This window comes from Mycobacterium aquaticum, assembly GCF_002086485.1.
GTDB lineage: Bacteria > Actinomycetota > Actinomycetes > Mycobacteriales > Mycobacteriaceae > Mycobacterium > Mycobacterium aquaticum.
Genome location: NZ_MVHF01000049.1, coordinates 1 through 56,484, shown reverse-complemented (window position 1 = coordinate 56,484; position 56,484 = coordinate 1). Strand labels below are relative to the sequence as shown.

Annotated in this window: 57 protein-coding genes, 2 tRNA genes and 1 pseudogene (1 of these 60 only partly in view); 34 read left to right on the top strand and 26 right to left on the bottom strand. The window is 67.1% G+C overall.

Annotation, left to right across the window (positions count from 1 at the left end):
* On the bottom strand, positions 1-2,050 hold the 5' portion of the coding sequence (mfd, locus tag BST13_RS31925; RefSeq protein WP_083169272.1) for a transcription-repair coupling factor. Its footprint begins 1,586 nt before the window's first position; the window shows 2,050 of its 3,636 coding nt (coding positions 1-2,050); its start codon is at positions 2,048-2,050; its stop codon lies beyond the left edge, outside the window.
* Positions 2,051-2,157: 107 nt separating this feature from the next.
* Here mfd and lysA point away from each other — a divergent pair, with 107 nt between their 5' ends.
* A complete protein-coding gene (gene lysA / locus BST13_RS31920; protein WP_083169270.1) occupies positions 2,158-3,498 on the top strand; it encodes a diaminopimelate decarboxylase in 1,341 nt (446 codons plus the stop codon).
* Positions 3,499-3,501: 3 nt separating this feature from the next.
* Here lysA and BST13_RS31915 read toward each other — a convergent pair whose 3' ends face one another.
* The gene (locus BST13_RS31915) at positions 3,502-4,095 is read right to left on the bottom strand and encodes a TetR/AcrR family transcriptional regulator (RefSeq protein WP_062829554.1); all 594 of its coding nucleotides are present in this window, start codon (positions 4,093-4,095) and stop codon (positions 3,502-3,504) included.
* Between the two features lie 95 nt (positions 4,096-4,190).
* Here BST13_RS31915 and BST13_RS31910 point away from each other — a divergent pair.
* The 8 genes from BST13_RS31910 to pth all read left to right on the top strand — a co-directional run bounded on the left by BST13_RS31910 (position 4,191) and on the right by pth (position 10,186).
* A tRNA-Gln gene (locus BST13_RS31910) sits at positions 4,191-4,262 on the top strand.
* A gap of 121 nt (positions 4,263-4,383) precedes the next feature.
* Positions 4,384-5,832: a bifunctional UDP-N-acetylglucosamine diphosphorylase/glucosamine-1-phosphate N-acetyltransferase GlmU gene (gene glmU / locus BST13_RS31905; RefSeq protein ID WP_083169268.1), complete on the top strand. Its 1,449-nt coding sequence runs from the start codon at positions 4,384-4,386 to the stop codon at positions 5,830-5,832.
* Positions 5,833-5,944: 112 nt separating this feature from the next.
* Positions 5,945-6,925 (top strand): ribose-phosphate diphosphokinase, encoded by a 981-nt coding sequence (locus tag BST13_RS31900; RefSeq protein WP_029370694.1) that lies wholly within the window; start codon positions 5,945-5,947, stop codon positions 6,923-6,925.
* A 2-nt stretch (positions 6,926-6,927) separates the two neighbouring features.
* The gene (gene arsC, locus BST13_RS31895; RefSeq protein ID WP_211296236.1) at positions 6,928-7,269 is read left to right on the top strand and encodes an arsenate reductase (glutaredoxin); all 342 of its coding nucleotides are present in this window, start codon (positions 6,928-6,930) and stop codon (positions 7,267-7,269) included.
* On the top strand, positions 7,266-7,916 hold the full coding sequence (locus tag BST13_RS31890; protein WP_083169264.1) for an LpqN/LpqT family lipoprotein: 651 nt from the start codon (positions 7,266-7,268) through the stop codon (positions 7,914-7,916). The genes arsC and BST13_RS31890 overlap by 4 nt, the downstream gene beginning before the upstream one ends.
* Positions 7,917-7,931: 15 nt before the next feature.
* Complete coding sequence (locus BST13_RS31885; RefSeq protein WP_083169262.1) at positions 7,932-8,795, top strand: oxidoreductase; 864 nt, start codon at positions 7,932-7,934, stop codon at positions 8,793-8,795.
* Positions 8,796-8,948: 153 nt separating this feature from the next.
* Positions 8,949-9,596 (top strand): 50S ribosomal protein L25/general stress protein Ctc, encoded by a 648-nt coding sequence (locus tag BST13_RS31880; protein WP_083169260.1) that lies wholly within the window; start codon positions 8,949-8,951, stop codon positions 9,594-9,596.
* 14 nt (positions 9,597-9,610) lie between these two features.
* Positions 9,611-10,186 (top strand): aminoacyl-tRNA hydrolase, encoded by a 576-nt coding sequence (pth, locus tag BST13_RS31875; RefSeq protein ID WP_083169258.1) that lies wholly within the window; start codon positions 9,611-9,613, stop codon positions 10,184-10,186.
* Positions 10,187-10,273: 87 nt separating this feature from the next.
* Here the strand turns inward: pth and BST13_RS31870 are convergent, their stop codons facing one another.
* Positions 10,274-11,308: an epoxyqueuosine reductase gene (locus BST13_RS31870; protein ID WP_083169256.1), complete on the bottom strand. Its 1,035-nt coding sequence runs from the start codon at positions 11,306-11,308 to the stop codon at positions 10,274-10,276.
* A 120-nt stretch (positions 11,309-11,428) separates the two neighbouring features.
* Here BST13_RS31870 and BST13_RS31865 point away from each other — a divergent pair, with 120 nt between their 5' ends.
* Positions 11,429-11,974 carry a DUF6611 family protein gene (locus BST13_RS31865; protein WP_245839890.1) on the top strand — a complete coding sequence of 182 codons (546 nt, stop codon included), beginning with the start codon at positions 11,429-11,431 and terminating at the stop codon, positions 11,972-11,974.
* A 17-nt stretch (positions 11,975-11,991) separates the two neighbouring features.
* On the opposite strand, the gene BST13_RS31860 is transcribed toward BST13_RS31865, so the two are convergent.
* Complete coding sequence (locus BST13_RS31860; protein ID WP_083169252.1) at positions 11,992-12,651, bottom strand: DUF998 domain-containing protein; 660 nt, start codon at positions 12,649-12,651, stop codon at positions 11,992-11,994.
* 84 nt (positions 12,652-12,735) lie between these two features.
* Here BST13_RS31860 and BST13_RS31855 point away from each other — a divergent pair, with 84 nt between their 5' ends.
* The gene (locus BST13_RS31855; protein WP_083169250.1) at positions 12,736-13,374 is read left to right on the top strand and encodes a TetR/AcrR family transcriptional regulator; all 639 of its coding nucleotides are present in this window, start codon (positions 12,736-12,738) and stop codon (positions 13,372-13,374) included.
* A 97-nt stretch (positions 13,375-13,471) separates the two neighbouring features.
* Here BST13_RS31855 and BST13_RS31850 read toward each other — a convergent pair whose 3' ends face one another.
* Both BST13_RS31850 and BST13_RS31840 read right to left on the bottom strand, forming a co-directional pair.
* The gene (locus BST13_RS31850) at positions 13,472-15,106 is read right to left on the bottom strand and encodes a fatty acyl-AMP ligase (RefSeq protein ID WP_083169248.1); all 1,635 of its coding nucleotides are present in this window, start codon (positions 15,104-15,106) and stop codon (positions 13,472-13,474) included.
* Between the two features lie 293 nt (positions 15,107-15,399).
* Positions 15,400-16,368, bottom strand: a complete 969-nt coding sequence (locus BST13_RS31840; RefSeq protein ID WP_170064363.1) for a 4-(cytidine 5'-diphospho)-2-C-methyl-D-erythritol kinase — start codon at positions 16,366-16,368, stop codon at positions 15,400-15,402.
* Positions 16,369-16,423: 55 nt separating this feature from the next.
* Between BST13_RS31840 and BST13_RS31835 the strand changes: the two genes are divergently transcribed.
* Entirely contained in the window at positions 16,424-17,281 is an 858-nt protein-coding gene (locus BST13_RS31835; protein ID WP_083169245.1) for a serine/threonine-protein kinase, read from the top strand.
* A gap of 78 nt (positions 17,282-17,359) precedes the next feature.
* Positions 17,360-18,862 (top strand): amino acid permease, encoded by a 1,503-nt coding sequence (locus BST13_RS31830; RefSeq protein WP_083169243.1) that lies wholly within the window; start codon positions 17,360-17,362, stop codon positions 18,860-18,862.
* Positions 18,863-18,925: 63 nt separating this feature from the next.
* On the opposite strand, the gene rsmA is transcribed toward BST13_RS31830, so the two are convergent.
* The 3 genes from rsmA to BST13_RS31815 all read right to left on the bottom strand — a co-directional run bounded on the left by rsmA (position 18,926) and on the right by BST13_RS31815 (position 21,896).
* The gene (rsmA, locus tag BST13_RS31825; RefSeq protein WP_083169241.1) at positions 18,926-19,831 is read right to left on the bottom strand and encodes a 16S rRNA (adenine(1518)-N(6)/adenine(1519)-N(6))-dimethyltransferase RsmA; all 906 of its coding nucleotides are present in this window, start codon (positions 19,829-19,831) and stop codon (positions 18,926-18,928) included.
* Positions 19,828-20,955 (bottom strand): resuscitation-promoting factor, encoded by a 1,128-nt coding sequence (locus BST13_RS31820; protein WP_083169239.1) that lies wholly within the window; start codon positions 20,953-20,955, stop codon positions 19,828-19,830. The genes rsmA and BST13_RS31820 overlap by 4 nt, the downstream gene beginning before the upstream one ends.
* Positions 20,956-21,041: 86 nt before the next feature.
* Entirely contained in the window at positions 21,042-21,896 is an 855-nt protein-coding gene (locus BST13_RS31815) for a TatD family hydrolase (protein WP_083169238.1), read from the bottom strand.
* A gap of 25 nt (positions 21,897-21,921) precedes the next feature.
* Here BST13_RS31815 and metG point away from each other — a divergent pair, with 25 nt between their 5' ends.
* From metG to BST13_RS31790, 5 genes are all read left to right on the top strand, one after another.
* Positions 21,922-23,472, top strand: coding sequence for a methionine--tRNA ligase (metG, locus tag BST13_RS31810; protein ID WP_083169236.1), 1,551 nt, complete (start codon positions 21,922-21,924; stop codon positions 23,470-23,472).
* A gap of 5 nt (positions 23,473-23,477) precedes the next feature.
* Entirely contained in the window at positions 23,478-24,827 is a 1,350-nt protein-coding gene (gene gdhA / locus BST13_RS31805) for an NADP-specific glutamate dehydrogenase (RefSeq protein ID WP_083169235.1), read from the top strand.
* A 90-nt stretch (positions 24,828-24,917) separates the two neighbouring features.
* Positions 24,918-26,105 (top strand): NAD(P)/FAD-dependent oxidoreductase, encoded by a 1,188-nt coding sequence (locus BST13_RS31800; protein ID WP_083169233.1) that lies wholly within the window; start codon positions 24,918-24,920, stop codon positions 26,103-26,105.
* A complete protein-coding gene (locus BST13_RS31795; protein WP_083169231.1) occupies positions 26,102-27,010 on the top strand; it encodes an RNA polymerase sigma-70 factor in 909 nt (302 codons plus the stop codon). The genes BST13_RS31800 and BST13_RS31795 overlap by 4 nt, the downstream gene beginning before the upstream one ends.
* A gap of 20 nt (positions 27,011-27,030) precedes the next feature.
* The gene (locus BST13_RS31790) at positions 27,031-28,257 is read left to right on the top strand and encodes an aminodeoxychorismate synthase component I (protein ID WP_083169229.1); all 1,227 of its coding nucleotides are present in this window, start codon (positions 27,031-27,033) and stop codon (positions 28,255-28,257) included.
* Here the strand turns inward: BST13_RS31790 and BST13_RS31785 are convergent.
* Together BST13_RS31785 and BST13_RS31780 are read right to left on the bottom strand one after the other, a co-directional pair.
* Complete coding sequence (locus BST13_RS31785) at positions 28,244-29,221, bottom strand: amidohydrolase family protein (protein WP_083169227.1); 978 nt, start codon at positions 29,219-29,221, stop codon at positions 28,244-28,246. The two genes, BST13_RS31790 and BST13_RS31785, sit on opposite strands and share 14 nt — an antisense overlap.
* Entirely contained in the window at positions 29,218-30,219 is a 1,002-nt protein-coding gene (locus BST13_RS31780; protein ID WP_083169225.1) for a periplasmic binding family protein, read from the bottom strand. The genes BST13_RS31785 and BST13_RS31780 overlap by 4 nt, the downstream gene beginning before the upstream one ends.
* Before the next feature lie 60 nt (positions 30,220-30,279).
* Between BST13_RS31780 and BST13_RS31775 the strand changes: the two genes are divergently transcribed.
* Positions 30,280-30,750 (top strand): MarR family winged helix-turn-helix transcriptional regulator, encoded by a 471-nt coding sequence (locus tag BST13_RS31775; RefSeq protein WP_211296235.1) that lies wholly within the window; start codon positions 30,280-30,282, stop codon positions 30,748-30,750.
* An 8-nt stretch (positions 30,751-30,758) separates the two neighbouring features.
* Here the strand turns inward: BST13_RS31775 and rsmI are convergent, their stop codons facing one another.
* Positions 30,759-31,595, bottom strand: coding sequence for a 16S rRNA (cytidine(1402)-2'-O)-methyltransferase (gene rsmI, locus BST13_RS31770; RefSeq protein ID WP_083169223.1), 837 nt, complete (start codon positions 31,593-31,595; stop codon positions 30,759-30,761).
* A 24-nt stretch (positions 31,596-31,619) separates the two neighbouring features.
* Between rsmI and BST13_RS31765 the strand changes: the two genes are divergently transcribed.
* Both BST13_RS31765 and BST13_RS31760 read left to right on the top strand, forming a co-directional pair.
* On the top strand, positions 31,620-33,170 hold the full coding sequence (locus tag BST13_RS31765; protein ID WP_083169221.1) for a dolichyl-phosphate-mannose--protein mannosyltransferase: 1,551 nt from the start codon (positions 31,620-31,622) through the stop codon (positions 33,168-33,170).
* A 196-nt stretch (positions 33,171-33,366) separates the two neighbouring features.
* A complete protein-coding gene (locus BST13_RS31760) occupies positions 33,367-34,218 on the top strand; it encodes a hypothetical protein (RefSeq protein ID WP_083169219.1) in 852 nt (283 codons plus the stop codon).
* A gap of 67 nt (positions 34,219-34,285) precedes the next feature.
* On the opposite strand, the gene arcA is transcribed toward BST13_RS31760, so the two are convergent.
* A complete protein-coding gene (gene arcA, locus BST13_RS31755) occupies positions 34,286-35,491 on the bottom strand; it encodes an arginine deiminase (RefSeq protein WP_083169217.1) in 1,206 nt (401 codons plus the stop codon).
* 48 nt (positions 35,492-35,539) lie between these two features.
* Between arcA and soxR the strand changes: the two genes are divergently transcribed.
* The gene (gene soxR, locus BST13_RS31750; protein ID WP_083169215.1) at positions 35,540-35,971 is read left to right on the top strand and encodes a redox-sensitive transcriptional activator SoxR; all 432 of its coding nucleotides are present in this window, start codon (positions 35,540-35,542) and stop codon (positions 35,969-35,971) included.
* A gap of 33 nt (positions 35,972-36,004) precedes the next feature.
* Positions 36,005-36,601: an alpha-ketoglutarate-dependent dioxygenase AlkB gene (locus BST13_RS31745; protein WP_062829552.1), complete on the top strand. Its 597-nt coding sequence runs from the start codon at positions 36,005-36,007 to the stop codon at positions 36,599-36,601.
* An 8-nt stretch (positions 36,602-36,609) separates the two neighbouring features.
* Here BST13_RS31745 and BST13_RS31740 read toward each other — a convergent pair whose 3' ends face one another.
* Both BST13_RS31740 and BST13_RS31735 read right to left on the bottom strand, forming a co-directional pair.
* A complete protein-coding gene (locus tag BST13_RS31740; RefSeq protein ID WP_083169213.1) occupies positions 36,610-37,284 on the bottom strand; it encodes a DUF5642 family protein in 675 nt (224 codons plus the stop codon).
* A gap of 28 nt (positions 37,285-37,312) precedes the next feature.
* Positions 37,313-37,987, bottom strand: a complete 675-nt coding sequence (locus BST13_RS31735) for a DUF5642 family protein (RefSeq protein ID WP_245839889.1) — start codon at positions 37,985-37,987, stop codon at positions 37,313-37,315.
* A 128-nt stretch (positions 37,988-38,115) separates the two neighbouring features.
* Here BST13_RS31735 and BST13_RS31730 point away from each other — a divergent pair, with 128 nt between their 5' ends.
* Positions 38,116-38,367 carry a hypothetical protein gene (locus BST13_RS31730; protein WP_083169211.1) on the top strand — a complete coding sequence of 84 codons (252 nt, stop codon included), beginning with the start codon at positions 38,116-38,118 and terminating at the stop codon, positions 38,365-38,367.
* A 305-nt stretch (positions 38,368-38,672) separates the two neighbouring features.
* A complete protein-coding gene (gene lpqN, locus BST13_RS31725; RefSeq protein ID WP_170064364.1) occupies positions 38,673-39,392 on the top strand; it encodes an envelope biogenesis lipoprotein LpqN in 720 nt (239 codons plus the stop codon).
* Positions 39,393-39,419: 27 nt separating this feature from the next.
* On the opposite strand, the gene BST13_RS31720 is transcribed toward lpqN, so the two are convergent.
* Both BST13_RS31720 and BST13_RS31715 read right to left on the bottom strand, forming a co-directional pair.
* A complete protein-coding gene (locus BST13_RS31720) occupies positions 39,420-40,421 on the bottom strand; it encodes a GNAT family N-acetyltransferase (RefSeq protein WP_083169207.1) in 1,002 nt (333 codons plus the stop codon).
* An 81-nt stretch (positions 40,422-40,502) separates the two neighbouring features.
* The gene (locus tag BST13_RS31715; RefSeq protein WP_083169205.1) at positions 40,503-42,398 is read right to left on the bottom strand and encodes a potassium transporter Kup; all 1,896 of its coding nucleotides are present in this window, start codon (positions 42,396-42,398) and stop codon (positions 40,503-40,505) included.
* Positions 42,399-42,851: 453 nt separating this feature from the next.
* Between BST13_RS31715 and BST13_RS31710 the strand changes: the two genes are divergently transcribed.
* Positions 42,852-43,337: a MarR family winged helix-turn-helix transcriptional regulator gene (locus BST13_RS31710; RefSeq protein ID WP_083169203.1), complete on the top strand. Its 486-nt coding sequence runs from the start codon at positions 42,852-42,854 to the stop codon at positions 43,335-43,337.
* Positions 43,338-43,355: 18 nt separating this feature from the next.
* Here the strand turns inward: BST13_RS31710 and BST13_RS31705 are convergent, their stop codons facing one another.
* The 6 genes from BST13_RS31705 to BST13_RS31680 form a co-directional block, all read right to left on the bottom strand.
* Positions 43,356-43,802 carry a hypothetical protein gene (locus BST13_RS31705; RefSeq protein WP_245839888.1) on the bottom strand — a complete coding sequence of 149 codons (447 nt, stop codon included), beginning with the start codon at positions 43,800-43,802 and terminating at the stop codon, positions 43,356-43,358.
* 74 nt (positions 43,803-43,876) lie between these two features.
* Positions 43,877-43,949: transfer RNA gene (locus BST13_RS31700), tRNA-Ala, on the bottom strand.
* Between the two features lie 54 nt (positions 43,950-44,003).
* Positions 44,004-45,092 carry a divisome protein SepX/GlpR gene (sepX, locus tag BST13_RS31695; RefSeq protein ID WP_083169199.1) on the bottom strand — a complete coding sequence of 363 codons (1,089 nt, stop codon included), beginning with the start codon at positions 45,090-45,092 and terminating at the stop codon, positions 44,004-44,006.
* A gap of 235 nt (positions 45,093-45,327) precedes the next feature.
* Positions 45,328-45,981, bottom strand: a complete 654-nt coding sequence (locus BST13_RS31690) for a GNAT family N-acetyltransferase (RefSeq protein ID WP_083169197.1) — start codon at positions 45,979-45,981, stop codon at positions 45,328-45,330.
* Positions 45,982-45,983: 2 nt separating this feature from the next.
* A complete protein-coding gene (gene glp, locus BST13_RS31685; RefSeq protein ID WP_083169195.1) occupies positions 45,984-47,243 on the bottom strand; it encodes a molybdotransferase-like divisome protein Glp in 1,260 nt (419 codons plus the stop codon).
* A gap of 45 nt (positions 47,244-47,288) precedes the next feature.
* Entirely contained in the window at positions 47,289-48,212 is a 924-nt protein-coding gene (locus BST13_RS31680) for a UTP--glucose-1-phosphate uridylyltransferase (RefSeq protein ID WP_083169193.1), read from the bottom strand.
* Between the two features lie 39 nt (positions 48,213-48,251).
* Between BST13_RS31680 and BST13_RS31675 the strand changes: the two genes are divergently transcribed.
* The 4 genes from BST13_RS31675 (at position 48,252) to BST13_RS31660 (ending at position 52,966) form a co-directional block, all read left to right on the top strand.
* Positions 48,252-48,839 carry a 5-formyltetrahydrofolate cyclo-ligase gene (locus tag BST13_RS31675; protein ID WP_083169280.1) on the top strand — a complete coding sequence of 196 codons (588 nt, stop codon included), beginning with the start codon at positions 48,252-48,254 and terminating at the stop codon, positions 48,837-48,839.
* 19 nt (positions 48,840-48,858) lie between these two features.
* A complete protein-coding gene (locus BST13_RS31670; RefSeq protein ID WP_142282882.1) occupies positions 48,859-50,142 on the top strand; it encodes a PucR family transcriptional regulator in 1,284 nt (427 codons plus the stop codon).
* Positions 50,143-50,264: 122 nt separating this feature from the next.
* Positions 50,265-52,091: an amino acid permease gene (locus tag BST13_RS31665; RefSeq protein ID WP_083169189.1), complete on the top strand. Its 1,827-nt coding sequence runs from the start codon at positions 50,265-50,267 to the stop codon at positions 52,089-52,091.
* The gene (locus BST13_RS31660; protein WP_083169187.1) at positions 52,088-52,966 is read left to right on the top strand and encodes a universal stress protein; all 879 of its coding nucleotides are present in this window, start codon (positions 52,088-52,090) and stop codon (positions 52,964-52,966) included. Before BST13_RS31665 ends, BST13_RS31660 begins: the two co-directional genes overlap by 4 nt.
* Here BST13_RS31660 and BST13_RS31655 read toward each other — a convergent pair.
* On the bottom strand, positions 52,963-53,574 hold the full coding sequence (locus tag BST13_RS31655) for a TetR/AcrR family transcriptional regulator (RefSeq protein ID WP_158087226.1): 612 nt from the start codon (positions 53,572-53,574) through the stop codon (positions 52,963-52,965). The two genes, BST13_RS31660 and BST13_RS31655, sit on opposite strands and share 4 nt — an antisense overlap.
* 14 nt (positions 53,575-53,588) lie before the next feature.
* Between BST13_RS31655 and BST13_RS31650 the strand changes: the two genes are divergently transcribed.
* A complete protein-coding gene (locus BST13_RS31650; protein ID WP_142282881.1) occupies positions 53,589-54,005 on the top strand; it encodes a DUF6463 family protein in 417 nt (138 codons plus the stop codon).
* Here BST13_RS31650 and BST13_RS31645 read toward each other — a convergent pair.
* Positions 54,002-54,670 (bottom strand): HNH endonuclease family protein, encoded by a 669-nt coding sequence (locus BST13_RS31645; protein WP_245839887.1) that lies wholly within the window; start codon positions 54,668-54,670, stop codon positions 54,002-54,004. The genes BST13_RS31650 and BST13_RS31645 overlap by 4 nt on opposite strands.
* 122 nt (positions 54,671-54,792) lie before the next feature.
* On the opposite strand from BST13_RS31645, the gene BST13_RS31640 reads away from it, so the two are divergent.
* From BST13_RS31640 to mscL, 3 genes are all read left to right on the top strand, one after another.
* Entirely contained in the window at positions 54,793-55,116 is a 324-nt protein-coding gene (locus BST13_RS31640) for an FmdB family zinc ribbon protein (protein WP_083169179.1), read from the top strand.
* Positions 55,117-55,186: 70 nt separating this feature from the next.
* Positions 55,187-55,828 carry an SAF domain-containing protein gene (locus BST13_RS31635; protein ID WP_083169177.1) on the top strand — a complete coding sequence of 214 codons (642 nt, stop codon included), beginning with the start codon at positions 55,187-55,189 and terminating at the stop codon, positions 55,826-55,828.
* 101 nt (positions 55,829-55,929) lie between these two features.
* Positions 55,930-56,334, top strand: coding sequence for a large-conductance mechanosensitive channel protein MscL (gene mscL, locus BST13_RS31630; RefSeq protein WP_083169175.1), 405 nt, complete (start codon positions 55,930-55,932; stop codon positions 56,332-56,334).
* Between the two features lie 73 nt (positions 56,335-56,407).
* Here mscL and BST13_RS38820 read toward each other — a convergent pair.
* Positions 56,408-56,484: pseudogene (locus BST13_RS38820) on the bottom strand (MspA family porin); the annotation flags it as partial.

Below are 56,484 nucleotides of genomic sequence, written 5' to 3'. Positions count from 1 at the left end.
AGGCTGCCCGCACCGCGATCTCGGTCTTGCCGTAACCGACGTCACCACAGATCACCCGGTCCATCGGCACCGGCTTCTCCATGTCGGCCTTGACCTCGGTGATGGCCGTCATCTGGTCGACCGTCTCGGTGAAGCCGAACGCGTCCTCCATCTCGGCCTGCCACGGGGTGTCCGGGGCGAACGCGTGCCCGGGTGCGGCCTGCCGTTTGGCGTAGAGCGCCACCAGCTCGCTGGCGATCTCTCGAACTGCCTTGCGTGCACGGGTTTTCGTGTTGGCCCAGTCGCTGCCACCGAGCTTCGACAGGGACGGGGCCTCGCCGCCGACGTACCGCGACAGCTGATCCAGTGAATCCATCGGCACGTAGAGCCTGTCGGCGCCGCCGCCGCGCTTGGCCGACGCGTATTCCAGAACCAGGTACTCGCGGCGAGCGCCACCGACCACCCGCTCGGTCATCTCGACGAACTTGCCGATGCCGTGCTGATCGTGGACCACCAGGTCGCCTGCCGTCAGCGCCAGCGGGTCGACGACGTTACGGCGTTTGGCGGCAAGCTTTTTGCCTTCTCCGGCGGTGACCCGGTTGCCGGTCAGATCCGTTTCGGTGATGATCACCAGGTTGGCGCCCGGCAGGATCAGACCGCTCTGCAGCGGACCTCTCAGCACCCCGATCACGCCGGCCTTGGGCGTCGCCCCCGGCTCCAACATCGTTGCGGCGATGTCGGATTCACCGAGCTGCTCGACGACGCGGTGCGCTGTACCGGTGCCCGGCGTGACGATCGCCGCGGTACCGCCGGTGGCCACATGCGCCCGCAGCATCGCGAAGATCTCGTCCAGGCTCTGCTGACTGCGCGCCGACGGTGCCGGACGCAGATCCAGTTCGGTGGCGGCCCCGTCGGAGAGCTGCGACAGCGTCCACCACGGATGCCCGCCCGCAACGGCGCCGGCACGCGCCTCGTCGAACGGGATGAACCCGGACGCCCCGAGCGCCTCGATGTCGATGGGAGCGTCACCGCCGACCGCGGCGGTCGACCAGGACGCCTCCAGGAACTCGCGGCCCGTCTTGATCAGATCGGCCGCGCGGGTGCGGACCTTCTCGGGATCGCACACCAGCACCGGGGCACCCTCGGGCAGATGCGCCGTCAACGTCGTCGGCTCGACCGGATGCAGCAGCGGAAGCAGAGCCTCCATGCCGTCGACCGGGATGCCCTCGGCGAGTTTGGCGAGCATGTCCGGCACGCTGCCGGGCACGCTGTTCTCGTGGGTCGGATGCTCGAGGGCCAGGGCCGCGGCGCGCTCCCGCACGTCGGGCGTCATCAACAGCTCACGGCACGGCACCGCGACCAGCGTCTCCACCGGCACTTCCGGGATCGACCGCTGATCGGCGATCGAGAAGGCCCGCATCTCCGAGACCTCGTCGCCCCAGAACTCGACCCGCACCGGATGCTCGGCCGTCGGCGGGAAGACGTCGAGGATGCCACCGCGCACCGCGAACTCACCGCGCTTACCGACCATGTCGACGCGCGTGTAGGCAAGGTCGACGAGCCGTGCGATGAGCTCCTCGAAGTCGGCCTCATCTCCCAGCGACAGGCTGACGGGCTCGATGCTGACCACATCGGGTGACATCGGCTGCAACAGCGACCGGGTGGTCGTCACCACGACCCGCAACGGCGGGCCCAGCGTCGCGTCGTCCGGACGGGCCAACCGGCGCAGCAGCAGGAGCCGGGCGGCGACCGTCTCGACACCCGGCGACAACCGCTCATGCGGCAGCGTCTCCCAGGACGGGAACAGGGCGACGGCATCGCCGAACACGCCGCGCAGCTCAGCGGTCAGGTCGTCGGCCTCGCGGCCGGTCGCCGCGACCACCAGCAGCGGGCCGTGCTGGGCCAGCGCAGCGGCGACCAGGACCCGCGCGCTGGCCGGGCCGACCAGCGCGAGATCGGCAGGTCGGTCGGCGGCGCGACGGATGACGTCCTGCAAGGACGGATCGGACAGAGCCAGCTCGATGAGACCCGCGATCGGGGTCTGGACATGGGTGTGCCCCGGTGCGGTCATGATGCGTCCATTCTAGGGGGCTGTAGTTTCGCCAAAATCGGGCCCGCCAGCATCAAGGGAGCGTCAAGGCGCCCCACAGGCAACGCACCGCGACGCACGGTGAAGTCATGACATTGCTCGACATCCTGCCCTCGCTGCGCGCAGCCGTCCCGCCCCGCCTCGACCCGGCGATCTGGCCGCTCACCACCCACCTCGACGAGCAGGGCCGGATCACCGTGGGCCGGGTGCCGCTGACCGAGATCGCCGACGAGTACCGCACCCCGGCCTACGTGCTCGACGAGGCCGACTTCCGGCACCGGGCGCAGCACTATCGAAGCGCCCTGCGCGGCACCGAGGTGGTCTATGCAGGCAAGGCATTGCTGACGACGGCCGTCGCGCGGTGGGCCTGCGAAGAAGGCCTCGGCGTGGACGTGTGCTCCACGGGTGAACTGGCCACGGCGCTGGCCGGCGGGGTGCCGCCGAGCCGGGTCGTGTTGCACGGCAACGCGAAGTCATGCGACGAGCTGCACGATGCGCTGGACGTGGGAGTCGGCCGCATCGTGGTCGACTCGCTGATGGAGATCACCTACCTCGCCGGGCTGGTGCGCCGCCGCCAGCAGGTGCTGCTGCGGGTGACCCCGGACATCGACACCCACGGGCATCGGGCCGTCACGACCGGCGTGCGCGATCAGAAGTTCGGTTTCACGCTGGCCGGACAGCACGCCGCCGAGGCCGCGGCCCGCGTGTTGGGCACGCCGCACCTCGAACTCGTCGGCCTGCACTGCCATATCGGTTCACAGGTGACCGATCCGGAGCTGTACGGGGAGGCGATCCGGAGGCTCATCGCCGCGATGGCCGACATCCGGCATCGGCATGGCGTGGTGCTGACCGAGCTGAATATCGGCGGTGGACATGGCATTCCCTATGTGACCGGAGACTCGGCATTGGACCCCACCGCCCTCGCCGCCGTCATCGACGACGCCGTGGATGCCGCATGCGGTGCCGAGCGGTTCCCGCGGCCGCGGCTGGTGGTGGAACCCGGGCGGGCCATCAGCGGACGGGCCGGGGTGACGCTCTACCGCGTGTGCGCGGTCAAGTCGCAACCCGGCGGGCGCACGTTCGTCGCTGTCGACGGAGGGATGAGCGACAATGCCCGCGTCGCGCTGTACGGCGCGAAATACACTGTGGCGCTGGCGAATCGGCATGCACTCGGGCCGACCCAGACCGTCACCGTGGTGGGCAGACACTGCGAGGCGGGCGACGAGATCATCCGCGACGTGGCACTGCCCGCCGACATCCACCCCGGCGATCTGCTGGCCGTGCCGTGCACCGGTGCCTATCACCACAGCATGGCGTCGACCTACAACATGGTGGGCCGCCCGCCGGTCGTCGCGGTGCGTGACGGGCGGGCGCAGTTGCTGGTGCGTCGGGAGACGACGGCCGACCTGCTCGCGCGCGACGTGGGATGAGCGCTATTCCTCGTGCAGCACCGGGTCGGGCTCGAGGTGCGTCAGGCCGTTCCACGCGAGGTTGACCACGTGGGCGGCCACCACTTCTTTCGGCGGTTCGCGGACGTCGAGCCACCACTGCGCCGTCATGGACACCGAACCGACCAGGGCCTGGGCGTAGAGCGGCGCCAACTCGGGGTCCAGACCGCGCCGGGAGAAATCTCCTGCCAGGATCGACGACACCTGGTTGACGGCGTCGTTGAGCAGCGTCGCGTAGGTGCCCGAGGTGATCGCGGCCGGCGAGTCGCGGATCAGGATGCGGAAGCCGTCGGTGTGTTCCTCGACGTAGGTCAGCAACGCCAGCGCGACGCGCTCGACCCGCACACGCGAGCGGTTGTTCGTCAGCGACGACGTGATGCCGTCGAGCAACGCCGACATCTCGCGGTCGACGACGACGGCGTACAGCCCCTCTTTGCCGCCGAAGTGCTCGTAGACCACAGGTTTGGACACGTTGGCGCGCTGCGCGATCTCTTCGATCGAGGTGCCGTCGTAGCCGCGCTCGGCGAACAGCGACTTGGCGATCTCGATGAGCTGTTGCCGCCGTTCGCTGCCGGTCATCCGGGCGCGGGGCGCACGCACTTCCTTCTCGGGTGCTGCCACGCAGACCAGCCTATCGACTTGCACTAGAGTCTCGGATTGATCGGATTGATCGGTCCGTCGTGGTGTAATCGGCAGCACCTCTGATTTTGGTTCAGATAGTTCAGGTTCGAGTCCTGGCGACGGAGCAGCGAGTGAGGCTCGCCGAGCGAGCAGGCAGTCTGGGGATGGCGACGGGCGTGCGCAAAATGCATGCTCGATGCGGTGTGTTGCGGGGCAGACACGCACGCTCGCGGTGAAAGGGGAACTGTGACCGCATCGACCGAGGCCGCAATCGTCGTACTGGCAGCTGGAGCCGGGACCCGGATGCGGTCGAACACCCCGAAAGTGCTGCACACCCTGGGCGGGCGCAGCATGCTCGCGCATGCCGTGCACACCGTGGTCAATGTGTCGGCGCGGCATGTCGTCGTGGTGCTCGGTCATGACCGGGAACGCATCGCCCCGGCGGTCACCGAGCTCGCCGACGAGCTGGGCCGCCACATCGACATCGCCATCCAGGACGAACAACGCGGCACCGGCCACGCCGTCGGCTGCGGCCTGAGCGCGCTGCCCGACGATTTCACCGGAACCGTCGTGGTGACCTCGGGTGACGTACCGCTGCTGGACTCCGACACGCTGACCGATCTGATCGCCGGGCACACCGGCGCGACGGCCGCGGCGACGGTGCTGACCACGACGGTCGCCGACCCCACCGGGTATGGCCGCATCCTGCGCACCCAGGACAACGAGGTGATCGGCATCGTCGAGCAGGCCGACGCCAGCGCGTCGCAACGCTCGATCCGGGAGATCAACGCCGGGGTGTACGCCTTCGACATCGCCGACCTGCGATCCGCGCTGAGTCGGCTGCGGTCCGACAACGCTCAGCAGGAGCTCTACCTGACCGACGTCGTGGCCATCCTGCGCCAGGACCGCCGCACGGTCCGGGCCCACCACGTTGACGACAGCGCGCTCGTGGCCGGCGTCAACGACCGTGTCCAGCTGGCCGATCTTGGCGCCGAACTGAACCGTCGCACCGTGGCCGCCCACCAGCGGGCCGGCGTGACGATCATCGACCCCGGCACCACGTGGATCGATGTCGACGTCACCATCGGCCGCGACACCGTCGTGCGGCCCGGGACCCAGCTGCTCGGCACCACCGAGATCGGCTCGGACTGCGAGATCGGGCCCGACACCACGCTTGCCGACGTCGAGGTCGGGGACGGCGCGTCGGTGGTCCGCACGCACGGGCAGTTGGCCGTGATCGGCGCCGGAGCGACCGTGGGGCCGTTCACCTACCTGCGGCCCGGCACGATCCTCGGGGCCGAGGCCAAGCTGGGCGCGTTCGTCGAGACCAAGAACTCCACGATCGGCGCGGCGACCAAGGTGCCGCACCTCACCTACGTCGGCGATGCCGACATAGGTGATCACAGCAACATCGGGGCCTCGAGCGTGTTCGTCAACTACGACGGCGAGAACAAGCACCGCACCACGATCGGCTCGCACGTGCGGACCGGTTCGGACACCATGTTCATCGCGCCGGTGACCGTCGGCGACGGCGCCTACACGGGCGCTGGGACCGTCTTGCGCGACGACGTTCCGCCAGGTGCGCTGGCCGTATCGGACAACGCCCAGCGCACATTCGAGGGCTGGGTCGAGCGCAAACGGCCGGGCTCCGCGGCTGCCGAAGCGGCGCGTAAAGCGCGCGGCGACGGCCAGTGAGGCCGCACCAACTCGACGCTTCGTGTTGGCAGTCTGGTAACCCGGCAACGCAGACGCGGAAACGCTACGTACGATTACCCCGTATCGATCCCCGACCGCGAAGGCAGCCATAGTGGCCACGGACTGGACCGACAACCGAAAAAACTTGATGCTGTTCTCGGGTCGCGCACACCCAGAACTCGCCGAGCAAGTCGCCAAAGAACTCGACGTCTCGGTCACTGCGCAGACCGCGAGGGACTTCGCCAACGGTGAGATCTTCGTACGGTTCGAGGAGTCGGTACGTGGCTGCGACGCCTTCGTGCTGCAGAGCCATCCGTGGCCGCTCAACCAGTGGCTGATGGAACAGCTGATCATGATCGATGCGCTCAAGCGTGGCAGCGCCAAGCGCATCACCGCGGTTCTGCCGTTCTATCCCTACTCTCGGCAGGACAAGAAGCACCGGGGGCGCGAGCCGATCTCCGCCCGCCTGGTCGCCGACCTGTTCAAGACCGCCGGTGCCGACCGCATCCTGACGGTCGACCTGCACACCGATCAGATCCAGGGCTTCTTCGACGGCCCGGTCGACCACATGCGGGCACAGTCCCTGCTGTGCGGCTACATCGCCGACAAGTACGCGGGCTCGGACATGGTCGTGGTCTCCCCCGACTCGGGCCGCGTGCGCGTGGCCGAGAAATGGGCCGACTCGCTGGGCGGCGTGCCGCTGGCCTTCATCCACAAGACGCGCGACCCGCTGGTGCCCAACCAGGTGAAGTCCAACCGCGTGGTGGGTGACGTCAAGGGCAAGACCTGCATCCTGACCGACGACATGATCGACACCGGCGGCACCATCGCAGGCGCTGTGAAGCTGTTGCACGAGGACGGCGCCAAGGACGTGGTGATCGCCGCGACCCACGGCCTGCTCAGCGATCCGGCGCCGCAGCGGCTGGCCGAGTGCGGCGCGCGTGAGGTGATCGTCACCAACACCCTGCCGATCGGCGAGGAGAAGCAGTTCCCGGCGCTGACCGTGTTGTCCATCGCGCCACTGCTGGCCAGCACCATCCGCGCGGTGTTCGAGAACGGTTCGGTGACCGGCCTGTTCGACGGGTCCGCATAGCAATGGCCGACCGGATCTACCACAATCCGAAGTGCTCGACCTCTCGTAAGACGCTGGAGTTGCTGCGCGAGAACGGAATCGAGCCCGAGATCGTGCAGTATCTGAAGACCCCGCCGAACCGTGCGGAGCTGAAGACGATGATCTCCGACGCCGGGATCGACGTGCGGACCGCGGTGCGCAAGCGTGAATCGCTGTATGCCGAACTGGGTTTGGCCGACGCCTCCGACGACGAATTGCTCGACGCCATGGCCGAACACCCGATCCTGATCGAACGCCCCTTCGTCGTCACCGCCAAGGGCACCCGGCTGGCCCGGCCGATCGACGCGGTGCACGAGATTCTGTGAATCGACTGATCGCCGCGGGGGCAGCCCTGACGGTTGCGGCGTCGCTCGCCGGATGCGGTGCGAAAACGCCTGACTACCAGTCGATCTGGACCACCAGCGCGACCACCACCACGCCGACCAGCACTCAGCAGCCGGTGCCGATCTCCAACTATTTGGAGAGCATCGGGGTCAGCGGCGAACCGATCGCACCCGAGAAGATCCCCACCCTTACGGTCACCATGCCCACACCAGCGGGCTGGCATCCGTACTCCAACCCGAACCTCGCGCCGGGCACCCGGATGATCGCCAAGGGCAACACCTACCCGACCGCGATGCTGCTGGTCTTCACGCTGCACGGCGACTTCGACGTCGCCAAGGCCATCAAGGACCACGGTTACGCCGACGCCCAGCTTTCGGAGAATTTCAAACAGCTCAACGCGTCCACCGACGACTGGCATGGCTACCCGTCGGCCATGATCGAGGGCTCTTACGACCTCAACGGTCAGCGGATGCAGAGCTACAACCGCATCGTCATCGCGTCCGACGGGCTGCAGCCGCCGCAGCGGTACCTGATCCAGCTGACCGTCACCACGTTCGCCGAGCAGGCCCAGGCCCAAGGGCCGGATATCGAGGCCATCATCTCAGGGTTCAACGTCGCCAAGAAGTGAGCTTAGGCTGAGGCCATGACCTGGACCGCAGCCGATCTGCCCTCGTTCTCCGGACGCACCGTCATCGTCACCGGCTCCAACAGCGGGCTCGGTCTCGTCACCGCGCGTGAGCTGGCCCGCGTCGGCGCCGACGTCATCGTGGCCGTCCGCAGCCTCGACAAGGGCGCCGCCGCCGCGCAGACCATGTCGGGAAACGTCGAGGTTCGCAAACTCGACCTGCAGAGCCTGGCGTCGGTGCGCGAATTCGCCGACACCGTCGAGCGCGTCGATGTGCTCATCAACAACGCCGGCATCATGGCCGTCCCGTTGTCCCGCACCGCCGAGGGCTTCGAAAGCCAGATCGGCACCAACCACCTCGGCCACTTCGCGCTGACCAACCTGCTGCTGCCCAAGCTCACCGACCGCGTGGTGACAGTGTCATCGCTGATGCACCTGATCGGCTGGATCAGCCTGAACGACCTCAACTGGAAGTCACGGCCCTACCTGGCGTGGCCCGCGTACGGCCAGTCCAAGCTGGCCAACCTGCTGTTCACCTCCGAGCTGCAACGGCGGCTGACGGCGTCGGGCTCGCCGGTGCGGGCGGTGGCCGCCCATCCCGGTTACTCGGCCACCAACCTGCAGGGCCAGACCGGCAACGCGATCGGTGACAAGATCTTCACCGCAGCCAACAAGGTCGCCACCGACGCGGACTTCGGCGCCCGCCAAACCCTCTACGCGGCATCCCAGGACATCCCGGGTGACAGTTTCATCGGCCCTCGGTTCGGCATGCGGGGCCCGACGGGCCGCAGCGCGCGCAGCCCGCTGGCCCGCAAGGTGGACACCCAGAAGGCCCTGTGGCAGCTGTCCGAGCAGCTCACCGATACCGCCTACCCGCTCTAGATTTTTGGCCCGCGGACCTTTCTTGCTACCCTGACCAGGCGTCACGGCGAGGGTGGACCCGAAGGGCCACCGTTATCGACGGGAACATTTCGAGTTGTTGCATCCCTGGCCGTACTGACGATCTGACCGCAGTACCCCGATTAGGAGCAACACATGGCCAAGAACTCGGCCCCCAACAAGCTGACCGCCACGGTTCGTACCCGCACCGGCAAGGGCGCCTCCCGCCAGGCCCGCCGCGACGGCCGCGTCCCCGCCGTGCTCTACGGCCACGGCACCGACCCCCGTCACCTCGAGCTCAACGCCCACGACTTCGCGGCCGTGCTGCGTAACTCGGGCACCAACGCCGTGCTGACGCTGGACATCGATGGCGAGGAGCAGCTGGCGCTGACCAAGGCGCTGGAGATCCACCCGATCCGTCGCAACATCCAGCACGCCGACCTGCTGGTCGTGAAGCGCGGCGAGAAGGTCACCGTCGACGTCAACGTCGTCGTCGAAGGCGACGCCGCGTCGGGCACCCTGGTGACCCAGGACGCCAACACCATCCAGATCGAGGCCGAGGCCCTGTCGATCCCCGAGCAGCTGACCGTGTCGATCGAGGGTGCCGAGGCCGGCACGCAGATCACCGCGGCCCAGATCGCGCTGCCCGCCGGTGTCGGCCTGATCTCCGATCCCGAGACGCTGGTGGTCAACGTCGTCGAGGCGCCGACCGCCGAGGACCTGGAGGCCGAGGGTGCCGGCGAGACGGCCGAAGCCCCCGCCGCCGCAGAGCCCGAGGCTGCTGCCGAAGAGCCCGCCGAGTAGATCGGATCCTTGCTGTGACCGAGCCGTTGCTGGTGGTGGGTCTGGGCAACCCGGGCCCCGTCTATGCAAAGACCCGGCACAACCTGGGATTCATGGTGGCTGACTTGTTGGCCGGGCGAATGGGCTCGGCCTTCAAGGTGCACAAGAAATCCGGAGCCGAAGTCGCCACGGGCCGGTTGGGAGACCGGTCCGTGGTGCTGGCCAAACCACGCACGTACATGAACGAGTCCGGCCGTCAGGTGGGACCGTTGGCCAAGTTCTATTCGATCTCCCCGGCCGACATCGTGGTCATCCACGACGAACTCGACATCGACTTCGGCCGCATCCGGCTCAAGCTCGGTGGCGGCGAGGGCGGCCACAACGGGCTGCGTTCGGTGGCGGCCGCCCTGGGCACCAAGGACTTTCAGCGGGTGCGGATCGGCGTCGGTCGTCCGCCCGGGCGCCAGGATGCCGCCGCGTTCGTCCTCGATCCATTCAATGCCGTTGAGCGCAAAGAGGTTCCGACCATCTGCGAGCAAGCCGCCGATGCGACGGAGCTGCTGCTGAAGGTCGGCCTGGAGCCTGCGCAGAACACCGTCCACGCCTGGTAACTTCTCCCCGCGAGTTACTTCCCCCCGAGCAGACGCCGCGGTCCGCGACACGCCGCGTTTCCGGTGCCTTCACGTCTGCTCGCCGGGTTAACGCCCCCGAATGCCGCTGTCGACCACCTTCACGGTCTTGTGCGGAAAACGCTTCTCGGCGTGCGCCTTTGCCACCGAATTCGGTAACACGTAGAGCGTTTCCCGTTTCTGCTGAAGCGGTTTGAGCACCGTGTCCATGAACGCCTTGCGGTCGTCGAGGTAGGGCTCGATCACGTCCTCCCCCGCCGGGCATACCGCCAGGCAGTACGCGGCCTTGTAATTGGCCTTGAACGAGAGGCTCTGCCACATCGACGCGTTCTCCGAATCGCTGACCCGGGAACGGAAGTCGGCCGCGTCAGAGCTGTCGGCGATGGTCTGCGCCCAGTCGGTGAAACCGCCCATGAATTCGCGGTAGTTGTGCACCGAGCAGGCGACGAAATCGAACTCGCCGTCCTTGCCGATGGCGCCCACCGGGCATGCCGCGACACAGAGCTTGCATTCCAGACATGGTGAATAGTCCAGCGGCGCACCGTAACTGCTGATCGGCGCGGCCACCAGGATGGTGGCCAGCAGGATGAAGTTGCCGAACCGGGGGTGGATCACGTTGCGGTGAATGCCCATGACCCCCAACCCGGCGGCGACCGCGACGGGCTTGTGCGCGACCACCCAGATCCGCCCCGGGAAGCGGTCCATCTCCATGGGGAAGGTGGCCGATGGGTTAAGGGCCCGCCGTCCGGAATCCTCCAGCGCGCGCGTGATGCGGTGCGCGGCTTCGTTGATGATCTCGCCGCTGCGGTGGAATTCCTGGTTGGCGACGCTGCGCGCGGTGGACCGCACATTGTCGCGGTTCATCTTCACCACCAGCGAGATGTAGCTGCGAACCCCGGGAAGAGCCGCGTCGGCGTGCTCCCGTTCGGAGGCCAGTGCGGGGTCATCGACGCTCGCGAACGCCACGTCGTCGGCGCCGGCCTCCAGGCAGATCCGGCGCAACCAGTCCGCGTCGATGATCGCCGGGACCTGCGGTGCGGTCCGGGAGCGCACCGCCCGCACCGTGGGATGACCGGCAAGGCGGGCGGGAAGCTGATCCGTCATGCAGCTGAGTATAGATTTCCATACCCAGCTGTGCAAAGGCACTCCAACCAAGACGTCAAGAAAGCGTTCGGAGCCCTGTGCCTGCCGCCCAAATAGGGGTAGACCCGAAGTATGGGCATCATGCGCTCGCACCCGCTGCGCCGCTGCGTAGCCCGGCTACTCGACGGGAATCGGGTTTGGGGTTCGATCGACGTCCGTCCGGGGCGATTCGGCATCGTCCACTACCGTCTGGTGGTCTTCCCGCCCGGCCTCAGTACCAGCGACCGCCGGTGGATTCGCGCCGCGCGCGGCTGGCCGCTGTGGGGCATGCTGCTGTGGCTGCAGTGCGAGGCATGGCTGTCCCCCACGCTGCTTTCACCGTGGACAGCGTTGGCAGTGTCCTCGGCAGTGCCGCTGATCGGCGGCGCCGTCATCGTCACGTTGGCCGGTGAGGCCCGCAGACAGGTCCGCACCATCGTCGCCATCACGATGGCCGGGTATGACGAGCCGCACTCACTGGCAGCCCGTGACCGGCTCGCTGCCGCGGCGGCCCGGCTCATCGACGCCGACGAGCGGCTGGCACGGCACGAGATCTCGATCGTCGACCACGAGCTCATCTGGTGGCAGGTCTACGACCGCATCGAGCAGGATGCCGCGACACGCTCACCCCACGAGCAGCCACACTGACTGCAGCGCAACATGTTTCACGCCTGGCGATAGATCTTGGCCGAAACCGCCGCCAGCCAAACCCACACCAGCACCACCCCGGCCGTGAAGCCCACGTTGGCCGCAGGCGCGCCAGAGCCGGCGATCATCGCAATGAACGACGCGGCGAACGCCGCGCCCGTCACGCGCGAGAATCGCGCCCACCCCCGATCGCCGCGGTGGGCGAATTCCGCCGCCAGCACGAAGCCCGCCGCGACGACGCAGGCGAACCCGACCGCGCCAGAGAGCAGATGCGCGATCCCGTGCCAGGTGATCACCATGTCGACAGTGCCGGGCGGGAATCCCGGAACGGGATCGGCCCGAAAGAGCCCGCCGCCGATCAATCCGGCACCGTAACCGACGATCAGCGTGCCGGCGCTGCGGGTCCGCCGACCGCCCAGTGCGCGACGCACGCCGACCCCGGCCGCAACCGTGATGGCACCGCTGACCAGGAAGTTGGCCACCTGTATCCACCCCAGTTGCCCATTGGCCAGCACGCTCGCCGGGTAGCGGACGGGATCGAAACCCTCCCGCGTCACAGCCTGCACGGCCACCGTCGTGACATATATCGGCCCCGCGAGTACCCCGTAGCCGAGCAGCGATTTGGTGATTCGCACCGAGAGCGGCACCGGGCACGAGTCGGTGTGTGCGGTGGTCATCGGACTCCCTCCTCCAAAACGGAACTAGACGGTACAGTACTGCTACAAGAACTAGACTGTCCAGTACTCACAGACGGGAGCGACATGACCCAGGCACGGACGCCAATGCCCACCCGCTCGGCACTCAAACGCCAGACCATCCTGGCCGCTGGCCGAGAACTGTTCCTGGGCAACGGATTTCAGGGCACCAGTGTCGACCAGATCGCCGCCCGGGCCGAGGTGTCCAAGCAGACGGTCTACAAGCACTTCGGCGACAAGCGTGAACTGCTCTTCGCCATCGTCGACGACGCTTTGGTACGGGTGGTCGGGCAGTTCCGTGAGCGAATCGAGGAGCTTCAGAGCGCCTCGGACCTGGAGCCGGTACTGATCGACCTCGCCGAGGAGTACCTCAAGACCGTCCTGCAGGAACCGGTGGTGCAGCTGCGAAGGCTTGTCATCGGCGAGGCGAACCGACTACCCGAGCTGGCACAGCGCTACTACGACCGCGCACCGACGCAGACGCTGGCCGCGCTGGCAGCGGCGTTCACCCGGCTCGACGCCCGCGGATTACTGAGCGTTGCAGATGCCGCGACGGCCGCCGATCACTTCGCGTTCCTGATCGTCGGGCGGCCTATCGACGAGGCACTGTTTCACGGCGGCCCGGACGTGCTGGCCCGCCTGGACGTACCCCGCTATGTGCGGGCCGGTGTTGCGGTGTTCCTCGCCGGTTACCGCCCTCGATGACGCACCGACCACGCCGAGCAGACGTGGCAGTACCCGAACAGCGGCGTGTCGCGTACCTGCGCGTCTGCTCGCGCGACTAGGTGGTCTGCTCGCGCGACTAGGTGACCAGGGAAACCGAGTTGGCGCGGCGGAGCTTGCCCGACGAGGTCTTGGGGATGGTGCCCGGGCCGAGCACGACGACGTTGCGCGGCCGCACGTCGACCTCGGTGACGACCTCGTGGGCGACCTGGTGCTCGATCCGACGCACCTCGGCCGGGTCCTGCCAGGCGTTGGATTCCACGGCGACGGCGAAGGTCTCCCGCGAGTGCCCGGCGTCCAACCGCACTGCGACGGCACATCCGGTCCGCACGCCATCGACGCGGCCTGCGGCCCGCTCGATGTCGGTCGGATAGATGTTGCGGCCGGCCATGATGATGACGTCCTTGACGCGGCCACAGACCACGACGTGTCCCTCTTCGGTCAGGTAGCCGAGATCGCCGGTGTCATACCAGCCGTTCTCGTCCTGAGCCGGCAGGAACCCGCCCATGGTGACGTACCCGGGGGTGACGCACTCGCCGCGCAGCTCGATGACTCCGACGCCACGCGCGGGCATCACGTCGCCGTTCTCGTCGACCACGCGGGCTTCGAGATCGGTCAGCAGCGGGCCGAGCGTGGCCAGCCGTCGCGTATTGCCCTTGGTGGCGGGCACGGCGCGGCGCAGCGCCGCCAGCAGATCGGCGTCGACCTCGTCGACCACCAGACCGGCGTTGCACTCGGAGAAGGACACCGCGAGCGTGGTCTCGGCCATGCCGTACGCCGGCAGGATCGCCGAGGGCGACAGGCCGAACGGCTTGCCCGCGTCGAGCAGGTCCTCGACGTCAGAGGGGTCGACGGGCTCGGCACCGGACAGCGCGAAGCGCAGCGTGGACAGGTCGAACTGGCCCGGCTCGGCCTGCTTGCGCAGCCGCTTGGCGAACAGCGCGTAGGCGAAGTTGGGCGCCGCCGTCATGGTGCCCTTGTACTTGTCGATGAGCTTGGCCCACAGCAGGGTGTCGCGCAGGAAGTCCATCGGCGTGACCTTGACCAGCTCGGCGCCGAAGTACATCGGGATGGTCAGGAAGCCGACCATGCCCATGTCGTGGAAGCAGGGCAGCCAGCTCACCATGACGTCTTTCTCGACGTCGTACTGCGCGCCGATGAACATGGCCTCGGCGTTGGAGTGGATGTTGCGGTGGGTGATCTGCACGGCCTTGGGCGACCCGGTCGACCCGGAGGTCAGCTGCATGAGCGCCAGATCGTCCTCGCCGGTCTCGACCGGGTCGATCGGCTCGGCAGCCAGCAGATCAGCCACCGTGAGCACCTTGATGCCCTTTTCTTCGAGCACCGGGATGGCGACGAGGAACGGCTCGGCGACGATCACGGCCGTGGCCTCGATCATGCTGATGACGTTCATGGTGTCCTCGGCCCACACCGCCAGGTCAGTTCGCGGCGTCGGCTGGTGCAGCATGGTCAGGCTGGCGCCGCGCATCCACACGCCCTGGGCCGTCGGCGCGATCTCCACCGGGTAGCCAGCCAGCACGCCGATCGCCGCACCGTGTCCGATGCCCGCAGCGGCGAGTCCGCCCGCGATACGGCGCGCCCGCTCGTGAACCTCCAGCCAGGTGTGTCGGACGGGTTCGTGCGGTTCGCCGGTCACCATGCCGCGATCGCTCTCATGGGCGTTGCGGTACATCTTCTCGGTGAATCTGCTCACGACGACCTCCTCGGCTTCCGGAGCCGCAGCGCCGGTGACATGGGATACAGCGCCCGGGTTTCCATGCTCCGCCTGATGTCCGACGCCAGTGTGAAGGCGCGCGCACACATTTGGGCAGCGGTTATGTCTCGGTTAGGTGATGCCGTCGGCGGCACGCCGCAAGTCAACCGCCCGCCGAGCACGACGGGCGACGATGCATCATCGCTGGCAATCACCATCGGTCATCTTATGAGACTCTTAAGTAGCTGCCAAACCAACGCGAGAATTGAGTCCTGAGTCACACCGCGCCGATATCACACCGACGCCGACGGCGCAGGTACCACCCGCGCGCCGTGGACCGGACCACTGGCCACCCGCACCGTGCGGCACACCCCGGCACCTGCCAATTGCGCGCCCACATCGACCGCGGCGGTCGCGGACGCGCACAAGAATGCGCAGGTCGGCCCGGAACCCGAGACGATGCCTGCCAGCGCCCCCGCCTCGACGCCAGCCCGCAAGGTGCGACGGAGCTCCGGGTACAGGCTTAACGCGGCCGGCTGCAGATCGTTGCCCAGCAGCGACGCGAGTTCCGCGGCATCCCCCGAGGCCAATGCCGCCAGCACGGGTTCGGGTTCCTCGGCGCGGGGCGGCTCATCCCGGCTGGCGTCGGCACGCAGCCGGTCCAGCTCTCCGAACACCTTCGGCGTGGACAAGCCGCGATGGGCGAACGCCAAGACCCAGTGGAAGGTGTTGCGGGCCAGCACTGTGGCCAGCTCCTCACCGCGCCCGCTGCCCAGCGCCGTCCCGCCGTGCAACGCGAACGGCACGTCGCTGCCCAGCCGGGCGGCCAACGCGTGCAGATCACGCCGCGGCACCCCGAGCTCCCACAGCGTGTTCATCGCCACCAGCACACCCGCCGCGTCGGCACTGCCGCCCGCCATGCCACCTGCCACCGGGATGGACTTGTCGATGGAGATGGCGACGTCCGGCGCGCGGCCGACGTGGTCGGCCAGCAGTACGGCGGCCCGCCAGGCCAGGTTGCGCTCGTCGGTGGGCAGCGACTCGACGCCTTCCCCCGACATGGTCACCGACAGCACGTCGGCGTTGCGCACGGTCACCTCGTCGGTCAGCGATACCGCATGGAAGACCGTGGTCAGCTCGTGATAGCCGTCCTCGCGCAAGTCGTCGACCGCGAGGTACAGATTGACCTTGCCGGGCACACGCACGGTGACCGACCCGGTGGGGACCCATTCGGATGCGGTACTGCCGTCGGATGCGGACACGGCCACGACACTATCCCTGACGACGGCAAACCGTCACCGAACCTATGCTGTGACAGTGGTGTCACCCGGTGAGGGGTCCATCGCGGAATACGAGGTCGACGAGGTCCTCGGCCGCGGCGGCTGGGCTGTGGTGTATCGGGCTCACGATGCCGACGGCGGCGTCGTCGCACTGAAGGTCCTCAACGAATCGCACCGCAGGCCCGATCAGGTGGCGCGCCTGCAGCGAGAGTTCGACTTCGCCCGCAGGCTCACGCACCCCAACATCGTCAGGGTCTACACCGCCAGCGAGGTGTGGCTGGCCATGGAATTGATCGACGGTGGCACCATCGGCGGGTTGGAGATGCTGAGCGACCGGCTCACGGCCTTGACCCAGATGGCCGGCGCACTCGACCACGCCCACCGGTGCGGGATCGTGCACTGCGATGTCAAACCGTCGAATATCCTTGTGGACAAGCCATTTTCTCGAGCAGTTCTGATCGATTTCGGTGTGGCACACTCGGTTTCGGAAGATGTGGCCATCCGACTGGCCCATGACAACGGGCGCCTGACGCTCGACCCCGCCAAGCGGATCACGCGCCAGTTCCGGGAGCCGCATGCCCAGGTCCAAGCCTCACTGCCGTACTCTGCGCCCGAACTACTCAGCGGGAGAGCACCTTCGGCGGCCACCGACCAATATTCGTTGGCCTGCACGACCATTGAGATGCTGACCGGCTCGCCACCCTTTACCGCAAACACCGCGATGGGACTGGTCGATCACCAGTTGCATTCCCCGCCACCGCGGATCTCCCGCCAAGTCTCGTGGATACCACACGCGGTCGACTCCATCCTGGCCAAGGCGATGGCGAAAAGGCCTGATATGCGCTATGACTCGTGCACAGAGTTCATGAAACTGATCACCAGGGCACTGCGGTAACTCTGAACGTAACTTACTTAACGTACGTTTTACGCCAACCGCGTCACCGCGGCACACACCGCAGCTAACGTCGGCACGATGTCATCCGCGTCATCCACCACCGACCACGGCCCATCCGGACTCGCTCGCGAGGACGAGGGGTATCACAAAGGGCTCAAACCGCGCCAGCTTCAGATGATCGCCATAGGCGGAGCCATCGGTACCGGCCTCTTCATGGGCGCCGGCGGGCGGCTCCATACCGCCGGACCCGGGTTGTTCATCGTCTACGGCGTGTGCGGGCTCTTCGTGTTCTTCATCCTGCGGGCGCTGGGTGAGCTTGTGCTGCACCGCCCTTCGTCAGGATCTTTCGTCTCGTATGCCCGTGAGTTCCTCGGCGAGAAGGCCGCGTACGTGGCGGGTTGGATGTACTTCTTCAACTGGGCCTGCACCTCGATCGTCGATGTCACCGCGATCGCGCTCTACATGCACTACTGGGGCGCGTTCAAGGCCATCCCGCAGTGGACCATCGCGCTGATCGCCCTGGTGATCGTGCTGACCGTGAACATGATCTCGGTCAAAGTCTTTGGCGAGATGGAGTTTTGGGCCGCGCTGATCAAGGTCGTGGCACTGGTGACCTTTCTGGTGGTCGGCATCGTGTTCCTGGCGGGGCGGTTCACCGCGGAAGGGCAGAGCACCGGATTCTCGGTCATCGCCGACAACGGCGGCTTGCTGCCCACCGGTGTGCTGCAACTCGTGATCGTCACTTCCGGTGTGATATTCGCCTACGCCGCAGTGGAATTGGTCGGCACAGCCGCCGGCGAGACGGAGAACCCCGCGAAGGTCATGCCGCGCGCGATCAACTCGGTGGTGGTCCGCATCGCCGTGTTCTACGTCGGTTCACTCATCCTGCTCGCACTGCTGTTGCCCTACACCGCATACCAGCAGGGCACCAGCCCGTTCGTCACGTTCTTCTCCAAGATCGGTGTGCCCGCCGCCGGCGACATCATGAACTTCGTAGTGCTGACCGCGGCGCTGTCGAGCCTCAACGCCGGGCTGTACTCGACCGGCCGAATCCTGCGGTCGATGGCGATGAACGGCAGCGCACCGCAGTTCACCGCGAAGATGACCAAGCGCGGCGTCCCGTTCGCGGGTATCGCCCTTACGGGTGTGTTCACGGTGCTCGGCGTCTTCCTCAACATGGTGGTGCCCTCGGAGGCGTTCAACATCGCGCTGGATCTGTCGGCGCTCGGCATCATCGCCTCGTGGGGCACCATCGTGATCTGCCAGATCCAGCTGTACCGCTGGTCCACCCGGGGGCTGGTGACGCGGCCCGCGTTCCGGTTGTTCGGCACGCCCTACACGAGCTATGCCACCCTGGCCTTCCTGGCAGTGGTCACCGGCCTGATGTGCTACGAGAACTACTGGAACCTGGTCGCCCTGGTGGTGATCGTCCCCGCCCTGGTCGTCGGCTGGTATCTGGTGCGCGGCAGGGTCATGCAGTTGGCCGCCGAGCGCATCGGTGTCACGGGCAATTACCCCGTGGTGGCCGAGACCCCGCTGATGGATGAGTTCCTGGACGAGAACCGCAGAGCAGATCCGTAGCCCGAACGACAGACGGGTCGCTCACCGCGTAGGTGAGCGACCCGTCTGTTGTCGTTGTGAGGCCTAGGTGACGCGCACCTGGTCCTGTTGTTTCCCGGCCTCGAGCGCGGCCTCGTTCGAGCGCTGCAGCAGTCGCACGAAGTCGGCGATGGCGAGAGTCTCACCGCGTCGGGACGGATCGATGCTCGCGGCCAGCAGCCGCTCCGCCGACTCGTTGCCCGAACCCGCCCAGTCCGCGAACGCGTTACGCGACGTCTTGCGACGCTGCGCGAACCCGATGTCGATGAGGTTGAAGACCTCGTCACGGAACGCTTCGTCGGTGGGCCACGGTGAGGTCTCGTACCGGTCGATGCGTACGAGGCCCGAGTACACCCGCGGAATGGGCCAGAACACCGTCGGTGACACCATGCCGTGGCGGCGTACGTTGCCGTAGAACCGCACCTTGGCGCTGGGCACCCCGTAGTCCTTGCCGCCCGGCTCGGCAGCCAAACGTTCGGCCACCTCGGCCTGCACCATGACCATCACGGTCCGGATGGTCGGGAACTCGGCCAGCAGGTGCAGCAGTGCGGGCACCGCCACGTTGTACGGCAGGTTCGCGACCAGCGCGGTCGGCTGATCGGTGAGATCACCCGGCATGAGGGTCAGGATGTCGCGGTTGAGCACAGAGAGCCGGTTGATCTCACTGTGCGAGTGATCGGCGATGGTGGTGGGCAGTTGCCGCGCCAGCAGCGGATCGATCTCCACTGCGGTGACCTGCGCACCACGGTCCAGCAGGGCCAGCGTCAACGAGCCGAGGCCGGGACCGACCTCCAACACGTGATCGGTGCGATGGATCCCTGAAGCCGACACGATACGGCGGACAGTGTTCGCGTCGTGCACGAAGTTCTGTCCGAATGATTTGCGTGGCCGAAAGTCGATCTCTTTGGCCAGGCGTCTTATCTCGGTCCGCCCGAGCAGTCGAATAGTCAGCGCGCCCCAATCCTCCCGCTACACACTGGCCAAGCTCCCCATCCTTGCCGTGCCTGCGTCACCGTAGCAATCGCAATCTGCTCTTCCCTGGTCGCCAAATCGGCTCTCGCAGCATACCGCAAACCGCCCTGCCGCTCCCAAGTGTTCTGATCGAATTGCACGCCACCGTAAAAACCGTTACCTGTGTTTATCGCCCAGTTACCTCCGGCTTCGCAGGAGGCCAGGGCGTCCCAGGTACTTCCATTCGCAACGGGTGGAACTTCGGTTCCCGGCTTGGCTCCGACCCGGAGCACGCCGTCACGGGCCGGTGTGATAACGACATTGGCTACTGGCAGCCTGCCGGTTTCCACGCCGTTCACCTTCGCCACCGCGAAAGTCACGTCCTGAGTTCCCGGGGCGCCCGGGTCCTCGACGACCTGACGACTCATGTTCATCGAGGTGTCTTCGATGCGCTTGTTGTCCGGCTGCAGCGGCATCCGCTCGGTGACCTTCTCGATGCGCATGCGGGTCACCTGGATGTGCATGCCCTCGGTCACGGGCGACGACGCGGCCGGGACGACGGTGTCGTTCTGCTGCAGCGGCGCGCCGGCGGCTTCCAGCAGGCCGGCCACGTTCGCGGCCGCCAGGTGCACGGTCGACACCGCGCCGCCGTCGTCGATCTGGACCGTCTTGGCGCTCACCACGGGAAGTGCCATCCCGCCCAGCGGAACACGAGTCCCGCGGGACGCCGCGGCGGGCGCGGTATCGGTCATCTGCAGCTGCGCGAGCGCCTCGTCGACGGTCGACGCCGTGGTCCACACCTGCTGGCTGGTCTGCCCGTCGAGCGAGACCTCCAGCGGGCGGCTGCGGTGCAGCACGATGTTGCCCGCATCCTGCACCGGCTGGTTGGCGGCCGGGTAGAGGTCGTCGCGGTCGCCGACGTCGAAACCGTTCTCCTTGACGACGTCGATCACTCTGGACTTCATGGTCGTCACCGTCATCGCCGTACCGTCGACGTTGAGCGTCACCGTCTTGTGCGCCGAGACAGCGAACCCGCCGGCCGCTGTCAGCGTGACCAGGACGGCGCCGACGACACCTCGGAGTAGCGGCGAGCGCGATTCATGAAGTTTGTTCAGAGCATCCATACGTAAGTTCGTCTCTCCCCCGTGTTGACGGCATGGTTCACCGACTGCACGTCGAGCGGTTGATCACAAGACGGTAACGAAAAGGCCTATATACGGCAACTCTCGTCCAGCCCGTACACCCGGGTCGCTGTGGTTGCCGTCTCGACCGCCAAGTCCTGCTCGGGCCGGTCAAGCAGCTTTGCCAATGCCCGGACAGTGTATGGCAGGCAGTACGGCTCGTTCGGCGCGCCGCGATACGGGTGCGGAGTCAGAAACGGCGCGTCGGTCTCGACCAGCAGCTGCCCCTGCGGGATCAGCCGAGCAGCTTCCTGCAGGTCAACAGCATTTTTGAAGCTCACCGTGCCGGACAGACTCAAAATCCAGCCCGCGTCGATGCATGTGCGCGCCATCTCGGGGCCCGACGAAAAACAGTGGAAGATCACAGTTTCGGGCGCCCCCTCGGCGGCCAGCACGTCAAGAACCTCGGCATCGGCGTCGCGGTTGTGGATCATCAACGGCTTGCCGGTCCGTTTCGCCAGGTCGATGTGCCAGGCGAAGCCCTCACGCTGCTCCGCGGGCGTCGCGCAGCCGTCCACCCTGCCGGGCCAGTACAGATCGATCCCCGTCTCGCCCACCGCGACCACCCGCGGCTGGGACGCCAGCCGCTCGAGATCCGCTTTCGCCTCGTCGGTCAGCGCATTGGCACGCGTGGGGTGCAGCGCGACCGCCGCATACACGCGGTCGTCAGCTTCCGCGGCACCGGCCGCCCAGTGCGCGGCGGCGAGGTCGTCGGCGATGGTGACCACCTTCTGCACCCCGACCGCGGCCGCACGGTCGAGAATCGCGTGCACGTCATCGGCGGTCTCGGCACCGCACGAGTCGAGGTGGGTATGGGCATCGACGAGGGGCGCCAGAGGTTCCGGCGCGGGCGGTTTCTCCCTGCCTGAGCGTTTGGAACTCACAGCAACACCATAGAGTGATGCCCCGATGAGCAAGCCGCCGTACTACATCACCACCGCGATCGCCTACCCCAATGGCGCGCCTCACATCGGGCACGCGTATGAGTACATCGCCACAGACGCGATCGCTCGATTCAAGCGCCTCGACGGGTTCGACGTGCGTTACCTGACCGGTACCGACGTGCACGGGCAGAAGATGGCCGAGACCGCCGCAGCCGAGGGTATCTCGGCCGCCGAGCTGGCCAATCGCAACTCCGATGTGTTCCAGCGGCTGCAGGAGACGCTCAACATCTCCTTCGACCGGTTCATCCGCACCTCCGATGCCGACCACTATGAGGCCTCCAAGGAGATCTGGCGCGCGATGAACGAGGCGGGTGACATCTACCTCGGCGCCTACTCCGGCTGGTACTCGATACGCGACGAACGCTTCTTCGCCGAGGACGAGACCACCGAGGGGCCCGACGGCACGCGCACCGCCATCGAGACGGGCACGCCGGTCACCTGGACCGAGGAACAGACCTACTTCTTCCGGCTGTCGGCCTACACCGATCGCCTGCTCGCCCACTACGAGGCGCACCCCGAGTTCATCGGGCCCGACGTGCGTCGCAACGAGATCGTCAGCTTCGTCTCCGGCGGGCTGAAGGATCTCTCGATCTCGCGGACCACGTTCGACTGGGGCGTTCCGGTCCCGGACCACCCCGACCACGTCATGTACGTCTGGGTCGACGCCCTGACCAATTACCTTACGGGCGTGGGCTTTCCGGATGTGACGTCGGAGACCTTCGGCAAGTACTGGCCCGCCGATCTGCACATGATCGGCAAGGACATCATCCGGTTCCACACCGTGTACTGGCCCGCCTTCCTGATGTCAGCCGGAATCGCGCTCCCCGAACGGGTTTTCGCGCACGGGTTCATCAACGTCAAGGGCGAGAAGATGAGCAAGTCGGTCGGCAACGTCGTCGACCCCATCGCGCTGGTCGACGCGTTCGGGCTCGACCAGGTGCGCTATTTCTTCTTGCGTGAGGTGTCCTTCGGCCAGGACGGCAGCTACAGCGAAGAGGCCATCATCGGCCGGATCAACGCCGACCTGGCCAACGAACTGGGCAACCTGGCGCAACGTTCGCTCTCGATGGTCAACAAGAACCTCGACGGTGTGGTGCCCGATCCGGGTGAGTTCACCGATGCCGACAAGGCCCTGCTGGCCGCGGCCGACGGGCTGCTGGACCGGGTGCGGGCGCACTTCGACGAGCCTGCCATGCACCTTGCGCTGGAAGCGATCTGGTCGGTGCTCGGCGCGGCCAACCGATATTTCTCGGCACAGGAGCCGTGGGTGTTGCGAAAGTCCGCCGATCCAGGCGACCAGCAGCGCTTCCGCACAGTGCTCTACACCACGCTGGAAACGGTGCGCATCGCCGCGCTTCTGAGCCAGCCGGTGATGCCGGATTCGATGGGCAAGATGCTCGACCTGCTGGGGCAACCGGCCGACGAGCGGACCTTCGCTGCCATCAGCACTCGGCTCAAGCCGGGTGTCACGCTGCCCGCGCCCGCGGCAGTGTTCCCGCGATACCAGATGGACTGAGAGACATGAGTGGATTGCATCCCAGCCTGTGTGACATCTATGAGGAAGTAGCCCGGCGCAATGCGGGCGAGAAGGAATTCCACCAGGCCGTCTTCGAGGTGCTGACCAGCCTCGGACCAGTTGTCGACAAGCACCCCGAGTTCGCCGACAACGCCGTGATCCGGCGGTTGTGCGAACCCGAACGGCAGATCATCTTCCGGGTGCCGTGGCTCGACGACTCCGGCACGGTGCAGATCAACCGCGGCTTCCGGGTCGAGTTCAACTCGGCGCTCGGACCGTTCAAGGGCGGCCTGCGGTTCCACCCGTCGGTGTACCTGGGCATCGTCAAGTTCCTCGGCTTCGAACAGATCTTCAAGAACTCGCTGACCGGCCTGCCCATCGGCGGCGGCAAGGGCGGTTCGGACTTCGATCCGAAGGGCCGCTCCGACGCCGAGGTGATGCGGTTCTGTCAGTCGTTCATGACCGAGCTCTACCGCCACATCGGCGAGTACACCGACGTTCCGGCCGGCGACATCGGCGTCGGCACGCGCGAAATCGGTTATCTGTTCGGCCAGTACAAGCGCATCACCAATCGCTACGAGTCCGGTGTGCTCACCGGCAAGGGACTGACCTGGGGAGGGTCGCAGGTGCGTACCGAGGCGACCGGATACGGCACGGTCTTCTTCGTCGACGAGATCCTGCGCGCGGCACAGGATTCCTTCGACGGCAAACGAGTCGTGGTGTCCGGTTCGGGCAACGTGGCGATCTACGCGATCGAGAAGGTGCACGCCTTGGGCGGCATCGTGGTGGCGTGCTCGGATTCCAGCGGTTACGTGCTCGACGAGAAGGGCATCGACATCGACGTCCTCAAAGAGGTCAAAGAGGTCCAGCGCGGGCGGATCAGCGACTATGTCGAAGCTCGTGCGGGCGCAGCACAATTCGTCGAGGGCCGCAGCATCTGGGAGGTGCCGTGCGACATCGCGCTGCCTTCCGCGACCCAGAACGAGGTGTCCGGAGCCGACGCCGAACTGTTGATCAAGTCGGGCTGCCGCATCGTCGCCGAGGGCGCCAACATGCCGTGCACTCCCGAGGCGGTGAAGGCGTTCGCGGAAGCCGGCGTGACATTCGCACCCGGTAAGGCCGCCAACGCGGGTGGCGTCGCCACCAGCGCGCTGGAGATGCAGCAGAACGCGTCGCGCGACTCGTGGACCTTCGAGGAGACCGAGCAGCGGCTGGCCGAGATCATGGGCCGCATCCACGACAGCTGCCTCACCATCGCCGACGAATACGGCCAACCGGGCAACTACATGGCCGGTGCCAACATCGCCGGGTTCATCCGGGTCGCTGACGCCATGCTGGCGCTCGGATTGGTGTAACGAGTGATCTGAGCCACATCGCGGACCTGGCTGTCACAAACCGGCAGCGCGCGGTGTCTTGAGGGCACAAGCCCTTTGAGAGGAGACACCATGACCGTCCAGAACATCCGCGTCGCAGTGATCGGCGGCGGCTACGCCGGGGTGCTGGCCGCCAACCGGTTGCAGGGCAACGCGGGCGTCGACGTGACTCTCGTCAACCCGCGACCGCGGTTCGTCGAACGGATTCGCCTGCACCAGCTGGCGGTGGGCAACGACGACGCCACCGAGGCCTACGACACCCTGCTGGGCGACCGGGTGCGGCTGCTCGTCGACGGCGCCGAGCGCATCGACGCGGCAGCCCACCGGGTGTACCTCAGCTCCGGCGACACGCTCGACTACGACTACCTCCTGTACGCCGTCGGCAGCACCGCCGGCGTGCCGGCCGCGGTGCCGGGCGCTGCCGAATTCGCCTATCCACTGAGCGAATTCGAGCATGCCACCCGGCTGCACAGCAGGCTGCAGGATGTCGCGCTCGGAGCCCCGATCGTCGTCGTCGGTGGCGGGCTGACCGGCATCGAGGCCGCCGCGGAGTTCGCCGAGGCGGGCCGCAACGTCACCCTGGTCACCGATGTCGTCGGCGCCTCGCTGGGTGAATCCGGCCGGCGTTCGGTGGTCAAAGCGCTGACCCGGCAGGGCGTGTCGATCATCGACGGGCCCGACATCCTGGTCGCCGCTGTCGAACCCGACGCTGTGGTGATGGCCGACGGGAACCGACTCCCCAGCGCAGTGACGGTATGGACCACCGGGTTCGGGGTGCCCGGCCTGGCTGCAGCCAGCGGCCTGACGACCGATGAGCTGGGCCGGCTGCGCACCGACGAAACCCTCACCAGCGTGGACGATCCGTGCATCGTCGCCGCCGGGGATGCCGCGTCACCGTCGGGCATTCCGCTGCGGATGAGCTGCCAGTCCGCCGGACCGCTGGGCATTCAGGCCGCCAACACCGTGCTGGCACGGATCAACGGCACCGAACCCGCCGTGATCAACCAGGCATTCACCGGACAGTGCGTCAGTGTCGGGCGAAGCCTGGGCACCGTGCAGTTCTGCCACTCCGACGACACCCCGCGCAAGGTCTTCGTGGGCGGCCGCACTGGCGCGTACATCAAGGAGGGGGTGTGCCGAGGCACCCTGTGGGCCATCCGGCGCGAGGCGGCGAAACCCGGCTCGTACTTCTGGTTCCACGGCGACAACCGGGCGCGCCAGCTCGCGGCGGCGCAGCAGGAGACACTGGTCATCTCATGAGTACCCCCAGCGCAGGCAACTCGACCGAGCACGCCGAGCGGTTCACCCTGCTGAGGCCGCTACTGTTCACCATCGCCTACGAAATACTAGGTACAGCAACGGAATCCGACGATGTGCTGCAGGAGAGTTACCTGCGCTGGGCGGAGGTCGACCTGGACAGCGTGACCGACACCAAGGCCTATCTGGCCCAGTTGGTCACGCGCCAGGCGCTCAACGCGTTGCGAGCCCAGTCCCGCAGACGCGAGGACTATGTCGGCCCCTGGCTGCCCGAGCCGCTGCTGCTGGAGACCCGTGACGGCGCCGCCGACGTGGTGCTGGCCGAGTCGGTGTCCATGGCCATGCTGGTGGTGCTGGAGACGCTGAGCCCCGACGAGCGGGCGGTGTTCGTCCTGCGCGAGGTGTTCGGCTTCAGTCATGACGAAATCGCCTCGGCGGTGGACAAATCCGCAAGCGCGGTGCGGCAGATGGCACACCGGGCGCGCGAGCACGTGCAATCGCGGCGCAAGCGGTTCGACCCCGTGGATCCGCAGCTTTCGACGGAGGTCACCGAGCGGTTCTTCACGGCGGCGGCCACCGGCGACGTGAATGTGCTGTTGGAACTGCTCGCTCCGGATGTGGTGTGGACGGCCGACAGCGACGGCAAGCGCAGCGCGGCACGACGGCCGGTGTCCGGTGCGCAATCGGTGGCCAAGTTGGTGATGGGGCTGATGCGGTTCGTCGGGCAGGGCGGCCGCTTCGAACCGACCACCTACAACAACGCCCCGGCGTACAAGCTGTACCTCGAGGACAGCTTCGAGGGTGTGGTCACCGTCGAGGTCGTGGACGGCAAGATCACCCACTTCTACGCCATGCGCAATCCGGACAAGCTGACAGGCGTCGACATCCCGCGCGTGATCAGCCGCTGAGACTCTGCCACGCTGGTGGCATGCGGATCGAGCGACTCGGCGCCCTGGGAGACCCCCCAGCGGTGCTGCGCGCCGTCGCCGCTGCGGCCACGCGCGCCGGCCTGCCCCCACCGGCGGCATTGATCGGCGACTGGTTCGGTTCCCGCGCGGTGATCGCCCCGTCGCTCAGGACGGAGCCGGTGGCCGCGGCAGCGGCATTCCCGCTCACCTCGAGCCATACTGCCGGACCGGCCATCGGCGGCGGCTGGTTCGGCTACCTGGCCTACCCGGATCCCGGCGCCGACGGGCTGCCGCCACGCATCCCCGAGGCCGCGGGCGGCTGGTCGGACTGCGTGCTGCGGCAAGACACCGACGGCCGGTGGTGGTACGAAAGCCTCACCGACACAGCACTTCCCGCGTGGTTGGCGAATCTGCCCGCACCGCAGGCAAACCCGTATGCCCTGCACTGGGTGCCGCCTGACCGGGATGTGCACCGGCACGGCGTACTGGCCTGCCTTGACGCGATCTCCGCGGGCGAGGTGTACCAGGCCTGTGTCTGCACGCGGTTCACCGGTCACCTCGACGGGGACCCGTTGGAGTTCTTCGCCGACGCGGCCGCTCGGACCGTGCCGTCGCGCGCCGCCTACCTCTCCGGTGCCTGGGGTGCGGTGGCCTCGCTGTCACCGGAACTGTTCCTGCGTCGGCGCGGGACCGACGTCACGTCCAGCCCGATCAAGGGCACACTGCCCCGGTCCGCCGATCCGGCCGGCCTGCTCGCCTCGGTCAAGGACGTCGCCGAGAACGTCATGATCGTCGACCTGGTGCGCAACGACCTGGGCCGGGTGGCCGCCACGGGCACCGTGACGGTGCCCGAACTCCTGATGGTGCAGCCCGCGCCGGGGGTGTGGCACCTGGTGTCGACGGTCGCAGCCGAGGTGCCCGTCGAACTGCCGATGGATCAACTGCTGCAGGCCACCTTCCCGCCGGCCTCGGTGACCGGCACCCCCAAGACCCGCGCCCGCCAACTGCTGCGGCAGTGGGAGCCGGCGCGCCGCGGAGTGTATTGCGGCACAGTCGGTTTGGCCTCACCAGTGGCGGGCTGCGAGCTCAACGTCGCGATCCGCACCGTGGAGTTCGGCGCCGACGGGTCAGCGGTGCTCGGCGTCGGCGGAGGCATCACCGCGGACTCCGACCCGGACCGGGAATGGGAGGAGTGCCTGCACAAGGCGTCGAGCATTGTGGCGTTGTCGTCCGTCAGCGCCGGATAGCAGCGCAGAGCCGGTCCCAGTTGCCGGACGCGATCTTCTCCCGGTCGGCGGTATCGAGTTCCTCCAGGAACTTCCTGCTGGCTCCGTCGGGCACCGATATGTAGGGATAGTCGGTGGAGAACATGATCCGGTCGGCGCCGACGACATCGAGCGCCCAGTGCAGATACCGCCGGCTGAACATGCCGCTGGGAGTGACGTAGACGTTGGTCCGCAGGTACTCGGACACCGGTCGCCGCAGCTCGGCGACAGCCGACAAGCGGTCGATACGCTCAAGGTAGAACAAGACCAGCTCACCCCAGTGACCGACGATCACTTGCAGCCCGGGGAACCGATCGAAGACGCCGCCAAGGATGAGGCGCAGCAACTGCACCCCGGTTTCGTAGTGCCAACCCAGGCCGTGCGTGGCGAAGGCGTGGTCGAGAGGGGTGCCGAGCCCGTCGTAGTAGGCGCGACGCACCGCGGGCTGCGGTGACTGCGGGTGCAGATACAGCGGCGCGTTGAGGGCTTCGGCCGCCTCGAAGATCGCCCAGTTGTGCGGATGGTCGAGGTTGCGTTCGCGGGTCCGGCCGCACAGCATCGCGCCGACAAAGCCCAACTCGGTGACCGCCCGGCCGAGTTCGTCGGCGGCTGCGGCAGAATCCGGTGTGGCCAGCGTCGCGAACCCTTGTAGCCGGTCCGGGCGGGCGGCCACGGCCGCGGCGAGGCGGTCGTTGCAGTCGACCTGCAGCCGCACGGCATCGGCAGCCGCCAGGTTCTGCACACCCGGAGCGGTGACGGACACGACCTGGACGTCGAGCCCGGTGTCGTCCATCGCGGCCACCCGCTCGTCACCGAGATCGAGCAGCCGGTCGGTCCACTCCCCCGGCCCGGGCATGGCGATGTCCTGCCATTGCGGCTCGAGCCTCGACCACGCGTCGATGAGGTCGGGAGTGGCGAAATGTTCTTCCAGTCCAACAATTTTCATGTGTCCAGCAGCTCCTCTACAAAGATGTCCTCACATGTCCAACGTCGCTGCGAGAGTTCCTGTTCGAAGTGCCACCGCAGGAACGCATCGACCGCCCGCCGATTGGCGGCCACGCCGTAGGGCCACCAGTCGGCTCCGAAGAGGCTGAGGTTGTCGTCGTACAGCGCGCTGATCCACGGTGTCATCACGTCGATGTGATTGAAGATTCTGCCGGTCCGATATTGCTGTGCGACAACATCTTTGGAGTCACAGAAGGCCTGATAGAGGGACCGCGCCAGGCCGGGATGGCGCTCAACGAGGTCGCGCCGGATCACCACGGTGTGCATGATCGGGAAGATGCCGGTGCGCTGATAGTAGTCGCGCTCGACCGGCCGGTAGTCGTCGAACAATCGCGCGACGTTGGGTGACCCGTCGATCACACAGGCGGGTACGTCGGCAGAGATCAGTGCGTCGATCTCACCGGCGTCGAGCATCGGCCCCAGCGCTGCGCTCGCGCCTGCCCGCGTCACGGTGACGTTCTCGGGGTGGGGCTGCGGGACGAAGTCGAACGGCGCCATCGGCCAATCGAATCCGCCGATGACCCAACGACATTGGTCTGGCCGCACGCCATACTCATCGGACAGCACACCCTTGGCGGTGACGCCCGCGTCGTGTCCGTACATGGCGAACTCGCCGACGGTCTTGCCCGCGAGATCCTGCGGGGTCTCGATGCCGGCCGCTCGGTTGACGAAGATTGCCGAGTGGCGGAACTGGCGCGCCAGGAACACGGGCAGCGCGATGAACGGCGGGTCGGGAAGATCGAGCGTGCGCAGGTAGAAGGTGAGCCCCAGCTCGGCCACGCCGAACTGCCGGTGACGCACCATGCGCTCGAAGATGTCCGACACGATCGCCGCGGTGTGGAATCTCGGGGCGACTCCCTCGATGGGCACGGCGCCGTCGATCAACGGGCGAACGTGCTCATAGCCGCGGAAGCCGATGTCGAGGTCTAGAACTTCCATACCCAAATACTAAACGCGTTTACTATCTTCGGCAATCGTCAATTGTCTACGCTCTGCGTCGTGGCCAACGACACAGGCGCGATCGAGGATCTGTTCGCGACCGCCTCCCTCGGCGGGCCGGAGAAGGCCGTCGGATTCGTGCTGTGGCGGGTCCTGCACCGATACATCCGCGAAGCCGATCGCGCGCTGGCCGACTTCAACCTCACCCATCTGCAGTTCCAGACGCTGGCGCTGGCCGCATGGCTGGGCCGGGCCGGTGAGCCGGTCACGCAGGTGCAACTGGCCCGGGCAGGTGACGTCGCGCCCATGCAGGTCTCACACATGATGAAGGCGCTGGAGGACAAGGGCTGGATCGCCCGGCCGCGCAGTGCCTCGGATGTTCGCGCGAAGAACGTGGAGGTCACGGCCGACGGTGTGGCAGTGCTACGCCGCGCCCTGCCGGTGATGGTCCAGCTGCAGCGGGAGATGTTCGGAGCCGACGGCGCTCCGGGCGGTCGCCTGCTCACCGCCCTGCTGCGGCTGGAGTCCTGACCAGGTAGTCAGCCTCTGGCCCGCAGAACGGCGTCGTACAACTCACGCCGTGACGGCGCGCCGGGATGCGCGGCGATCACTTCAGCGCAGGCGTCCTTGACCCGCGCTCCGGCGTCGACCAGTTCCTCGACCTCGGCGACCAGAGTGGGCAGGTCGGTGGTCGGCGTGGCGCCGGCGAGCACCACCGTGATCTCTCCCAATACCCCGTCGGCGGCCCAGTCGGCGAGTTCGGCCAATGTGCCGCGCTTGATCTCCTCGTGGGTCTTGGTCAGCTCCCGGCACACCACGACGCGCCGCTGCGGGCCGAGCACCTCGACGGCGTCACGCAGGGTGTCGGCCAGCCGGCGCGGCGATTCGAAGAACACACAGGTGCGCAGTTCGCCGGCCAGGCTCTGCAACCACGTCATGCGGGCGGCCTGTTTGCGCGGCGCGAAGCCCTCGAAGCAGAACCGATCGGACGCCAGGCCCGACACCGCCAGCGCGGTCGTCACAGCTGAAGGCCCGGGCAGGCAGCTGATCGGCACACCGGCCTGCACGCAGGCGGCCACCAGTCGGTAGCCCGGATCGTTGATCAACGGCATCCCGGCGTCGCTGACCACCAGCACCGTCGCCCCCGCGGTGATCTCCTCGACCAGGCCAGGCACCCGGCTCGCCTCGTTCTGGTCGAAGAAGCTCAGCACCCGACCGGCAGGCGTGACGCCGAGCGCCTGCGCCAACGTGCGGATGCGACGGGTGTCCTCGGCGGCCACGATGTCCGCGTCGGCGAGTGCGGCCACCAGCCGGGCCGACGCGTCCGATGGTTGGCCCAATGGCGTCGCGCCGATCAGCAGTTTGCCGGGTGTCACGCCCGACAGCCTACGATCGCTTGCGTGACCGCCACCGCCACCGATACGCCGACGGCGCAGCACGCGGTTCCGCTCATCAGCCCGGCACCGGTCATCCCGGCTGCCGACTTCGGGCCGCTGGACCGCCTGCAGGGCTGGGCGATGACCGCCGTCATCGCCGCGCTCGCCGCGGTCAGCCGATTCCTGAACCTCGGCTCACCGACCGACGCAGGCACGCCGATCTTCGACGAGAAGCACTACGCGCCGCAGGCCTGGCAGATGCTGTTCAACCACGGTGTCGAGGACAATCCGGGCTACGGCCTGGTGGTCCACCCGCCGGTGGGCAAGCAGTTGATCGCCATCGGCGAGGCGCTGTTCGGCTACAACGGGGTGGGCTGGCGGTTCACCGGCGCGGTGTGCGGCGTGATCCTCGTGGTGCTGGTGGCCCGGATCGCGCGGCGGATTAGCCGGTCGACCATCGTCGGCGCCATCGCCGGGCTGCTGCTGACCGCCGACGGAGCCAGCTTCGTCGCGGCCCGCACCGCGCTGTTGGACGGATTCCTGGTGCTGTTCGTGGTGGCCGCCTTCGGCGCCCTCATGGTCGACCGCGACCAGGTGCGGGAACGCATGTACATCGCCTATGCCGAGGGCCGGATCGCAGAGACGCCGTGGGGTCCGCGCCTGGGCGTGCGCTGGTGGCGCTTCGGCGCAGGCGTGCTGCTGGGACTGGCATGCGCGACGAAGTGGTCGGGCCTGTACTTCGTGGTGTTCTTCGGTGCGATGGCGCTGGTGTTGGACGCCGTCGCCCGCAAGCAGTACAAGGTGCCGCAACCCTGGCAGGGCACACTGCGCCGCGACCTCGGCCCCGCCGTATACGCACTCGGCCTGATCCCGTTCGGCGTGTACCTCGCGTCCTACGCGCCGTGGTTCGCGTCCGAGACCGCCGTCAACCGCCACGAGGTCGGGCAGTCGATCGGCGAGAACTCCCTGCTGCCACTGCCCGACGCCATCCGCTCGCTGTGGCACTACACCTACGCGGCCTACCACTTCCACTCCGGGCTGACCAACGCCGCGGGCAACCACCACCCGTGGGAATCGAAGCCGTGGACATGGCCGATGTCGCTGCGGCCCGTGCTGTACGCGATCGACAACCACGATGTGCCCGGCTGTGGCACGCAGTCCTGTGTCAAGGCCGTGATGCTCGTCGGCACCCCGGCGATGTGGTTCATCGCCGTGCCCGTGATCGGCTGGGCAGTGTGGCGGGCCGTCGTCCGCCGCGACTGGCGCTACGCCGTGGTGCTCGTCGGCTACGCCGCCGGGTTCCTACCCTGGTTCGCCGACATCGACCGGCAGATGTACTTCTTCTACGCCGTGGTGATGGCGCCGTTCATGGTGATGGCCATCGCACTGATCCTGGGCGACATCCTGCACAAGCCGAACCAGAACGCCGAGCGCCGAACGCTGGGCCTGCTCGTGGTGTGCGGCTACGTCGCGCTCGTCATCACCAACTTCGCCTGGATGTACCCGATTCTCACCGGGCTGCCGATCTCCCAGGGCACCTGGAACCTGGAGATCATGCTGCCGAGTTGGCGGTAGGTCTTCTGGCTTTGCGCGTCGAGGCCGTTGGGCCGTCGATTTCGACACCAGGGCTGCGAATCGCCGCTCAGCACGACCGTGGCGTCGAAATCGGCGTCGTCGGCCGCTTATCCACAAAGCGGTTTTCATCCCCAGCGGCAGGTGAACTCGACATCTGCTGGGCTGAGACGTCGGCTCTGCTGCGGACCATCCCCACATGGTCGAGCCATTCATCGGGCCGGAGGCCCTCGCCGCAGGACGTCTTACCCGCGGGCAGTTGCGATGGCGCTACTCGTCGGCGCAGCCCCGCGTCTATCTGCCGAAGGACACCGCCAGGACGCTGTCGGTCAACACAGTTGCTGCCTGGCTGTGGACCGGCCGCCGCGCCATCATCGCCGGGCGTGCCGCCGCGGCACTGCACGGGGCGAAATGGGTCGATGCCGACACTCCCGTGGAACTGATCGTCAAGCACGGCCGCCGCAGGCCCGGGATCGTGATGCGCGACGAGCGAATCTCTCCCGAGGAAATCTGCTCGATCGGAGACCTCCGCGTCACCACGCCCCTTAGGACCGCGCTCGACCTCGCGCGATTTCTTCCCCGCGACACCGCGGTGGCTCACCTGGATGCTCTCTGCGCTGCCACCGGGGTCGAAGCCGGAGAGGTGTTGGAATTGGCGACGCGGTATCCGGGACTACGCGGAATACGAAGTGCGCGCACAGCACTCGATCTCATGGACGCAGGCGCGCAGTCGCCGCGGGAGACCTGGCTGCGGTTGGTGCTCATTGATGGGGGCTACCCACAGCCCCGCACGCAGATCAGAGTGACCGACGGCTTCAACGAGGCGTTCATCGACATGGGGTACGACGAGCCGAAGATCGGCTTGGACTACGACGGCTTTCACCACGCCGCGAACCGGCCTCAATATGTGTATGACATCGGCCGGGGCGAACTCATCGAACGCGAGGGCTGGCTCGATATCCATGTGGTCGCCGAACACAGCCGGGCCTTCATCCTGCACAGGGTCAAAGAAGCGTTTGCCCGACGCGGCTACTCGCCGATTTCGACATGAAGGTCGCTGTCGAGCGCAAGCCGCGACCGTGGTGTCGAAATCGGCGATGCGACCGCAATCTCAACGCCTAAAGCGGGTCCCGGGCCGCCGGACATGACATGCAACGTGGCCCGCCGCGGCCGGTGCCCAACTCCGAGGCTGCGATCGCCAGCACCTCGATGCCGGCATCGGCAAGCCGCGCATTGGTTTCGACATTGCGCTCATAGGCCACCACCACACCGGGCGCGACGGCCAGGGTGTTGTTGCCGTCGTCCCATTGCTCGCGTTCGGCGGTGACCGGGTCAAGCCCGGTGTCGATGACCCGCAACTTGTCGATGCCCATCGCCTCGGCGGCGGCCTGCACGAACGGCACCGCGTCGTCGATGCGCACGCCCCGATCCTCGCGGTGAATGGTGAACGCGGACAACGAGTCGACGATGTTCGGGTACATCACCACCGCGTCCACATCGACCATGGTGCACACGGTGTCCAGGTGCATCTGGGCCCGCTCCTGCGCGATCGGCACCGCGAGGACCGTGTGGGCAAGGTCGTCGTCGAACAGACTGCGCGCCAAGGCTTCCGCGCCGGCAGGCGTCGTGCGCTCCCCCACCCCCACCGCGACGACACCGGGCGCCAGCAGCAACACATCGCCACCTTCGACCGGTGCCGAGCGGGATTCGTAGGCCCGCCGCACCCCGAGGAATCGCGGATGATGCGCGTAGATGACGTCGGTCAGGGAGGTCTCGCGGGCCCGCGCGGGTAGGGCCAGCGAGGTGATGGCTACCCGCGGCCCGATCCAGAACGACGAGTCCCGGGTGAACAGCAGATTGGGCAATGGGTCGATGACAAAGTCGCCGCCGTGGTGCATCCGGCGCACCAGTGAGATCTCGGCTTCGCTGAAGGGTAGTTCGTTGAACGTCATCCCCGCCATCAGCACGTGCGCCAGTGCCGTGGGGTCCAAGGTCCGCAGGTAGGCCGAAAGCTCGTGTGCCAGCGGCAGACCCAGCCGGCGACCGTCGACCGCGGCCGATATGCCGTGCATCCGGGCCGCGCCGCTGGCGAGCGCCTCGGTGAGCAGGTCGGCCAGCAACAGCACCTCGACACCGCGGGAGCGCAGCAGATCGGCGAACGCGTCGTGCTCCTGCTGCGCCCTGGGAACCCACGGCACGCCGTCGAACAGCAGCGCGTCGTTGTTGCGCGGGGTCAGTCGCTGCAGTTCGGGACCCGGCCGATGCAGGATGGCAACCCGCAGCGTGCCGACTTCGGAGTTTGAGCCCAGCACCACATCAGCCACAACGAGAACGTTAAACCCACCGACCACCTCAAGTAGGGTTTAGGTGTCATGGACACGCACGAGCTGACTCCCGGCGAGATGGCCCACCGTAGCGGCGTGGCCGTATCGGCCCTGCACTTCTACGAACGGGAAGGGCTCATCCACAGCCGCCGCACCTCGGGTAACCAGCGCCGCTACGCACGCGAGACGCTGCGCCGGGTGGCGTTCATCAGGATGTCGCAGCGCCTCGGCATCCCGTTGGCCCGGATCCGCGAAGCGCTCGCGACCCTGCCCACCGATCGAGTGCCCACCAGCAAGGACTGGGCCAAGCTGTCGGCGGGCTGGCGCCAGGATCTCGACGACCGCATCCTGCATCTACAACGCTTGCGGGACAATCTGACCGGCTGCATCGGCTGCGGCTGTCTGAGCCTGAAAACCTGCCTGCTGACCAACCCTGGGGACGTGCTGGCCGAGAAGGGCCCGGGAGCCTCGCGCCTCTGACGCATCGAACGTCTGTGCGATACACTCGCGGCCATGGAGCTGGCGCTGCAAGGCTCGCTGTTCGAGCACGCGGAACGTCGCAGGCTCGGCAACGGGGCCTGGGTGGAGCTGCGTTCCGGTTGGCTGCCCGACGCGGACTCGCTGTTCGAGGAACTCATGGACACCATCCCGTGGCGCGCCGAGCAGCGCGAGATGTACGACCGGGTGGTCGACGTACCTCGGCTGGTGAGCTTTCATCACCTGGTCAATGAACCCGTCCCGCATCCCCGGCTCAAGCAGATCCGGCGCAGGCTCAACGACACCTACGGCGGGGAGCTCGGCGAGCCGTTCACGACCGCCGGGCTGTGCATGTACCGCGACGGCAACGACAGCGTGGCATGGCACGGGGACACCATCGGCCGCGGCCGCACCGAGGACACCATGGTGGCCATCGTAGGTCTTGGTGCGACAAGGGTTTTCGCGTTACGCCCGCGCGGCGGCGGACATGCGTTGCGGTTACAGCACCGGCACGGCGATCTGCTGGTGATGGGCGGCTCGTGCCAGCGCACCTGGGAACATTCGATACCGAAGACCAGCAGGCTGGTCGGTCCGCGGATCAGCATCCAGTTCCGGCCGCACGGCGTGCATTGACGCGCTGATCAGCCCTTGACCGCGGCGACCGCGGCGGTCAGCAGGTCGCGCGCTTTCCCGGTGTCGACGGGCGTGACCGGCTTGTCGGGGAGCACCAGCGGGTTGGCGGTGACGATGACCAGGTACGGCCCGAAGCTCGCCACGTAGTTGTACAGCTCCCCGGTGCGGGAGTGCCCCTGCACCGAGGTCTGCACCACGCGGTGCGTGCCGAGGGTCGGTATGCCGTCGATCTTGGGTGCCTCGACAACGTCGACCTGGCCGCGTGAGCCCGGCCCCGCGAACTTCACCTGCTTGCAAGAGTCACCGGGTTCGTTGACCGGGATGGGCTGCGAGGTTTCCACAGCCAGCACGATGAACCGCTGGCCCGCGCCCTCGGCCACCGAGGCCGCCATGTTGCCCTTCAGACCCGCAGGAAACGTCTGGCCTTCGGCGAACTTCGAGCACTCGGCGGGCTCGAACGTCATGCCCGGCGGTATCTTCTGCGGCGCCAGCAGTTTCGGGTCGATCCCCGTCGGCGCGACGTCCTTGACCTTGAAATCGGGACCGAAGTCGGTCTTCACCTGGGTCACGTTGGCGATGTTGGCGTTGGGGTACGCCGGCTTGTCCGAGTGACTGCAGGCCACCAAGGCGCAGGCACTGACTCCCACGCCCACGATGACAGGTACCACGTTCCGGTTCGGCATCGCTGCCAACTTACCGGGCCCGACCGGCTCAGCCGCGTATCGCCGACACCGTTTTCACCAACAGATCCGCCGCGTACTCCGGGCCGAGCGGCGGGACCGGGGAGCCCGGGTCGGTGACGATCGTGACGAAGCAGTGAAACTCACCCAAATCAGCGGTGAACGTATCGGCGTGCGAACGGGTTTCGTTGCCGCCTTCTACGACGGTCGAAATCACGGTCGTCATGCCGATGGTGACGGCGTCGGGGATGGCCGGCGCGGCGACGGTCATCACGGTGCCCGTGCTGTGCCCGCCGCGCAGCGCCCATTCCCCGCACTGCTCGCCAAGCGTCAGATCGTGTTCGGCCGTTGTCCGGGCGACGACGGCATAGACGATTCCGCCCGGACCCGAACCCGACCAACCGCGGGCGGTCGCCGGATCCACCGCCGGGGCGGCCCATGCCGAGCACTGCGGCGGGTCAGCCGTCCACTGTCCGCCGAACCCCCAGAGGGCAATCGGTGTGATGCGCTTGTCTATTGCGGCGACGTCGTAGCCCGGTGGGAGATCTCTGCGCACGCGGTCGATTCGCGCCGGATTCACTGTGGCCGCCGTCACCGTAGTCGACGAGTTGGGTGCGGCCGACTCCGGCGACCCTGCACATGCCACCGCGCACCACGTCACGGCCGCTGCGGCCGCGACTTTGCGGATGAGCATTCTTTCTGGCACGGCTGTCAACTCATTTTTGGGTCGTGAATCACCGACAACTGTTGGGATTCAGTGGAATTTAACTCCGCCGCGGGCGGTTTGGACATAGTGAGCGCTCAATCGACGACAAACTCGGGGAAGGCAAGACAGTGTATGGGTTGGCATATGCGACGATCACCGGTGGCGCGCTGTCCGCGTTCACGCTCGGTCTCGCAGCGCCGGCAGTGGCCTCACCATCGGGTGTCGGGTCAGCGCAGGACACCATGACCCAGTTGGAGCAGGACGGATACCAGGTAGTGGTGACCCGGCAGGGCCTCGGCCCCCTGGAGCGGTGCACGGTGAATTCGGTGAAACCGCTACCAGTGGTGAGGCAGACGGTGCTGCTCACCGCGCGGTGCTGATGGCGGTACGGAACTGAGTTGACGCGGACTCGCGCAGCGATGGCGAGCCCGTCGACACCTGCAGGCAAGCGCCGGTCTTGACCGGCGTGGCAAATATCACTTCGAATCGAAAAGACCGGGCGGAGAACTACTTGCCTACGCAAGGAAATATCCTTGCGTAGGCAACGTAGGCTGGGAAATCGCTGCACGGCAAATACCGAATGCCGCCGCACGGCAAACCGTTCTGTGGTGCAATCCGTGTCCGAAGGGCGACCGTTGCCCGGCAGCGCGACGCCGACCGACCGATGGGATAGCCGATGACCTCGATTTCACAGTCCCTCCGGGCCGGCGGCATCGCTGTTGCCACAGTGGCGCTCGCCATCGCGCTGGCCGGCTGCGGATCCGACAAGTCACCGGAAACCAATACGTCGAAGTCGACGGAGAGCAGTGCCACGACAACCACGACGACTGCGGCTGCGAAGAAGGGCATGCACGACGAGGCCTCGCCGACGGCCACGGCGGGTCCGAACTACACGATCGTCGACTACATCCGGGACAACAACATCGTCGAAACCGCAGTCCACAAAGGTGATCCGGGCACTCCGACGCTGAATCTGCCGGTTCCTCCCGGCTGGTCGCCTGCCGGGGACAAGACACCGGACTGGGCGTGGGGCGCCATCGTCTCCGACGATCCCGAGTATGCGGCGGATCCGCCGTCGGTCATCGCGCTGATGTCCAAGCTGACCGGCAACGTCGACCCCGCGAAGATCCTCGAATACGCCCCCAACGAGATCAAGAACCTGCCCGGCTACGAAGCGATGGGCGACGGCTCCAGCAGCACCCTTGGCGGATTCCAGGCGTTCCAATTCGGCGGCGGCTACGTACGCGACGGCGCCAAGCGGGTGATCGCCCAGAAGACCGTGGTGATTCCCGGCCAGGACGGCCTATATGTGTTGCAGCTCAACGCAGATGGGCTCGAGGACCAGATGAGTGCGCTGCTCGACGCCACCAGCGTGATCGACGAGCAGACCACCATCACGCCCTGACTCGGGCGCCCGCATACCGCCGATCTGTCACTGGCTCACCGCCCGGATGACCTGGCGGGTGGCCTCGCGGATCTGTTCGATGAGTTCGGGCGGGAACGGCAGCGTATCAGCCGGTGGCACAGCAACTTCCGTGGTGACCACACCCAGGTCGTCACGATGCCAATCCGCTCCGAGCCGGTCGAGTATGTGCCGCATGGCATAGTTGTCGGTCAGCACCCGCGCGGTAAATCGTTGAACGCCAACGTATCCCGCCGAGACGACCAGGGCGCCCATCAGGAAGCTACCGATGCCACGGCCTTGATAGTCGTCACCGACGGTGAACGCCACCTCCGCCGTCGTCGAATCGGGCTCGTCGCGCACGAACCGGGCGTCGGCGACCACAGGCCCAAGAGCGCCCTCGGTCATCACCCACACGAAGTGTTCGGCGTAATCCACCTCGAACAGGTACTCCAACAGCGCCTTGGTGGGCTTGCGCACCGATTGGAAACGCCGGTAAAGGGTTTCACTGGAAAACTCGACAGGCCCGTTCAGCGTGCGTTCGACATCGCCGGGCAGCACCGGACGTAGATAAAACCAGTCCTCACTGCGCACCTGGACCGGGATCGGTGTGATGAACGCTGCCAGCCGCTGCCGCGCTATCCGCAGCAACTTGTCGAGCATGCCGGGCAGCTCGAGCAGCGTCGCGAAGGCATCCCGATCCCCGACCCAGCCGATCAACGGCTCGACCGCCACCACCGTGGCCGACCGTGGCGCGTCGCGCAGCAGGGCGATCTCCCCCACGATGAGACCCGGGCCGATCTCGGCAACCGTCGTCACCCCGTCTTCGCCGGTGTGGATCACCTGCACCCGGCCACGGCGGATCGCCAAATAGGACACCGCACGCTCGCCCTGCCGCATCAGCACCTCGCCCGGTGCCGCCGCCAACGGTCGCAACTGCGCGGCCAACGGAGCCAGATCGGACAGTCGGCACTCGGCGAAGAACTCCAGAGCAGCCAACTCGTCGGCGCGGACTCCGGTCAGTTCGTCCACGTCCCCTCCGGTTCTCGCTTGGCACCAGGCTACGACGGATACCCACGCGCCGAGGCCGGACGCGGTCAAACCGGACGAGACTCACACCTCGATGCGTGAGCCGATGATCACCGTGCGGTCGAGCGGAAGTTTGAAGTACGCCGCGGCGTCGGCGGTGATGTACGACGTGGCGATGAAAAGCCGTTTACGCCATTTCGCCATGGTGGGCGCTTCACCTGCCACCAGATCGATCTTGGACAGGAAATACGAAGCATCGGCGATGTCGACGGGCCCCTCGGTGAGCGACGGGTCGAGCTTGCGCAGCGTGGCAGGCACGTTGGGGCGTTCCATGTAGCCGAACCGCGCAGTCACGTGCACGATGCCGTCATCACTGTGACCCAGGTCGTTGACCGTGAGGCGCTCACTCTCCGGCACCCGCGGGATGGGTTCGGTGTCCAGCGACAGGATGATGACGTGCCGGTGCAGCACGTGATTGTGTTCGACGTTCGAGCGCATGGCCAACGGCGCGGTGTTGCCGCTGCGGTTGAGGAACACGGCGGTTCCGGCTACTCGCGGCAACGGTGGCCGGCTCTGAGCCAGTTCATCGATGAACTCCGCGAGCGACCCCTCGACGTTCTCCCGGGCCGCGGTGACGATGTGGCGGCCGCGCTGCCAGGTGGTCATGATCGCGAAGGTCACCACGCCGATGAGCAGCGGCAGCCAGGCGCCGTGCACGATCTTGGTCAGGTTGGCCGCGAACAACAAGAGATCGGCGGTGAGCAGGCCGCCGCCACCGAACACCACGAGCCACATAGGGGTGTTCCACCGGGTGCGGGCGTAGTAGAGGAACAGCGTGGTGGTGATGGTGATGGTCGCGGTGACGGCCATCCCGTAGGCGTAGGCCAGCGCCGCGGAGCTGCGGAACGCGAACACCAGCGTCAGCACGCCAACAAACAGCACGCCGTTGATCCACGGCACATAGACCTGGCCGATGGTGGAGGCCGACGTGTGGGCGATGCGCAGGCGCGGCAGATAACCGAGTTGCGCCGCCTGCGAAGCGACTGAGTAGGCCCCGGTGATCACCGCCTGCGACGCGATGACCGTGGCCGCAGCGGCCAGCACGACGATCGGCAGCCTGGCCCACTCGGGGGCGAGGAGGAAAAACGGTGCGCTGACGTTGTTCTCGTCACCGATCAGCAGCGCCCCCTGCCCGAAATAACTCAAGGTGCACGCCGGCAGCACCAGCGCCAGCCAGCCCCGGGTGATGGCCTTGCGGCCGAAGTGGCCCATGTCGGCGTACAGCGCCTCGGCGCCGGTGACGGCGAGCACGACGGCCGCGAGTGCGAAGAACGCGATGTGGAAGTGGCCGAGAACAAATCCCAGCGCGTAGGTGGGCGACAGCGCGCGCAGGATCTGCGGGTGGGTGATGATGCCGCCGACGCCACATGCCCCGATCGCGACGAACCAGACGACCATGACCGGTCCGAAGAACCGGCCGACGACGGCTGTGCCATGGCGCTGCACCGCGAACAGGGCCATGATGATCACCGCGGTGATCGGCACCACCCACTCCCCCAACCCGGGTTCGACGACCTTGAGGCCCTCAACCGCCGAGAGCACCGAGATGGCCGGGGTGATCATGCTGTCACCGAAAAACAGTGCGGCACCGAATATTCCGAGTGCCGCCAGCAGCATCGCGGTGCGGTGCCCCGCCGAGCCGCCCCACCGCTGCAGCAGGGTGATCAGCGCCATGATGCCGCCCTCACCGTTGTTGTCCGCGCGCATGATGAGCGTGACGTAGGTCAGGGTGACGATCGTCGTGACGGTCCAGAAGATCAGCGACACCACGCCGTAGACATTGTTGTCGTTGAGCGGAACTGGATGCGGATCATCCGGGTTGAACAGCGTCTGCAGCGTGTAGATCGGGCTGGTCCCGATGTCGCCGAACACCACACCGAGAGCCGAGATCACGATCGCGAACGTGACTTTCTGCCCCATCCCGGAGGCCGTGTGGTCGGTGACTGAGGTCGGATGGGCCACAACGCGCCTCTCGTTCAGCGGGTCCCGCCGATCGTTTGCTCCCGGCCGGGCACGGCAAGCATAACGAGAAGCTGGAGCAGATTTGTCACAGATGACGGCTCGGCAATGGTCGGAGTCACGGCGACCATTGCAAGCACACCGCCAGGGATACGGCAAGCGTCTTGACGCAATCCTTACGCCTTGGCGCACAGCGTTTTCGATGCGTGCTCCCAGTTCACTGGCAATGGGTCACCCACGACCCTGCTGCCCGGAGCACGCGTCATACGGCTACCCTCGTCAGGTCCCGTGTAACCCGTTGTGCCCCAAGAGCTGTCATACTATTGACGATCGCAAATATTGTCCTATGCAAAACCTGTGGCTTTGGAAAATCCGGCCAACTGAAACAGCCCCCGACGTGGGATACTTTTCGCCATGGCCACGGCGAATCAGGTTGCGACAACGAAGACACCGGTCGACGAACTCGTCGCATTCGAGGCCGCAACGCGCGACCTGGTGGGCGTGGCACTGCGCAGCGTCGAGCAGCTCGAAGTGTCCCTACCACAGTTCCGGCTGCTGCTGACACTGTCCGAGCTCGGCAGGTCCACGTCATCGGACTGCGCACGCGCCCTCGGCGTCGTCGGCTCGTCGGTAACCCGTCTGGCCGACCGGCTGCACAGTTCGGGCCATCTGGTTCGCGGCACGGATCCGACCAACCGCAGCATCGTCACGTTGGAGCTCACCGCCCAGGGCCGCAAACTGGTCAAGCAGGTCAACACGCGGCGCCGCCGGGAGTTGAGTCGCGTGCTCGACACCATCGACGCCGACGAGCGGGCGGCGTGCGCGGCTGTGCTGCGCACGCTGCACGACCATTTCGGCGACGACTACGCGGACGATCTGTACAACCCGATGCCGCTGTAGCCCAACGGTTTCGCTAACTCACCGGTGCGTGGCCGGCGTCAGCGCAGCGACCCACGCCGGGTTGTCGGTGACGAAAAAGCCGACCTCGCCGTCGGGGATCTGGACCACCAGATGCTCGCGGCCGCCCACCACCGCACCTTTGAAGGCCTTGGCCAGCCGCACACCCCTGATCGAGGCGACCGGAATCTCGAAGGCCTTGCCGGTCAGCGTCCGGAACAGCAGCCGTCGCCCGCTCAGCGCGATCAGACCGTTGTTGCACACCATCGGATACCCGGGCGCCGTCGCGCCGCGGTAGACACCCTTCTCCGGACCACGCACCACGCCTTCGGATTCCAGCTCGGCCGCCAACTGCGCGGCGGCAGCCCGGCTACGCCGCCGGAACCAGAAGATGATCGGAATCCAGATCAGCACCTGGACGCCCAGAATGCCCAGAACCAGCACGACCACGAACACCGGCGTACTCACGGGTTGGATTGTCCGGCATCGGCCCGCTCTGCGGCCAGAAACAAGAAAACCCCAGACCAGCTGGGGTTTTTCTGTGGAGCTAAGGGGAATCGAACCCCTGACCTACTCGATGCGAACGAGTCGCGCTACCAACTGCGCCATAGCCCCTGATACCGAGAGGAAAGGCTACCAGCCCGTGGGCCGGGAACCGAAACCGGCTGGTTACTGCCCGGCCGCGCGCGGCAGATCGTATTCGCGGGTGAACGGCACGTAGTCGAGGTGCTCGAAAATCGGGTCTTCGTCGTCGATGTCGAGAACGACCGAACCGGGCCGGCGTAACCGGGACGGTACGACGTCGAGGTTGTGGTCGTCGGTGTTCTCCACGCCCAGCCGAGACCGCATCATGCGCTGGGCGCGCCGACGGCGCAGCTGTTCCTCGATGCGGGTCTGGCGGCGCAGGTAGCCCAGATACAGCACGGTCATGGTGGCGACGGTGCCCAAGACCCACCACGCCGACGGAGTCAGCAGGAATGCCGCGGCCGCAGAGAACACCATGAGCGCAGCGAACACCGCGAGGACGCGCTTGCGGAACTTGTATTTGCGAGCGCTCACCGCTGCGGCGGTCTTGGATTCGAAACGGCGGCTGCGCGAGTCTTTCACCGATGCCGCGGCGGGCGCCTCTTCGGCGTCGTCCTCGCCGTCCTCGTCGGGCTCGGATTCCAGACCCGACGAATCGGCCACATACTCGTACTCGTCGGCAGTGCCGTCGGCCTGCTCGTCGTCGACCTGTTCGTCGTCGGTCTCGGCGGCCTCGGCGGGCTGCGCCGCCGGCTCGTCGAGATCCGTTGGCAGCTGCTCGGTTTCGGCTTCCGCCGCAGCACTGATCTCCGGCTCGACCTCGATGTGCTCGAACTGGTCGGTCGCGGGTTCCTCGGCCTGCAGCGTGCTGACAGGCAGCGCACCGGAATCCTCTTCGACGATGTCGACGTCGAGGTAATCGGGCTCTGCGGGCTCGGCAACCGCGGCGACGACCACCACGGACCGCTCCGGCTTCGCCTCCTCGAACTCGTCGTCGAGTTCTTCGTCGAGGTGGTCACCGGACCGTTGCCAGTGCGGATCGCTGTGGTGCCCCGCGGCCGGACCCCGCCGCAGCCGCTGCGCGTTGCGACCGCCGTTGAGAACCCGCGTCGCGAGTGCGACGTCACTGGTGCGACGGACCGCGTCACGCTTGCTGATCAACATCGGAACCAGCACGAAGAGCCAAAGGACGACGAGAGAAATCCAAAGCAGAGACTGGGGGATGCTTGGCATGAAGCCTGCTCCTTTCCCCATCAGGCTAGGTCTGTGACCAGCGCATCCGTGGGCGGCGCGCCGAGGTCAATTACACACCTGTAATTCAACTGAGACAAGCACCAACAGCCCCAAGTGTCACATTAGTAACAGGTTGCTCGGTGCCGACACCGCGAGATTGCGTCCAGGGTCGTGGATCCGCGCAACCCACGACCCTGCGTGCAATATCAAGGAAACGCCAGCGTCCGGCGGCAAATCAGGCCCAGCTTGCCCGCCCGGCCCGCACCAACGCCTGCGCGGCCGATTCCTTCATCTCGTCGACGGTGATCGCGACGAGCAGATGATCCCGCCACGCGCCGTCGACCTCCAGGTAGCGCCGCAGCAGGCCCTCTTCCCGGAAGCCGACCCGTGCCAGCACCGCCCGGCTGATCGCGTTCTCCGGCCGCACGGTCGCCTCGACGCGGTGCAACCGCACCCCGGCGAAACAATGGTCGAGGCCCAGTGCCAACGCCCCGGTCGCGATGCCGCCGCCGGTCTTCTCACTGGCCACCCAGTACCCGATCCACGCCGAGCGCAGTGCGCCGTGCGTGACGTTGCCGATGGTGAGCTGACCGGCGAACTGCCCGTCCAACTCGATGACATACGGCAGCATGCGGCCTTTCCTGGCCTCTGCGCGCAACCCTGAGCACACCGCCGGCCACGACGAAACAGCGTGGCGCACAGTCCAATCCGCGCCCGATACCGGTTCCCACGGTTCCAGATGGTTCCGGTCGGCGAGCCTGATCCGGCTCCACACCGCCGCGTCACGCAGCCGCACGGGCCGCAGCTTCACCACACCTGCGGGCACCCGCAACGGGCCGAGTGGGTCGGGCCAACCAGGGTGGATCCCACCCGAACGAAAGATGGTCATCGCTAGCCGCGCTGAGCCAGGAACGCCACGTCGACCGTCTCGCCGGTGCGGATCTGTTCGGCCTCGCTCGGGACGACGACCAGACAGTTGGCCTCGGCCAGCGTCGCCAGCAGGTGGGTGGACGCGCCCGGCGTGCCCCCGAGCGCCTGCACGAGGTACTCACCACTGTCCTGGTCACGCATCAACTGACCGCGCAGATAGCCGGTGCGCCCGGCCACCGAACTGATCGGCGACAGCGTGCGGGCCTGCACCACCCGCCGCATCGGTTGGCGTTTACCCAGCGACAACCGGATCAACGGACGCACCATCACCTCGAATACGACAAGTGCGCTCACCGGGTTGGCGGGCAACAAGAACACGGGTACCCGATCACGGCCCAGCTGCCCGAAGCCCTGCACCGAGCCCGGATGCATGGCGATACGGGCCACCTCCATCTCGCCCAGCTCGGCGAGGACCATACGCACGCTCTCGGCCGCGGCCCCGCCGACCGCTCCGGCGATCACCACGATCTCGTTCCGATTCACTTGGCCCTCAACGGTTTCCCGCAGTTCGCCGGGATCGGTGCTGATGATGCCGACGCGGTTGACCTCGGCTCCGGCATCGCGCCCGGCCGCCGCCAGCGCATAGGAGTTGACGTCGTAGACCTGCCCGGTGCCCGGGGTACGGGATACGTCGACCAACTCACCGCCGACGCACATCACCGAAAGCCGCGGGCGCGGGTGCACCAGCACCCGGTCACGGCCGACCGCGGCAAGCAGGCCGACCTGCGCGGGCCCGATGATGGTGCCTGCCCGCACCGCGACATCACCGGGTTGCACGTCGTCGCCGGTACGCCGCACGTAGGCCCCGGACCGCACACCCCGCAACACCCGCACGCGGTTCTGCCCGCCGTCGGTCCACCGCAGCGGCAACACGGCGTCGGCGAGTGTCGGCATGGGCGCACCGGTCTGCACGCGGGCCGCCTGCCGTGGTTGCAGCCGGCTGGGAGTCCGTGCCCCTGCCTCGATCAAACCCATCACCGGCAGGCTGATCTCGCCGTTGCTGCTCTCGTCGGCATCGCCGTCGTCGCTCACCCCGAGCACGTCGACGCTGCGCACTGCATAGCCGTCGATGGCGGCCTGGTCGAACCCCGGCATCGGCCGCTCGGTCACGACCTCTTCCGCGCACATCAGCCCCTGCGCTTCGGCTATGGCCACCCGCACCGGCCGAGGCGCCACCGCGGCGGCGGCCACCCTGGCCTGCTGCTCCTCCACCGAACGCACAACACGCCTTCCTATCCCGTCTCTACCGGGCCCGACGCGCTGCTCTTAGTGCTCGGCCAGGCCCAACCGTTCGACCAACCACCGCCGCAACTCGGGGCCGTAGTCGTCGCGTTCCAACGCAAAGTCAACCGCAGCCATCAGGTAGCCGCCGGGATTTCCCAGGTCGTGTCGAGCGCCGCGGTGCACGACCACGTGCACCGGATGGCCTTCCTCGATCAAGAGCGCGATGGCGTCGGTGAGCTGGATCTCGCCGCCCACTCCACGCGGCACCCGGCGCAGCGCATCGAAAATCGCCCGGTCCAGCACGTAGCGGCCGGCCGCGGCGTAATGCGACGGAGCATCCTCGGGCTTGGGCTTCTCGACCATGCCTTTGACCCGCAGCACGTTCGGATTGTTGGAGTCGGCAACGGGTTCCACGTCGAACACGCCGTAGGCGCTGATCTCGTCACCGGGCACCTCGATCGCGCACAGCACCGAGCCGCCGCGCTTGGACCGGGCCCGCGACATCGTCTCCAGGACGCCGGTCGGCAGCACCAGGTCGTCGGGCAGCAGCACGGAGATGGCGTCTTCGTCGGGATGCAGGCTCGCCTCGACACAGCTCACGGCGTGGCCCAATCCGAGCGGCTCGGCCTGCACGACCGATTCCACCTTGATCAGAGCGGGCGCGCGACGCACCTTCTCGAGCATCTTCACCTTGCCGCGGGCTGCCAGCGTGCCCTCCAGCACCAGGTCCTCGACGAAGTGCGCGACGACGCTGTCCTTACCTTCTGAGGTGACGATGATCAACCGCTCGGCACCGGCCTCCGCCGCCTCGGCGGCGACGAGTTCGATGCCCGGCGTGTCGACCACCGGCAGCAGTTCTTTGGGCACCGTCTTGGTGGCGGGGAGAAACCGTGTCCCCAGGCCCGCAGCCGGAACAACCGCCGTGTACGGAATAGGCAGCACAGGCGGCTTAGCAGACGTGGTCATCATTCACACCCTAACGCGCGTTCTGAAATGGTGGAGGTTGTGACCCCACCGACGAAGAGTGAGCTGCGAGCCGCACTCCTGCAAGCGCGACGCGCGGTACCGCCGGAGCTACGAGCCGCGGAGGCCGAGGCGCTGTGCGGTTGGCTCCCCGGACTCGTCGGCCCGGGCCAGACCGTGTGCGCGTACGTGCCGGTCGGTTCCGAACCGGGTTCCATAGCTCTCCTTGATCGGTTGCTCGAACTCGGCAGCCGCGTGCTGCTCCCCGTGGCCCGCAACGGCGCCGACGGAGTTCCGCTGCCGCTGCAGTGGGCCGAATATCAGCCTGGCACCCTGCGGTCGGCAGATTTCGGCCTGCGCGAACCTGCACCTCCCTATTTACCCGCCGAGACGGTGAATCAAGCGGCCATGATCCTGGTGCCTGCGCTGGCGGTGGACCGGTCCGGCGCGCGGCTGGGGCGCGGCGCGGGCTTCTACGACCGGACCCTGGGTGCCGCGCGCGCGGAGACGAAATTGGTCGCCGTGGTGCGCGACGACGAACTGCTCGACGAGCTGCCCGCCGAGCCCCACGACATCCGGATGACGCACGCGGTGACGCCGACAGGGGGTGTCGTCCTCCTTGCCCGGTGAGCTGGACGACAATCAGCGGGTGCCCGAGCCGGTGAGCGCTGACTTCAGCGCCCGCATGCAGCTGATCGTCGACGTGCTCGCCCAATCCCTGGGCCGCGCCGTGCTGCTCGACGACGAAGAGCTGCACCCGATCACCCACAGTCGTCAGCTCGGTGAACTCGACGATGTCCGCGTGCACAGCGTGCTGCTGCGCGAGACCCGCGCCGAGGTCAAGGCCGACCTGTTCGGCGTCGGGATCGGCACCGCGACCTCGGCGATGTGGACCCCGGCTTTCCCGCAGCACGGGCTGGTGCCCCGGTACTGCGTCCCGGTGCGCACGGCGACCGAGCGCTTCGGCTACCTGTGGATCCTCGACCGCGACGGGGCGTTGTCGGCCGAAGGCCAGCGGCTCGCCGAGCAAGCCGGTGCCGACCTCTTGGCCATCCTCGACCGGCGTAATGCCACGCTGCGTGCGGAGGAGTCCGCCCAGCAGACAGCGCTCACGCGGTTGCTCGGCGCCGCGCCCGGCGAACAGGCCGAACAGGCCGTTCGGGAACTGCAAGCCAGAGGTATGGCCCAACCCGATAGCACCGTGAGCGTTTTCGTGTTCGAACCGGCTACGCCGGGCGCGGGCGATCCCGTCGACCACACCATGGCACTGCGGCTGCGGCTGGCCGCGACAGACCGGTCACGGCAGTGGTTCACCGTGGCCGGCACGCCGACGACGGTGTTGGCAGTGGCGCGTCGCGCAGCGAACACCGTCTCCCCCGCTCCGAGCCTCGACGTCGCCGATACCGCAGCCGAGGTCGTGGCCGACGCCATCGCCGCCAGCTACGGCATCCGGCCCGTCATCGGCGCATCGACCGAGCGGCTGCCGATCACGCAGGCCGCCGTCGCGCTGCGGCAGGCCCGCACGGCGCTGCGGCTGGGACAGATCGGTGCGTCGGATCAGCAGGTCACGGCGTGGTCGAAGCTCGGGTCCTGGCGAACCCTGGCGCTGCTTGCCGAGGCCTACGGCTCCGACCGGTTGATCGAGCTGATCCACCCCGGCATCGTCGCCCTGATCGACGCGCGTCGCGACGACCTGATCCACACCCTGGAGGTGTACCTCGCCACCGGTGGCGATGCGCGCCGCACCGCCGAGGAGCTCTACCTGCACCGCTCGACGCTGTATTACCGGCTGGAGAAACTGACCGAGGCCATCGGCGGCGATCTGGGTGACGGCGAGATCCGGTTCGAGCTGATGCTCGGCATCCGGCTGGCCCGGTTTGCCGGACTGTATCGGCCGCACACGCCGAGCGGCGGCCGTCCGACAGCTGTCTGAACGCGCGCGGAAACTTTCGGACAATTTCGAGCCCAATTTCAACCATCCCTAGCCATCCGAAGGAATAGCGTTCCTCTTCTACCAGCTTGTGACATGAATCACTCCTCGTGGAAGAGTCAGTAATGGGTGAAGCACCAGCGCTGAAAAAGGCGCTCAGCCAGCGACAGCTGAGAATGATCGCTATCGGAGGCGTCATCGGCGCCGGACTGTTCGTCGGATCCGGTGTGGTCATCAAGGACACCGGCCCCGGCTCCTTCATCACGTACGCGCTTGCCGGCGTGCTGATCATCATGGTCATGCGGATGCTCGCCGAGATGGCGGTGGCCAATCCGTCCACCGGTTCGTTCGCGGACTATGCGCGCAACGCGATGGGCAACTGGGCGGGCTTCTCGGTCGGCTGGCTCTATTGGTACTTCTGGGTGGTCGTCGTGGGCTTCGAGGCGATCGCCGGCGCCAAGATCATCCGGTACTGGATCCCGGCCGCCCCGATATGGCTGACGGCGTTGCTGCTCCTCGTCGCGATGACGGCGACGAACCTGTTTTCGGTGTCGTCGTTCGGCGAGTTCGAGTTCTGGTTCGCCGGCGTCAAGGTCGCCGCGATCATCGTGTTCCTGGTCCTGGGCGGGCTTTTCGTCTTCGGCGTCTGGCCGCACAAGTCGATGGACTTCTCGAATCTGACGTCGCACGGCGGCTTCTTCCCGCTGGGCCCGGCAGCCGTCACGGTCGGCGTCGTCACCGTGATCTTCTCGATGGTGGGCGCCGAGATCGCCACCATCGCGGCCGCAGAATCATCCGATCCGGAACGTGCCGTGGCGAAGGCCGCCAACTCGGTGATCCTGCGTATCGCAATCTTCTTCGTCGGCTCGGCGTTCCTGCTGGTGACGATCCTGCCGTGGAACAGCAAGCAGGTCGCGGCGTCCCCCTTCGTGTCGGCGTTCACCGAGATGGGCATCCCCTACGCCGACCACATCATGAACGCCGTGGTGCTCACCGCCGTGCTGAGCTGCCTGAACTCCGGCATGTACACCGCATCGCGGATGCTGTTCGTGTTGGCCGCCCGCCGCGAGGCGCCGCCGCAACTGGTCGCGGTCACCCGCCGCGGCGTTCCCGCCCCGGCGATCCTGACCTCGTCGGTGATCGGCCTCCTGTGCGTCATTGCCGCAGCCTTCTGGCCGGACACCATCTTCGCGTTCCTGCTGAATTCCAGCGGCGCGGTGATCCTGTTCGTCTACCTGCTCATCGCGGTGTCTCAGATCGTGTTGCGCTACCGCACCTCACCGGACAAGCTCAAGGTGAAGATGTGGCTGTTCCCGATCCTGTCGATTCTCACCGCCGCCGGGATCTTCGCCATCCTCGTGCAGATGTTCGTCCAGGGAGGCGACAACCGCAGCGCCCTGACCCTGAGCCTGCTGTCCTGGGCCGTGGTGATCGTGCTGTACGTGGCCAACCGGTGGTACCTGAGCTCCCGGCCCGAGGTGGCCGGCGTCGCGCCAACCGAACATCCGCACCGCGTGCTGGTGCTGGCCAACCAGACGGTGCAGTCCAGCGAGCTGCTCGACGAGCTGCGCCGCATCGGAGCCGACCGGGAAGCCACCTACTACGTGGTGGTGCCCGCCAGCCCCATCGAGACCGGCGCCGCGGCCAGCCACGGACCGCTGGATGTCTGGGAGGCCACGAAACAGGTTGCCCAGCAACGGCTCGACGACACGTTGCAGACGCTGCGCGCCGACGACCTGGATGCCAACGGCGAACTGGGTGACTACCGCCCGCTGCGCGCCCTGTCGGCGGCAGTCGACGCCTTCCATCCCGACCAGATCGTGATCTCGACACTGCCACCGGAGGATTCGGTGTGGGATCGCTTCGACGTGGTCGACCGCGCCCGCGCCGAGCACCAGATCCCCGTCACCCACGTGGTGGCGCGGACCGCGGCACAGGAACCCGCGTCGTGACCATCCTGGCCGCCTTCAGCGCGAGCAGTCAGGGCAGTGCCCCGCTGAACCTGGCCGCACAGCTCGCCCGCACAACCGGCGACAAGGTGGTCGCCGCAGCGGTGGTGGAACGGCCGTGGCCGCCCAGGGGCGATCCGGTCGAAGAGGAGTACCTGCGGTACATCACCGGACAGGCCACCCAGTCGCTGGACCGGGCTGTGGCGGGGCTGCCCAAGGACGTCGACATTCCCACCACGGTGCACCACTCCAGTTCCGTCCCAACGGGTTTGATCGAGCTGGCGGTGGCCAACCAGGCCAATCTGGTGGTGGTCGGGTCGTCGTCCTCGGGCCTGCTGGGCCGGGTCGCGCTGGGCAGCGTCACCGAACGGCTCGTGCACACCGCAGAGGTGCCGGTAGCCATCGCACCCCGTGGCTACCCGCAGAACACCGGGCGGATCCGCAGGCTGACCGCGTCCTACGGCGGCGAGGCCGACGTCAACGGGCTCATCCCGGCGGCCGCCGAACTGGCCGAGAAGTGGTCGGCGAAGCTGCGCATCGTATCGTTCACCGTGCGCAACACCAAGGCGTTCCGCGGCATCATCGAGTCCTCGGCGGAGGATCTGGTGGTGGAACAGTGGACACGACGCACCATCGCCGATATCACCAAGCAGCTCAACGATATTCGTGAACACATGACGGTTCCCGACGTAGACGTGGTGGTGGGCGCGGGACACGACTGGAACTCGGCCGTGGAGAGCGTGTCGTGGGACGCCGGGGACATGCTGCTGCTCGGGTCAGGCGCGGCTGCGCAGTCGGCGCAGGTGTTCCTTGGCTCGGCAGCGGCCAAGATCCTGCGTCATGCGCCGGTCCCGGTGATGATCGTTCCGCGCCGCTAGCCGCGCCGCGGGCGTAGCCCCGCGTCGAGGACCGTCATGACCCGCTCGGACAGGGCTGTCGCGCTGGTGTCGGGCACCTGCCCGTCGCCTGCCGCGACAGCCAGTCCGTGCATCATCAGGTGAATGGTGAGCGTGACGTCCTCCAGCGGCAGGTCGGCGATCTCACCGGCGTCGCGGGCATCCCGCAGTGCCGCCTCGGCCTCCACCCGCAACCGCACCTCGGCTTCGGCGAGCTCGGGATGCCGCGTCCGGTCACGCAGCTCGGGCCCCCGCATCAGGCGGTACAACGCGTGTTCGGCCATCGCGAATTCGATGTAGGCACAGGTCATCCGGTGCAGCGTGGGGATGCCGGGCGCCCCTTGGCTGCGGACCAGTTTCGCCTTGGCGGTGAGATCGTCGAACCCCTGCGTGGCCACGGCGGCCAGCAGTGCCTCTTTGTCGGCGAAATGCCGGTACGACGCGGCTGGCGATACACCGGCCCGGGCGGCCACCGCACGCAGCGTGACACCGGTGGTCCCGGTCTCCGCGAGCAGCGCGCGTGCCTCCACGATCAGCGCGCGGTGCAGATCACCGTGGTGATAGGTCTTGCGACCAGATGTGAACGTCATTAACATCCTTCAATGTGAACAACCGAAACATTACCGTCTGGGGCGGTCGCCTGGCCGTAGCCGGCGCTGGTTTTCATGTGTCGGCAGCGGCCTTGAAACGCAAAGCCGTGTGGTCGCAGATCCTCGACGAAGGCGTCGCCAACACCGTGACGCTCGATCCGCCGCCCGACCGCGTGGCAGTCGCAGAGGCATTCTGGTTCAGCCCCGGCAGTTTCGGGGTGCCACTCGGGCTGATCGGACAGCTCGTGCTGCACATGACCCGCAGGGGGTATCCGGTACCCGTCTGGCTCGGTTGGATCATCGTCGCGTGGGCCTGCTTCCTCGGCGTCATGGTTCCGAAATCGGGCGCATGGGCCATCCTGACGGTCGGCGCGCTCATCATCGCCGGAGAGTCCGGCCACGATCGGAAAGCCCTGCCCGCCAACATCTAACAACTCCAGAGCACGGCAGACATCGCCCGCTTCTCCTTGTCGGACAGCCACAGCCCGTATGTCGTCTTCACGCCGATCTGGCGGGCGACGAACTCACACCGGAAGCCCACCTCCGGCGGGAGCCAACTCGCGGCGTCACGAAAGGCCTTGTCAGAGTTGACCTGTGCGCCGACCGCCAGAAGATTCCGAGGATCGTTCGCGAAATCCTTGCGGCGCTGCGGATCCCAGCGCCGCGCGCCCTTGTACCACGCGTCCGACAACGACACCAGGTGATCGATCTGCACGGCACCGGAGGTGGCCGGGCCTCGGACGAAGGCAATGCCGGTACCCGTGTAGGGATCGCGCAGCGTCCCACTCTGCGCGTAGCAGGTGCCCGGACGCACCACCAGGGCGGCCAGATCCCGACGCAGGATGTCGTCGCGGGTGTTGCAGCCGTTGTGGCCGAACTCGACATCGACGTCGTCGCTCCACGCCTCACCGAACGCCGCGCGGGAGAAATCGCTGCGCCGGTCCCAGCCCTTGACCGGAAGCTGCGACAGCAGTGCGCGAGCCTGGTCGTAGTCGGGTGTGCCCTGCGCCGCGGTCGGAACGCCCGCCTGTGGAACGGGATCGTCGGGCCGCTGCAGCCATGCCACCCCGAGCACCGTGATGACCGCGAGGACCACAATGATTACCGTCGCCCACCCGGTGCGCATACGTCGCCGCGGGGGAATGACCCGACCCACATAGCGGTTCTAGCACTTGAGCCGGTAGAGTGCTAACAAGATTGACTTAGTCGGAGGTTTTCGTGCCTACCTATTCCTATGCATGCACCGAGTGCGGCAATCGGTTCGACGCGGTGCAGGCGTTCAGCGACGATGCGCTGACCACCTGCCCGAAGTGCTCCGGCAAGCTGCGCAAGCTGTTCGGCTCGGTGGGCGTGGTGTTCAAGGGCAGCGGTTTCTACCGCACCGACAACCGGGAGTCGGGCAAGAGCTCGTCCAACGGTTCCACCAAGAGCTCGGAGAGCTCCAGCTCGTCGGAGAAGGCGTCTTCTTCCACGTCCTCCAGCAGCTCGAGCAGCTCGTCGAGCAGTTCCAGCTCCGCCCCGGCCGCTGCCGCGTCGAGCTGACCCGCAGAGTTATCCACAGGCCGGCCACGACACCGTTCCGGCGTCGCATCGCGGCGCCTACGGTGACGCCATGGCCGAATCCCTCAACCCTTCGGCACTGCGCCGGCTGAGCGCTGCGCTGCGCCCGGACTGGACTCGTACGGTCGCCGCCCGCCGCGCCGCAGCCGCGGGCCTGGTGGTGCTTGCCGCCGTCGCCGCCGTGCGCGCCGATCCTAGAGGCGAGCAGGCCCAGATCGCGGTGGCCACCCACGACCTGAAACCGGGCGTCACGCTGACGGCCGAGGACGTCCGAATGGAGAGCCGTCGCTCCGACACCCTGCCCGACGGCGCCCAGACCGACCTCACGGCACTGATCGGCGCCACTGTCGCCGGGCCGGCCCGCCGCGGCGAGGTGCTCACCGACGTGCGCCTGCTCGGGCCCCGACTCACCAAATCCGCAGCGGGACCGGACGCCAGGATCGTGCCGCTGCAGCTGCAGGACACCGCCGTGCTCGACCTGCTCCGGCCCGGTGACGTGGTCGACGTGTTGACAGCGGGCGACACCGATGAATCCCGGCCGCAGGTGATCGCCACGGATGCAGTGGTGGTGCTGGTGTCGGAGAAGCCCAAGGGTGGCGGCGAACGGGTCGCCTTGGTGGCCCTGCCCGCGCGGCCCGCCAACGATGTGGCCGCAGCAAGCCTGGTCGCAGCCGTGACCGTTGTGTTGCATTAGCGGTGCAGACCAGCGACGACCGAACTCTGCTGACACCTGTGCACCTCGGTTAGTGTTCGCTTGTCTGCACTAACACTCGTCACTGCAGGAAGGGTCCCCGCATGTTAAAAGGCTTCAAAGAGTTCATGATGCGCGGCAACATCGTCGACCTGGCGGTAGCTGTGGTCATCGGTACCGCGTTCACCGCGCTCGTCACGAAATTCACCGACAGCATCATCACCCCGCTGATCAACCGCATCGGTGCGGGCAAAGAATCCGATTACGGCATCCTGCGGATCCCGATCGGTGGCGATCAGGCAATCGATCTGAACATCCTGCTGTCCGCAGTCGTCAACTTCGTTCTGATCGCGGCAGTCGTCTACTTCCTGATCGTCATGCCGTACAACGCGTGGCGTAGCCGCAGCCCCGCGCCCGAGCCCGACGCGACCGAGGCCGAACTGCTGACCGAGATCCGCGACCTGCTGGCCGCACAGGCCAAGCAGAACGGCGAGAACAAGCCGTCCTAGCCCCGCACTCATCGGCGACGACGACAGCGGCCCCCGGAGGAATCCGGGGGCCGCCGTGTGTCGCCTGGAGATGTCAGTTCATGTTCCAGGGTTCGCCGTAGGTGGTGACGCTGTCACCGGTGGAGGCGATCAGACGGGCGAACGGACGCA

What these genes read in the sequence shown, in the direction of transcription:
- BST13_RS31665 (WP_083169189.1), top strand. Translation starts at nt 50,265, where the DNA reads ATGGGTGAAGCACCAGCGCTGAAAAAGGCGCTCAGCCAGCGACAGCTG.
- gdhA (WP_083169235.1), top strand. Translation starts at nt 23,478, where the DNA reads ATGAGTGGATTGCATCCCAGCCTGTGTGACATCTATGAGGAAGTAGCC.
- BST13_RS31795 (WP_083169231.1), top strand. Translation starts at nt 26,102, where the DNA reads ATGAGTACCCCCAGCGCAGGCAACTCGACCGAGCACGCCGAGCGGTTC.
- BST13_RS31830 (WP_083169243.1), top strand. Translation starts at nt 17,360, where the DNA reads ATGTCATCCGCGTCATCCACCACCGACCACGGCCCATCCGGACTCGCT.
- BST13_RS31820 (WP_083169239.1), bottom strand. Translation starts at nt 20,955, where the DNA reads ATGGATGCTCTGAACAAACTTCATGAATCGCGCTCGCCGCTACTCCGA.
- BST13_RS31880 (WP_083169260.1), top strand. Translation starts at nt 8,949, where the DNA reads ATGGCCAAGAACTCGGCCCCCAACAAGCTGACCGCCACGGTTCGTACC.
- BST13_RS31760 (WP_083169219.1), top strand. Translation starts at nt 33,367, where the DNA reads ATGGTCGAGCCATTCATCGGGCCGGAGGCCCTCGCCGCAGGACGTCTT.
- BST13_RS31740 (WP_083169213.1), bottom strand. Translation starts at nt 37,284, where the DNA reads ATGCCGAACCGGAACGTGGTACCTGTCATCGTGGGCGTGGGAGTCAGT.
- lysA (WP_083169270.1), top strand. Translation starts at nt 2,158, where the DNA reads ATGACATTGCTCGACATCCTGCCCTCGCTGCGCGCAGCCGTCCCGCCC.
- BST13_RS31635 (WP_083169177.1), top strand. Translation starts at nt 55,187, where the DNA reads ATGGCCGAATCCCTCAACCCTTCGGCACTGCGCCGGCTGAGCGCTGCG.
- soxR (WP_083169215.1), top strand. Translation starts at nt 35,540, where the DNA reads ATGGACACGCACGAGCTGACTCCCGGCGAGATGGCCCACCGTAGCGGC.
- BST13_RS31800 (WP_083169233.1), top strand. Translation starts at nt 24,918, where the DNA reads ATGACCGTCCAGAACATCCGCGTCGCAGTGATCGGCGGCGGCTACGCC.
- arsC (WP_211296236.1), top strand. Translation starts at nt 6,928, where the DNA reads ATGGCCGACCGGATCTACCACAATCCGAAGTGCTCGACCTCTCGTAAG.
- BST13_RS31855 (WP_083169250.1), top strand. Translation starts at nt 12,736, where the DNA reads ATGACCCAGGCACGGACGCCAATGCCCACCCGCTCGGCACTCAAACGC.
- BST13_RS31865 (WP_245839890.1), top strand. Translation starts at nt 11,429, where the DNA reads ATGCGCTCGCACCCGCTGCGCCGCTGCGTAGCCCGGCTACTCGACGGG.
- BST13_RS31790 (WP_083169229.1), top strand. Translation starts at nt 27,031, where the DNA reads ATGCGGATCGAGCGACTCGGCGCCCTGGGAGACCCCCCAGCGGTGCTG.
- BST13_RS31785 (WP_083169227.1), bottom strand. Translation starts at nt 29,221, where the DNA reads ATGAAAATTGTTGGACTGGAAGAACATTTCGCCACTCCCGACCTCATC.
- sepX (WP_083169199.1), bottom strand. Translation starts at nt 45,092, where the DNA reads ATGCCAAGCATCCCCCAGTCTCTGCTTTGGATTTCTCTCGTCGTCCTT.
- BST13_RS31680 (WP_083169193.1), bottom strand. Translation starts at nt 48,212, where the DNA reads ATGACCACGTCTGCTAAGCCGCCTGTGCTGCCTATTCCGTACACGGCG.
- metG (WP_083169236.1), top strand. Translation starts at nt 21,922, where the DNA reads ATGAGCAAGCCGCCGTACTACATCACCACCGCGATCGCCTACCCCAAT.
- BST13_RS31885 (WP_083169262.1), top strand. Translation starts at nt 7,932, where the DNA reads ATGACCTGGACCGCAGCCGATCTGCCCTCGTTCTCCGGACGCACCGTC.
- mscL (WP_083169175.1), top strand. Translation starts at nt 55,930, where the DNA reads ATGTTAAAAGGCTTCAAAGAGTTCATGATGCGCGGCAACATCGTCGAC.
- BST13_RS31780 (WP_083169225.1), bottom strand. Translation starts at nt 30,219, where the DNA reads ATGGAAGTTCTAGACCTCGACATCGGCTTCCGCGGCTATGAGCACGTT.
- BST13_RS31690 (WP_083169197.1), bottom strand. Translation starts at nt 45,981, where the DNA reads ATGACCATCTTTCGTTCGGGTGGGATCCACCCTGGTTGGCCCGACCCA.
- BST13_RS31715 (WP_083169205.1), bottom strand. Translation starts at nt 42,398, where the DNA reads ATGGGGCAGAAAGTCACGTTCGCGATCGTGATCTCGGCTCTCGGTGTG.
- BST13_RS31745 (WP_062829552.1), top strand. Translation starts at nt 36,005, where the DNA reads ATGGAGCTGGCGCTGCAAGGCTCGCTGTTCGAGCACGCGGAACGTCGC.
- BST13_RS31915 (WP_062829554.1), bottom strand. Translation starts at nt 4,095, where the DNA reads ATGACCGGCAGCGAACGGCGGCAACAGCTCATCGAGATCGCCAAGTCG.
- BST13_RS31860 (WP_083169252.1), bottom strand. Translation starts at nt 12,651, where the DNA reads ATGACCACCGCACACACCGACTCGTGCCCGGTGCCGCTCTCGGTGCGA.
- BST13_RS31710 (WP_083169203.1), top strand. Translation starts at nt 42,852, where the DNA reads ATGGCCACGGCGAATCAGGTTGCGACAACGAAGACACCGGTCGACGAA.
- BST13_RS31870 (WP_083169256.1), bottom strand. Translation starts at nt 11,308, where the DNA reads ATGACGGATCAGCTTCCCGCCCGCCTTGCCGGTCATCCCACGGTGCGG.
- BST13_RS31655 (WP_158087226.1), bottom strand. Translation starts at nt 53,574, where the DNA reads ATGACGTTCACATCTGGTCGCAAGACCTATCACCACGGTGATCTGCAC.